Origin of the sequence: Mesorhizobium norvegicum (genome assembly GCF_004919685.1) — a bacterium.
In the GTDB taxonomy this organism is placed as follows: Bacteria; Pseudomonadota; Alphaproteobacteria; order Rhizobiales; family Rhizobiaceae; genus Mesorhizobium; species Mesorhizobium norvegicum.
The window spans coordinates 55320-112241 of sequence record NZ_SMYZ01000019.1 but is presented as its reverse complement, the minus strand read 5'-3'; the positions used below and the strand labels follow the sequence as shown (position 1 = coordinate 112241).

Genomic DNA, 56922 nt, shown 5'->3' with positions numbered 1-56922 from the left:
GTGCCACCATTGCCTCCGGCGCTGGTGTAAGCGAGGCAAGCGTTACCCGTTTCGTGCGGCGTCTCGGCTACACCGACCTCAAGGAAATGAAGCGCGGCCTGCGCTCCGCGCCGAAAGTCACAGGCCCAGGCCTGGATAGTGCTGAGTTGCGTTTTCGCATCGGCGGCGAGAAGCAGGAGCGGTTGGCTCGCAGCTTGGAGATGGAGCAGCAGGCCTTGGCCGCGGCCTATGGCCTTGCCCAGGGCGAGATGTGGTCCGAAATCGTTCATCTGCTTAGCAGCTGCGACCGCGTGAACTGCGTGAGCTTCCAGGCGGTGAAGGGACTGGGGCTCGATTTCGCGACGCGTCTGCGCTGGGTGCGCAGCGGTGTTCGCTTTGCCGAAGGTTTGGGCGGCACCTTCTCGGAAATCCTCACCGACAGCGGCGAAAATTCCTGCGTCCTGCTGATCGATACGGCGGAATACGCCGCGATGAGCTTTCGGCTTTGCGCTCAGATCAAGCGTCGCAAGATTCCGTTGATCATCGTTACAGACAAATACAGTCGTTGGGCATCTGAATACACAAAGCTTGCGCTCGAAGTGTCGACCCGCGTTGACCTGTACTGGGATTCGACGGCTGCGATAAGTTCGGTGCTGAACCTGCTGACTCATTCCGTTGCCGAGAAACTCGGCAAATCGGCCGAGACACGGATGAATGAGCTGGAGGATATCGCCGGAATCCTGCGGACCTTCCACAAACCGCCACGGCGCGTAGCGCGACATATCAAAGAGGAAGAAGGCGAAGAATGATGATGCATCACCCGTTGCTGGATCCGTGGACGGTCAGGGCAAGCGCATGAAGCTGACGGAATACGCCGCCCATGACGGCCTTGGTCTGGCCGAGCTTCTGCGCAAGCAGGAAATTACACCGCGCGAGCTGGGAAATTGCATCCTTTCGGGGATCGCCGCGGTCAATCCACAGCTCAATGCCGTGATCGAAACCTATGCCGATGCGATCGAAGCCCTTGGCGACGTTCCCGGGCCAGCACCTTTCTACGGCATGCCGACGTTGACCAAGGATTTCCCCATCGAAGCCGGCCGGCCGGGAGAGTTCGGCAGCGTTTTCGCAAAAGGCTTCACCTCGGGCGACGATCACGCCTTCTGGGTGAAACTGCGATCCGGCGGCCTTGCCAATGTCGGGCGTACCACCACGTCGGAATTCGGCATCGCGGCGGCAACCGAATCCTCGCTCTACGGTGCGACGCGCAACCCCTGGGATACCAGCAGGGGTGTTTCGGGATCGAGCGGCGGCGCGGCCGCTGCCGTTGCCGCCGGCATCGTTCCCTTCGCGCAAGGCGCCGATGGCGGTGGCTCCATTCGCACACCCGCCTCCTTTTGCGGTGTCGTCGGCCTGAAGCCGTCCCGCGGCCGGATCAGCGGCGCGCCGGAATCGAATGCGCCAATGCTGGGTCTCGCCATTTCCTTCATGCTGACACGCTCGATCCGGGACACGGCGGCTTTGCTTGATCTGGGGTCTGGTGCGGTTCCCGGCGACAGCTATGAGATCGCCCATCCAGCCACCAGCTATGCCCAGGCGATCGTCACGCCACCGAAGGCTTTGCGCGTTGCCCTGTGCACAACGTCCTGGTCCGGCTATCCGCTCGACGCCGAGGTGAAGGCCGCGGTCCTCGACGTGGGCAAGAGGCTGGAGCAACTGGGCCACAAGGTCGTCGAGGCCAGTCCTGTGTTCGATTATGAGCGCTATCTGGCGGCACAGAAAGTGATCTGGGCAGCCTCTACGGCGCAATCGCTCGACGAGTTGGCGGGCTTGCTGCGACGGCCGATCGAAGACGCTTGCCTGCAGCAGACGACACATGCCGTCTACCGCCATGGCCGAACGCTCGATGCGGCGAGCCTGATCGCGGCTCTCGCGGTCTATGACCAGATCACGCGGATCGTTGGTGAGTTCCTGGCCACCCATGACGTGCTGGTGACGCCGACTTGTCCGATCTCGCCGGAGCTGCTCGGCACGCATAACCCGGATCGTGCTGGCCGCGACATCGATACGGTGTTCGCGGATCTGGCGCCGAAGGAGACGTTCAGCGCGCTCTTCAACGGCACCGGTTCGCCGGCGATATCCCTGCCGCTCGGCTGGACGCAAAACGGCCTGCCGATCGGAGTGCAGTTTGTCGCGGCATTCGGACGCGACGACCTGCTGCTACGGTTGGGTGCGGTGCTTGAGGCCGAATACGCCTGGCACAGACGCAAGCCACCCATCCACATCACAAAGACTGCTTGAACCAACAAGCATGGACTGCCCCTGGGAACATCATCAACGCAAATGGGAGATTGTCATGGACCGCAGAGTATTCCTCAAGAGCGCGGCGCTTGCCGGCTTCAGCATCGCGACATTGCCGGCGACATTGCTTCGAGCCAATGCTGATGGCAGCAAGATCCTGCGCATGGGCTATGGGTCCGAGGTTCTCACCCTGGACCCGATCAAGACCACGTATGGAGCCGATATCCTCGTCCAGGGCATGATGTATGCGCGCCTGCTGCATGCCAATCCCGATCGCACCGAAGTCGGCCCGGGCCTCGCCGAGAGCTGGGACATCGCGGATGACGGCAAGACCTATACCTTCCACCTGCGCGAGGCCAAATTTTCCGATGGGTCGCCGATCACGGCCGAGGATGTGGCGTTCAGCTGGAACCGGATGCGCTTCCAGAAGGACTCCGCCTATGCAGCGCCGTTCCAGCCCCTGACCAAGATCGAGGCAAAAGATGCCAGGACAGTGGTAATGACGCTCGATCGCAAATTCACGCCCTTCCTGACCCTGACCGAAATCTGGAATACCGGCATTGTGCCGAAGGCAGCGGTCGAGAAGATGGGAGACGACGCTTTCGCCAAGGCACCGGTGACATCAGGACCATTCAAATTCGTCGAATTGAAACCGGGGGACCGCGTGGTCCTTGGTCGTAACGAGCACTATTACCGCGAAGGCGAGCCTAAGATCGACGGCGTCGAATTCCGCTATGTCCCGGACGACAATACCAGGGTCTCGATGTTGCAGGCGGGCGAGCTCGACGTCTGCCTCGCAGTTCCAGCCCCGCGTATGGCCGAATTGAAGGCCGCCGGCTTCCGGGCCGACCCTGAACCTTCGAGCACCACCTATGACATGCTGATCAACCATTCGGCAGAACCCTTCAACGACCTCAAATTCTGCCAGGCTGTCAGTTATGGCATCGACCGCACGGCGATCAACGCCGCGGTGACGCTGGGTCTCGGCACGCCGGCCAGTTCCATCATGAGCCCGACGCTCGATTACTTCGACAAATCGTTGCCGGTCATTGCCCGGGACGTCGAAAAGGCCAAGGCCCTGCTGGCCGAATCCGGCAAGACCGGAGCCAGTTTCGAACTCATCCAGAATGCCGGCAGTGCCGACGAGGAAAAGGCGGCCGTGCTGATCCAGGCGCAACTGGCGGAGGTCGGCATCACCGTCAACATTGCCAAGATCGATTCCACCCAGGCATGGACCCGCCTCGCCGACGGCGAATATCAGGCGGAAATGAACTGGTGGTACAACGAGACGCGAGATCCCGACAACGCATTGCGCTGGTGCGTCTGGGGTGCGGGCGACAACAAGTCCTATTACACCCGTTACAACAACGAAATGGTCAACAAGCTGATCGATGAAGCCTCGGGTGAGGCGGACAATGCCAAACGGGCCGAGCTCTATGCCCAGATCCAGAAGATCGTGGTCGATGAAGTGGCGCAGGTGGCGCTCTATCACCCAACGTGGCTCAACGCCTACGCTCCGAGCGTGAAGGGACTGATCCTGAACGTCGGCCTGCAGTTCTCGTCCATCGGCGGGGCAAGCCTGGATTGACCGGCAGAGGACGTGGGGCGGGACGAGACAGTTCGTCCATGCCTCGCATCAGTTTGACACCAGGATCCCAACCATGAATCGATTCTCCTTCGTGCTCAGGCGGCCGATACAGTTGATACCCGTGCTGCTGGGTATCAGCGTGATCACCTTCCTGCTGCTGCAAATGACGCCCGGCGATCCGGTTCGCCTCATGCTTGGCCCCAAGGCCAGTCAGGAGGCGATTGAGTTCGTGCGGGCGCGATACGGTCTCGATCAGCCCGTCCCCGTGCAGTATTTCTACTACGTGATGAATTGCTTGCGTGGCGATTTCGGTCAGTCGATTGCCTTTCGCGGCCCCGTCAGTGGCGTCATCGTGGCACGGATTGCGCCAACGGTTTTCTTGATCCTTTATGGCCTCGTCATCTCGCTGCTGTTGACATTCGCGCTCGCGGTCACCGCTGCCCGGCAGCGCGGACGGTGGATCGATCATCTCATCCGTCTTGTCTGCGTCGCGGGCGTCGGCGTGCCGTCCTACTTTGTCGGCCTGCTGCTGATCATGGGCTTCTGCCTACGGCTGAAGATCTTCCCCGTATCCGGATACGGACCGACCTTTATCAACAACCTGGGGCATCTGTTCCTGCCGGCCCTGACGATCGGCATCGGGGTGACGCCGATCCTCGCCCGCAATCTGCGCGCGACCTTCATTCAGCAGCTGGATAAGGATTACGCGATCGCCTGCCGCTCCAGGGGCCTGCCGGAAAGCTACATCTTTTCCCGGCATGTGTTCTGGAATTCCCTGTTGCCGACAGTCAATCTGCTGGGCGTCGTAGTCGCCTTCCTGATCGGCGGGACGGTCGTTGTCGAAAATGTCTTCAATATTCCAGGGCTCGGCAACCTGCTCATCCGCGGCGTTCTCACGCACGACCAGTTCGTTGTCCAGGCAGTGGCCCTGCTGCTTGCCGTAGGTGTCGTCATTTCGAATTTTGCCGTCGACATCTTGACCGCCATTCTCGATCCACGGGTGGAATTGTGAGCGATGTGATGCGGGGCAGCGGCCCCTTGGCCATGGCGCGACTCCGGACGATGCCGGCAACCTTGGCCATTGGCGGCGCCATCACCTTGGCCTGGATCGTCGTGGCCATACTGGCGCCGGTGCTGACTGGTTTCGACCCGGTCAAGGTCGATGTGATGCAGGCGCTGAAACCACCTGGCGCCGAGCATTGGTTTGGCACTGACGCTATCGGCCGCGATGTACTGGCGCGGACACTGTTTGCCGCACGCTACGATCTCGCCATGGCCTTCTTCGGCGTGGTCGGTCCGATCATCCTGGGGACGATCATCGGCCTCATCGCCGGCTATCTGGGTGGCCGGATCGATGCGGCGCTGATGCGCATCCTCGAGGTCACCGTATCATTTCCCTATTTCGTCCTGGTGATCGCCATCGTCGCCGTGCTGGGGCCCGGCCTCAAGAGCTACTTCATCTCGCTCACCTTGGTGAACTGGGTCAGCTATGCACGACTTGTGCGGAGCCAGGCGCTGGTGCTGCGCGGCGTCGATTTCGTGTTGGCGGCACGCGGCATGGGTTTTGGCCATTTGCGCATCATGCTGTTCCACATCCTGCCAAATGCCATCGTCCCATCGATCGTCTTCGTCATGACTGATGCCGTGCTGGCCATCGTGCTCGGATCGTCATTGGGCTTTCTCGGCCTCGGCGTACAACCGCCGACGCCGGAATGGGGCGCCATGATCGCGGACGGGCAGACCTACCTGACGACCGCCTGGTGGATTGCGATCTTTCCAGGCATCGCCATCTGCCTTTTGGCGCTCGGCCTCTCATTGACCGCTGATGGTCTCGCCCGCCTCTTGAATACGGAATCCTGAGATGAGTGACCTCGTCAGCGTCGAGAACCTCACCATCGACTTTGCCACCAATTTTGGCGACGTCCACGCCCTGCGCGGCGTCAGTTTTTCATTGAAGGCGGGAGAGGTCCTTGGAATCGTCGGTGAATCCGGATCGGGCAAGACGGTGGCCTGCAGAGCCATCCTGAAGCTGATTGCCGGCAACGCGCTGGTGAAGTCGGGCCGGATCATGTTCGAGGGCAGCAATGTCCTCTCCATGAAAGATGTCGAGCTGGGCCAGCTGCGTGGCGGGCAAGCGGCGATGATCTTCCAGAATCCGTCGACGCATCTTGATCCGATCATGACGGTCGGGCGTCAGGTGGGCGAGGCGATGGTGGTCCATCAGGGCATATCCTGGCGGCAGGCCAATGCGCGGGCGATCGGCCTGCTCGAAGATATGCATATCAAGGACGCGCCCAGGCGGGCGGGCGCGTATCCACACGAGCTGTCGGGTGGCATGCGTCAGCGGGTGATGATCGCGGCGGCCCTCGCCTGCGAACCGAAACTGCTGATTGCCGACGAACCTACGACGGCGCTTGATGTCACGGTGCAAGCTCAGATACTCGACCTGCTCCGCGGCATCCGGCGTGAACGCAAGCTGTCGGTCATTCTGGTCTCTCACGACCTTGGCGTGATCGCGGAAATGTGCGACCGCGTCGTCGTCATGAAGGACGGTGCCGTGCTGGAGATCGGGTCGGTCGATCAGATCCTGCGTGACCCCGCCCATGAATACACGAAGCGCCTGATCGCTTCCCAACCCTCGCTGATGACGCCGACCACGCATGCCCGCCCCGTGGCGACGGAACCGCATCTCCTGGTGAAGAACCTGTGCGTGAACTTCTATCCGGGGCAGAGCCTTGCGGCTTGGGCGACGCGTAAGCCGCCGCTGATCGTGCGCGCGGTTGACAATGTTTCGCTGGCACTGCGTCGCGGCGGGGCGCTGGGGATTGTCGGCGAGTCCGGTTCCGGCAAAAGCACCATCGCCCGGGCCATTGCAGGCCTTGTGCAGCCGGAACAAGGAGAGATCGAGGTGGACGGCCAATCGCTCGATCGCGCGCTCAGGCGGCGCCGACCGGAGCAGGTTCGCAAACTGCAGATGGTGTTCCAGGATCCGTTCATGTCACTCAACCCGGCGTTCACGGTTGCACGAACTTTGGCCGAACCCCTGCTGCAACAGAACATTTGCCCGCAAGGAGACATTCCGGCGCGGATCCGCGAGCTGATGGAAAAAGTGGAATTGCCGCGCCAGCTGTTGGACCGACGCACCACGCAACTTTCCGGCGGCCAGCGGCAGCGCGTCGGCATCGCCAGAGCCCTGGCGCTGGAGCCAGAGATTTTAATCGCCGATGAAGTCACCTCTGCTCTGGATGTCACCATCCAGGCCCAGGTCCTTGGACTTTTTGCGCGGCTGCGCCGCGAATTGTCGCTGACGCTGATCCTGATTTCCCACGATTTGGGCGTGGTGCGCTATCTGTGTGAACAGGTTGCGGTCATGCAGCACGGTAAGCTGGTTGAATATGGCAACACGGGAGACGTTCTGGATCGTCCGCAGCAGGCCTATACCCGAGAGTTGATCGCCGCTATCCCGAAACTCTCGCGTCCAACGAGCAGCGGAGTCCAACCCGGAGACACACCACTACTCGCCGCCGGAAGCGAATGCTAAAGCCTTCAGGGCCGGGGCTACTGTGCAGTCCAGCCGCCGTCCATCGGCAAGGTCGTGCCGGTGATCTGCCTGGCTGAGTCCGAGCACAGGAACAGTGTCAGCGCGGCAAGCTCGTCGACGGTGACGAATTCCTTGGTCGGCTGGGCGGCCAGCAGCACATCATGCTTGACCTGTTCCTCGGTCATGCCGCGCGCCTTCATCGTGTCCGGGATCTGCCTTTCGACCAGCGGCGTCCAGACATAGCCCGGCGCGATCGCATTGACCGTGACGCCGTCGAGCGCCGCTTCCAGCGCCACCGTCTTGGTCAGGCCTGATATGCCGTGCTTGGCCGACACATAGGCGGACTTGAACGGCGAGGCGACCAGCGCATGTGCCGAGGCGGTGTTGATGATGCGGCCCCATTTGCGCGCCTTCATGCCGGGCAGTGCCGCCTTGATGGCGTAGAACGCGGCGAGCAGGTTGATGCGGATGATGGCTTCCCATTTGTCGTCGGGAAACTCCTCGATCGGCGCGACATGCTGGATGCCGGCATTGTTGACCAGGATGTCGAGGCTGCCGAACGCTGCCTCGGCCTCGTGCACCATGGCGCTCACCGCCGCGCCGTCCATCATGTTGGCATCGGAGTAGCGGCACTTGACGCCGAAATCCTTCTCGATGCCGGCCCGCTCCTGCTCGATATCAGCCGCATCGCCGAGACCGTTGATGGTGACGTTGGCGCCTTCGGCGGCAAAGGCGCGGGCGATGGCGAGGCCAATGCCACTGGTCGAGCCGGTGACGAGGGCGTTCTTTGAAGACAGGAAACCCATGATGATCTCGCAAGAGGTGGGAGGGAATGAACGGGGCGGCTTGTGCGCCGCACCATGACACTGCCACAGCCATATGTCGTTGCGATTACAGGGTTGCGACGGGGCCGCTGGGGCCGTTGGAAGGGCTGTCAGGCGGCTGACACGGCACTGTCATGGTGCCGTGCAACATAATCCGGAGCGCCTTCGCGCAGTCATTCCTGAACCGAATGGGGCACCCGCCTTGCAGATCGCCGATGTCGTGAAGCGCGCCTATGCGATGCCGCTCACCAACCCCTCCTTCCCGCCCGGGCCGTACCGTTTCTTCAACCGCGAATATGTCATCATCACCTACCGCACGACGCGTGAGGCGCTTGAGGCTGTCGTGCCGGAGCCGCTGGAAATCGACGAGCCGCTGGTCAAGTACGAATTCATCCGCATGCCGGACTCAACCGGCTTCGGCGACTACACCGAGACCGGCCAGGTCATCCCGGTGCGCTACAAGGGCCAGCACGGCGCCTACGTCCATTCGATGTATCTCGACGACGACGCGCCGATCGCCGGCGGCCGCGAACTGTGGGGCTTTCCCAAGAAGCTTGCCAACCCCAAGATCGTCCATGAAGGCGAGGTGATCGTCGGCACGCTGCACTATGGCAGCGTTCTGTGCGCCACCGGCACGATGGGTTACAAGCACAAGGCCGCCGATCACGGCTCTGTCCTCGCTTCGCTGGCGGCGCCCAATTTCCTGATCAAGATCATCCCGCATGTCGACGGCACGCCGCGCATCTGCGAGCTCGTCCGCTACCACCTCACCGACATCACGCTGAAGGAAGCCTGGACAGCGCCCGCCGCACTCGATTTGCGGCCGCACGTCATGGCCGACGTGGCGCGGCTGCCGGTGCTCGACATCGTGTCATCAGTCCATTTCACCGCAGATCTGACGCTTGGCCTGGGCGAGGTGGTTCACGACTATCTCGCCGACCGCGCCTGACCGCATCGCCAAACAGAGCATGATCCCGAAGAGTGGGAACCGGTTTTCGCTAGAGATCATGCTCAAACAAGAAGTCGGAGACCAAAGCCGTGCTTGAACGCAATCGCAAGAAGGAGGCCACCGCCACCATCGCGGAAATCTCGGCGCAGTATGACCGCATCGCGCTGGTGTTTCAGGGTGGCGGCGCGCTCGGCGCCTATCAGGCTGGTGTCTACCAGGCGTTGGCCGACGCCGGCTGCGAGCCGAGCTGGCTTTCCGGCGTGTCGATCGGCGCCATCAATGCGGCGATCATCGCCGGCAATGAATCAAGCCGCCGCCTGCAGCGGCTCGAGCAATTCTGGCAGACGATTTCAGGCCGCAAGATCTGGGCCTATACGCCCGAAGGCGACATCTACCGCGACATCCGCAACCGCACCAGTTCGTGGATGACCATGGTCATGGGGCAACCGGGCTTCTTCAAGCCGCGCAATCCCAATCCGTGGGTGGAGCAGCCGGGCGCCGAGGGCGCCACCAGCTTCTACGACACCGCCGAATTGAAGGAGACGCTGGAAAGCCTGATCGACTTCGACATCTTGAACGACGGCAAGAAGCGGCTGAGCGTCGGCGCGGTCAACGTCCGGACCGGTAACTTCGTCTATTTCGACACCGACAAGGTCCGCATCGAGCCAGAGCACATCATGGCCAGCGGCGCGCTGCCGCCGGCCTTCCCGTCGATCCGCATCGAAGGCGAATACTACTGGGACGGCGGCATCGTCTCCAACACGCCGCTGCAATATCTGCTCGACCAGGAAGAGGACCGTTCTTCGCTGGTCTTCCAGGTCGACCTGTTCAGCGCCCGCGGCGTCCTGCCGCGCAGCATGCCGGACGTGCTGTCGCGCCACAAGGACATCATGTATTCGAGCCGCACGCGGCAGAACACCGACAATTTCAAACGCATCCATGGCCTCAAGATGCGCCTGCTCGATGCGCTGAAGCGGGTGCCGAAGGAGTTGCGGACGCCGGCCGAGGAAGCGCTGATCGAGGATTATTCGGACGCCGGCACCGTCAACATCGTGCACCTGATCTACCAGCACAAAGGCTATGAGGGTCACGCCAAGGACTATGAGTTCTCAGGCACCTCGATGCGCGAGCATTGGGAGACAGGGCTTGAGGACACGCAGCGCACCTTGCGCCATCGCCAATGGCTGACGATGCCGACCAATGTCGACGGCGTCGCCATCCACGACCTGCATCGCGAAGATCCGACCTAACTAGGGCGCTGATTCTCAACGGTTTCCTTCCTGGCCAGAATTTCACCGCCCGTTTTGAGCAGCCATCGCCAACGTTCGAGATTGGCTGCAGCCTCTCCAACGTCGTCATCCACGGGCGAAGCAGGAGCGAAGCTCCGTCGCGGAGACCCGAGGATCCATGCCGTGACCCTGACCGTAGAGTGCAGCGGAAGGGAATTCTGCACCGTTGCAGCGCTCTGAAGTCGCGGCATGGATCCTCGGGTCTGCGCCGCGTCGCTACGCTCCTTGCTCCGCCCGTGGATGACGAAGCGATGGGCGTTTCGCGCCAATGCCCTGGGAGGTTCAACGTTAACATAATGTGCCGACTTGAACACAGTGCTCGCTTAAAGAAAAAAGGGCAGTGCCGGCGACCGGCGCTGCCTTTTATTTGGACGCTTATACGCTCCGCTCAGAACACCTGGCGGAAGATGATGAACAGGACGAAGGCGAGCGTGATCGAGCACGGCAGCGTCAACACCCAGGCAAGCAGCAGGTTGCGCACCGTCGCCCATTGCAGGCCCGAACCGTTCGCCGCCATCGTTCCGGCGACGCCCGACGACAGCACATGGGTTGTCGACACCGGCAGCCCCAGCCGGTCGGCCATGCCGATGGTCACCATGGCCACGAGTTCGGCCGCCGCACCCTGGCCGTAGGTCAGATGGCTTTTGCCGATCTTCTCGCCCACGGTGACGACAATGCGTTTCCAGCCGACCATGGTGCCGAGGCCAAGCGCCAGCGCGACTGCGACCTTCACCCAGATCGGGATGAACTTCGTCGCGTTGTCGACGGCCTTGTGATAGTCGGTGACCGCTTTCAGATCGGCCGCCTCCATCGGCAGCAGCTTCTTCTTGTCGATCAGCTTGAGCGCCTCGCCGATCAGATAGATGTCGTTGCGGGCGTTGCCGACCAGATCGGTCGGCACCGTCTCGACCGAGGCATAGGGCTGCAGGCCCGCCGTCGTGTTGTGGATGTAGGTCTGCAGCGCGATCGTCGTCTGGTCGCTCCAGGTCCTGGTGCGCACGGCGTCCTGGACGGCGGCCTTGGCATCAGTGACGGTGACGCCGGGCTTGGCATATTTGCCCAGTGCCGTTTCGACGCTGACCGAAGCCGACTTGTAGGCTTCGAGATAGTTGATGTCGGGGGTGCGGTTGAGCGCATAGGCCGTCGGCACGACGCCGATCAGGATCAGCATGATCAGGCCCATGCCCTTCTGTCCGTCATTGGAACCATGCGCGAAGCTGACGCCGGTGCAGGTGAAGATCAGCAGGCCACGGATCCACCATGGCGGCGGCGTGTTGCCCTTCGGCGCCTCGTAGAGAGCCGGATTGCGCACCAGCAGCTTCATCACATAGAGCAGGATCGCCGCGGCGAAGAAGCCGATGATCGGCGACACCAGCAAGGTGATGCCGACATTGGTAGCTTGCGACCAGTCGACACCGCTGGTGGCACTGCCGGCAGGCGCCATGAACTGGTTGGCGAGGCCGACGCCGATGATCGAGCCGACCATCGTGTGCGAGCTCGACGCCGGCAGCCCAAGGAACCAGGTGCCGAGATTCCACAGGATCGCCGCGACGAGCAGTGCGAACACCATGGCAAAGCCGGAGGAAGAGCCGACTTGCAGGATCAGCTCCACCGGCAGCAGCGACAGGATGCCGAAGGCGACCGCGCCGCTGGAGGTGAGAACCCCGAGGAAATTGAAGGCGCCCGACCACATGACCGCGAATTCGGCCGGCATCGAGCGTGTGTAGATAACCGTCGCCACCGCATTGGCGGTATCGTGGAAGCCGTTGACGAACTCGAAGCCGAGCGCGATCAGCAAGGCGATGCCGAGCAGGATCCACGGCACGGTCTTGGCCACCGCCAGATCCTGGCTGAGCGCGTAGCCGACATAGACGATGCCGACGAGCACCAGCACGCCGAAGGCGGGCAGGAACCACTTCGCGCTGCCCGATTGATCCAGCGGATGATCCGGTCTCGGAATGCCCCCCTCGCTAGAAACTATGTCCACCATGTCCCACTCCTATTGCATCGCAGCAAAGAACTGAGAAAGACGCTATGTCCGCACGATGAACCCTGTATGACGCCGGCGAACACGGCGGATGTGCCATTCGGCTACCATCGAATATGCATGCCATCGAAAGTCCGGAAGGAGCCACTATCCTTAGGCGTCGCGTCGTCGATGACCGTGCGCAGGCCCCGCGCGCTGTCCTCGACCGCCAGGACCGCCTGTTCGCCCCCCATATCCGTCTTCATCCAGCCCGGATGCAGCGACAACACCGTTATCCTGTCGACGCGCAAATCCTGCGCCAGCTGGGCGCAGACCATGTTGAGCGCTGCCTTCGAGCAGCGGTAGGCATAGTCGTCGTCGTAGTCGTCGAGCAGCCCCTCCGCCATCGAGCCGGCGCGGCTGCCGATGTTGGCGATGATCCGCATGCGCCCCGCAACCAGGTTCGGGCGCACTGCCCTCGCCAGCAACAGTGGGCCGAGCGTGTTCGTCCGCATAACCCTCAGGAATTCATCCGGGGCGAAACCGTGCAGGCCACTGATTTCGCTGCGGATGGCGGCGTTGTTGACAAGCACGTCCAGCGGCCTGCCGGCGAGACGCGTGGCAAGGTCGAAGATGGAAGCCGGATCGGCGACATCGAGTGGCTGGAACTCGATTCTGCCTTCGAACCCTTGGGCCGGATGGGTGCGCCCGCAAGCGATCACGCGCCAGCCATCTTCGGCGTATTGCCGCGCCAGCTCGCGGCCGAGCCCGCGCCCGGCGCCGGTTATGAGGACCGTGCGGTCGCCTTGCCCGTCTCTGGCCAAATCAAGCGCTCTTCGCGACGGGCGCGGTCTCCTGCCGGGCGATCATGGCGTAGACGCCGCCGGAATATTTGATGTGGCGTTGCTGTGTGGCGAAATCGACATGGGTGATGCCGAAGGGCGTGGTATAGCCATAGGCCCACTCGAAATTGTCGGTCAGCGTCCAGGCGAAATAGCCGCGCACCGGCAAACCCTCGGCCGCCGCCTTGGCCACCTGCTCGAGGTGATCGACGTAGTAGGCAGCGCGCAGATCGTCCCAGACACAACCGTCTTCACCAACGGTCTCCGGCATCGTGGCGACGCCGTTCTCGGAAATGTAGATCGCCGGCGGTGCGTAGCGGTCATTCACATAGTGCAGGATGTCATACATGCAGCGTGGCCAGATCTCGTAGTCGACCGCGGAATAAATGCCTTCCGGTTGCACCCGGCGGTAGCTGAGCGGCGCCAGTTCATCACCCGCCGCGATCACCGAGCGGCGGTAGATGTTGATGCCCAGATAGTCTACCGGCGCGGCGATGATCTCGTTGTCCTGCGCCTGGATCGGCGGCAGCAGATCGCCGTAGAGCGCCAGCATGTCCTGCGGATATGCGCCCTTGAAGACGGCATCGAGAAACCAGCGGTTCTGGGCGCCATCGAAGCGCTGTGCCGCCGCGACATCGCGTGGGTCGTCGGTGGCGGCCTCCGTGACATTGAGATCGAACACGATGCCGACGCAAGCGTCCGCCACCTCGGCCCGGATAGCCGGAACAGCCAGGCCATGCCCCAGCAGGGCATGATGGCTGGCGGTCACCCCGCCTTTCACACCGTCCCGCAATCCCGGCGCATCCTCACCGGTCGCGTGTCCCGACCAGCAGAACGTCCAGGGCTCGTTGAGCGTCGTCCATCTCTTGACGCGATCACCGTAGCTGCGGGCGGCAAGCCGGGCATAATCGGCAAAGGCGATGGCCGTTTCCCGGCTGTACCAGCCGCCACGGTCTTGCAGCGCCTGCGGAAGATCCCAGTGATAGAGCGTTGCATAGGGCTCGATACCGGCTTGAAGCAGGTCGTCGATCAGCCGGTCGTAGAAGGCGATACCCCTAGCGTTGGCCTCGCCACGACCTTCGGGAAGAAGCCGTGTCCATGCGAGGGAAAAGCGGTAGGCACCAAGGCCGAGCGCCTTGAGCACGGCGATATCCTCCTTCCAGCGATGATAGTGGTCACAGGCGACATCGCCGCTCGAACCGTCCACGATCACGCCGGGAACGCGGCAGAACCGGTCCCAGATGCTTTCGCCTTTGCCATCCGCGTCATGCGCGCCCTCTATCTGATAGGCTGCCGTCGCGGCGCCGAACACGAAGCCGTGCGGAAAGACCAGTCCGGAGGCGCGGGCTTCGAGGGTCCGGCGTGCGTTATCGATGCTTGATGTCATATTTTCTCTCGATGGTGCTGACGAGGCTTGCCGCGGCCAGCGTCAGGAAAATGTAGAAGATGGCGGCTGAGTTGTAGGGCGCGAACGGCAGGAAACTTGCCGACTGGAATTCCCGCATACGCTGCGTGATGTCGCGGATCGACAGGATCGACAGCAGCGACGTGTCCTTGAGGATTGCGATCAGTTCGTTGCCAAGCGGTGGGATGATGATGCGGAAGGCCTGCGGCAGCACAACCAGCCGGGCGGTACGCCAGCCGTTCAGACCAAGGCTGTGCGCGGCCTCAATCTGGCCGGCGGGAATTGCGTTGATGCCGGACCGGAATATCTCGGCCAGATAGGCCGAATAGGCGAGCGCCATGGCGGCAATGCCGCGCACCAGGTTCGGCGGATCGACCACGCCCTGGGTCGCATCCTTGAGCGCTCCAGCGAGCGGCAGGCCGACATAGAGCACGATAACCAGCATCGGGATGCCGCGGATCGTATCGACGATGAACTCCGACCCGATCGAGAGCGGATGCCTGCGGTGGATATGGCCGCCGAAGGTCAGCAGGCCAAGCACGATCGCCAGCGCGGCGAGCGTGATGCCGAACGCCCTGTCGCGATCGTTCAACGCCTCCGTCTGCCACAGCACCGGCAAGCTGGCCGGCGCTGTGGCCGCCGGGACAAGCGCTGCGCTGACGCCGGGGATCTTGCCGATCGCATCGATCGCTTCCGGCGCGCCGCGAGAGGTGCGCAGCGGCACCTCGCTGTCGGGGCCGCCGGGAAATTGCCCGTAGCGGACGGCGTCAAGTATGCCGGACGGCGTGCCGGGCGTGACCGCGACCTTCCCGGCGAGAGAACCCACGAGCACGAAGCTTTCGCGCGGCTGAAGCAGGAACCACGCGGCGGCGCAGATCATGAGGATGGTTGCCACGATGCAGATCAGGTCCGCCCGCCAGCTGTATTTGAGCTTGAGGAGCCCGACCCAGAGCAGTCCCATCATGGCCGCCAGCATATAGGCCGCGACGGCCGCGCGGATCGTCGTGGCAACCCCCGCCGCGAATGCGATATGCGCGAAAAGCAGGATGAAGACCAAGCCGGCGCCGTTCACCGCCGCCAGCACGAGGCGGCTAAAACGGTGCGTCGCGTTACCGGTCCCGTTGCGGGCGGCGATGAAGAACGCACCGAGGATCACGACCGTCAGACCGAGATAGGTTCGCAACAGGAGTGCGGCCTGGCCGCGCACCATGAGGTCGGCGGCATCCGTCAATCGCCGCGGCGTAACGCCTTGAACCACCAGATCGGAGGTGAACGGATCGACGGCGTTCGCCACGACCGATGCCACAAAGGGATAGACCAGGCCGGTTGTCGCAAGTAGCACCGCGATGGCAAGATTGATCCCGGCGGCAATCGTCGCAAGCCGAGGCGATCTGGACGAAGCGCGCGAGAACACGAACACGGCAAGGCCGGCGGAAAAGGCGACAGCCAGCGTCAGGAAGCCGGGCACGAAGGCCGACGAGCCGTTCTCCACGCCGAGGATGGCGCGAAGCGAGCGCTGGTAGTTTACCGACGAAGCAAAGAGATAGACGATGAACGGCAATGCCGCGACGATGATCAGATTGCTCGGCCGCAGGCGCATCAGAAACTGCATCCGGTCCCGTCCTCCCCCAACGACAGCTCCGGCGCCAGGCGCCGGAGCCTTTCAAGCAGCTATTTTGCGCCCCAGTATTTGGCGATCAGCACGTCGAGGCTGCCGTCGGCTTTGATCGCCTTCAGCCCTTCATTGAAGGCGGCGACATTCTCGTCACCCTTGCGGAAGACCAACCCCAGCGGATCGGACTGGAGATCCCGGATCGGCACGACCAGCTCACCCGCGAACTCCTTCTCATAGGCGGCGGCATTGGCGCCGTTGATCACAACGCCGTCTACGTCCTTGTTCTTCAGCGCGATGACGGAAGCCGCGAAACTGTCATACGCGACGACATTGTCCTTGCCGACGATGCTTTCGGCGACCTGTGCGTCGGTGGTGTTAGCCTGCGCCGAGAGCTTCTTGCCTTTCGCCTTGAAGTCATCGAGGGACAGGCCCTCGTCTTCCACGCGCATGAGGACAGCCTGGCTGTTGACGATGTAGGGGTCCGAGAAATCCATGGCTTTCTTGCGTTCGTCGGTGATAGACACGCCGGAGGCGACCAGGTCGAAACTGCCTTGGTCGAGAGCCGCGAAGATGCCGTCCCAGCCGGTGGTGACGAATTCAGCCTTGCAGTTGATCTTGCCGCAGACCGCCTTGATCACATCGACGTCGAAGCCGACGATCTGGCCGGTCGCCGTGTCGACGCTTTCCATCGGCGGCGATGTGGTGTCGGAACCCACCTTCAGCACCTTGCCGCCGAGGTCGGCGGCGCCGGCGGCACCGGCCGTCAACAGCGCCAGTGCAAGTCCGATCAAAATCTTCTTCATGCTCTTTCCTCCCATGTCATGATTAACGGCGGCTTCGCCCGCCGAGATTGTCCGGCTGCCGGCCGATGAGCTCGGGTCTCGAGACCATGGCGAGCTTGGCCGGGTCCTCGCCCGCCATGCGCCTCAGCAGGAACTCGCCCAGCTTGCGGCCGAGAAGTTCGATTGGCTGGTAGAACGTCGTGATCGGCGGGGTGAAGTAGGCGCTGACATTGATGTCGTCATAGGCGATGACATCGACATCCACCCCGACGCGCCGGTCAAGGCTACCCAGCGTCGACAGGACGCCCAGGGTGGTGGATTCGTTGACGCACACCAAAGCCGTGGGCGGACTGGGCAAGCCAAGAAGCCTGAGCGCACTGTCACGGCCGAAGCGGGTGGACAGATCGCCGCCAGCCACAAGGTCCGTCGATGCGGCAAGCCCCGCCTCGTCAAAGGCACGCGAAAATCCGTCGATCCTGTCGAGGGCGTAGGAAAGACGGCGATCGGCGTTGATCAGGGCGATACGTCTATGTCCGCCCGCGATCAGCCGCGCGGTGGCGGTGAACGCCGCCCACTCATTGTCGACATCGACATGGGCATAGATGAGGGGCTTGCGGCAACGGCCGAGCGACACGAATGGAAAATCGCTTTCGACCAGCATATCGATACGAGGATCGTCGGCCTGCACGCCGGAAAAGATCAGCCCGTCGGCCGCGCTCTGGTCGACGATGCGGCGGGCTGTGTCGAAGGCGTCGCCGAAATCCCGGAAGCCGTGTACGGACAGTTGATAGTCGCTGCCTTCCAGCGCCTGGCTTATGCCGCTCAGGATCTGCGTGTATTCGACGCCGTCCCATTCATAGCCGGCCGCGGACGTTATCGGCATCAGCACCGCCGCCCGATAGGTCTTGCCCGTCCTGAGCGCCATGCCTCGCGCGTTCGCCTGATACCCCAGTTCCCGCGCCGCGGCGACGATAGCGTCCCTTGTGGGCTGCGCGACGACCGGCGACCCCCGCAGAGCCTTGGAAATGGTGGCGATTGAATAACCGGTATGGGCCGCCAACGTCTTGATCGTCGGCGAAAGCTCTCGGCGTTCGGATCTTTCGGTCTCTGCCATGGACGATTCCATCCTGATCTCAGGATTCGTATCATCGGATAAAAACGTTTTCAACAAAAATAAAAACGTTTTTATTAGCTCTTTCGAGCACGAATGAGGTGATGCGTGCGAGGCCGCACATCACCACCTCATTTTAACAGGCCAGATTAACAGGCCAGACATCGCCGGGCGCGGAAGCCCAAGGGCACCACGCTTCGGCAACTCCGGTTAGTCGTTCCGCTTTCTGGTCTCAGCGCGCGGGTGGCGCGTACATCAGGCCGCCGGCGTTCCACAGCGCATTGATGCCGCGCGCTATTTTCAGCTGGCTGGACTGGCCGAGATTGCGCTCGAACATCTCGCCATAATTGCCGACTTTGGCGACGATGTTGTAGGCGAAGGCAGGCTCGAGCCCAAGCTGCTGGCCATTGTCCCCGTCAACACCGAGGAAGCGGCGGATCGTCGGATTCTGCGACTTCAGCGAGGCTTCCGCATTGGCCTGGGTGATGCCTTCCTCTTCCGCCTCGATCAGCGAGAACAGCGTCCAGCGCACGATGTCGAACCACTTGTCGTCACCCTTGCGAACGGCCGGGCCGAGCGGTTCCTTCGAGATGATCTCGGGCAGCACGGTGAAAGCCGCAGGGTCGGTCAGTTTCAGGCGCTGCGCATAAAGCGCCGATGCGTCCGTGGTGTAGACATCGCAGCGGCCGCTATCGAACGCCTTGATGATGCTGTCGGCGGAATCGATGACGACCGCCTCGTACTTCATCTTGTTGGCGGTGAAATAGTCGGCGACATTCTGCTCGGTCGTCGTGCCCTGCTCCGCGCAGACCGTGGCTCCCGACAGCTTCAGCGCGCTGTCGACGCCGAGGTTCTTGTGCACCATGAAACCCTGGCCGTCATAATAGGCGGCGCCGACGAAGTGGATGCCCATGCCGGTGTCGCGCGACAACGTCCAGGTCGACTGCCGCGACAAGATATCGACGGTACCGGCCTGCAGCGCGGTGAAGCGTTCCTTGGTCGACAGCGCCACATAGCTCACCTTGTCGGGGTCGCCGAAAACCGCGGCCGAGACAGCGCGGCAGAAATCGATGTCAAAGCCGCCCCATTTTCCCTGGTCGTCTGGTGACGAAAAACCGGCGACGCCCTGGCTGACGCCGCACAGGATCGAGCCCCTCTGCTTGACGATGTCGAATGTGTCCGCTTTCGCCGACATCGTGGCCGATGCGAGCAAGAGCGCGGTGATCAATGCATGTCTCATGGTTTCCTCCCTTGATGAGGCAAAGCCTCTCCTGCCGCCGGCACATGGAGCGCCGGAAGTTCGTGAAAATCGCTGTCCGTGAACCCGTCCGCGCGCCGCCTGGGCGTGCGGGATCTGCCCTACGTCCCTTCCGCCAGAACCGCCGCCAGCGTCTCGTCGACAACGCCAACCAGATGATCGGCATTGGCCCGGCTGAAGATCATCGGCGGGCGCATCTTCAGCACATTGTCGTGCGGCCCTTCGGTGCCGATCAGCACCCCGCGTGCCCTGACCCCGTCATTGACGCGGCGGGCAAGTGCCGTCGCCGGCGCCTTGCTGTTGCGGTCCTCGACCAGTTCGATGCCGAGGAAGAGCCCTTGGCCGCGCACATCGCCGATCATATCGTAGCGGGCCTGCAAGGCCTTGAACCGCGCTATGAGATAGCCGCCGATCTCCACCGCATTGCGCCTGAGGCCGTCGCGCTCGATGACGTCGAGCACCGCGAGCCCGGCCGCGCAGGACACCGGATTGCCGCCGAACGTGTTGAAATACTCCATGCCGTTGTTGAACGAAGCGGCAATCTCGGTGGTCGTCACCACGGCCGCCATCGGATGGCCGTTGCCGATCGGCTTGCCCATGGTGACGATGTCGGGTGTCACCCCTTGCGTCTCGAAAGCCCACCAATGGCTGCCGACGCGGCCAAAGCCGACCTGCACCTCGTCGGCCGCACAGATGCCGCCGGCGGCGCGCACCATCGCGTAGACTTCCGCGAGATAGCCGTCCGGCAGGAACACCTGGCCGGCAACGCTGGGGATCGATTCCGCCAGGAACAGGCCAGGCGCGCGACCCTCTCTGGCCATATCAGCGATCTGCTCGGCGACGCTTTCGGCAAAGCGCCTTGCATGCTCGTCAACAGGCCATTCGGCCGGGGCATGGTAGCTGTCGGGAATGGTCGCCTCGAACACATGCGGCGGGCGCCCCTTGCCGCCCTTGCGCTTGTACTTGTAAGGGCTGAGGTCGATCAGTTCCTGCGTCGTGCCGTGATAGCCCCAGTCGAGCACGATCGCCTCGCTGCGGCCGGTATGGGTTCGTGCCATGCGCAGCATCAGGCTGTTGGCCTCGCTGCCCGAACAGGCGAAGGACGCCACCGACAGGCCCGCGGGCAAGGTCGCGGTCAGCCGTTCCGCGTAGGTCACGATGGCGTCGTGCAGATAGCGCGTGTTGGTGTTGAGCTTTGCCGCCTGTCTGGCGATCGCCTCGACCACGTCGGGATGGGCATGGCCGAGGTGGCAGACATTGTTGAAGCAATCGAGATAGGCGCGGCCAGTGTCGTCGATCAGCCAAACGCCTTCGCCGCGCACGAACTTGATCGGCTCGGAATAGGAGATCGAGAGATTGGGCAGCAGCGACGCCTTACGCGCGGCAACGATCTGCGGACGCGAACGACCGCTTTGCCGGAAGGTTTCGGGCGGAATGCCGGCCAGATCGGCAGCGTCCGGAAACAGCTCTTGCCAGACTGAGAGATAGCGTTCTTCGCCGACGCCGAGGATGTCGCGTGCGGCGAGGCTTGTATCCGTCGATATCTGGAAATGCAGATGCGGCGCCCAGCCGCCATTTTCTGCTGGTGATCCCATCTCGCCGACAAGCGCGCCGGCTTGCAGGTGGTCGCCGGCCTTCAGCCGCCGTCCTGCCTCATGCGCCATATGCCCCCACAGGGTGATGAAGGGCGGGCACCCCGGCGGCGCATGCTCCAGCGCCACCAGGCAGCCATAGCCGAGCGGATCCTCTTCGATCTCGACGCTTCTGACGGTTGCGGCCAGGGGCGTATAGAGTCGCGTGCCCACCGGCATGAAAAGATCGAGGCCCAGATGATTGGCGCGGCGCGCGCCTTCGACGAAACGCGAGCGGAAGATGTCGCTGGTGTAAACCGTGCGCGCCTCGCCCCACGGGCCGATGCCGAGCGCAATGCCATGCTCGGCGCAATAGGCATCCCACCATGCGGTCGCCTTGTCGGGTTGCTGCGCGGCCGATGTCACCGTCATCGGATTTTGCGGATCGCCATAAGGCACCAGCGCCTTGGCAAGCGTCGCCGGATGGCGGTCGAGAATGGGCGCAAGCTGCGCGCGGTTCGCTGTGATCCAGTGCGTGACAGCGCGCGCTCCGGGCGCGGCCTCGAAGCCGCAGGCATGGCGCAGGATCGCCGTCGCGAAGCGCCGGTTCATCGTTCCCAGGCGTCGCAGCAGGCGCCAGGCCGGCGCTTCCGAGATCGACAGATAGGGATTGTCGGTGGTCCGCTCCTTGCGCGCCGCCGACAGCGTCACCGAGGTGACGAGACGCATCGCAATGAGGTCGAAGAGCAGATCGAGCTCCTCTTCGCGCAGCGGATACTCGGCATGAAACCCGGCGGCAAGACGGGCGGCAGCGCCGATCGGATCCTCGGCATCGAGGATGGCATAGGCACAGGCGACGGCAACCTCGGCGATCAACACGCTGTGCAAGGCATCGCCGAAATCGATCAGTCCGGCGACGCGCTCGGGCATTTCCGGGTCGACGAGCACATTCCAGTCATTGGCGTCGTTGTGGATCACCTGCGCCCGCAGCGCCGGCAGCCGGGGCGCGATCGCGGCATCGAAATGATCGAGGAACCGTTCCAGCAAGGCGCGATCCTGGTGGTCGTCGATGTAGTGAAGGCGTTGCCGCGCAGCACCGGCCCGGCGAATGTCCCAGTCGAACGTGCGCAGCGCACCGGGGTGGATGAAGCCCTGCAGGGCGCGGTCCAACCGGCCGAGCGCGCCACCGAGGCTCTCAAGCAACGCCGGAGTGGACGGGCTCTCGGCCAGCGGCCGGCCGGCAAGCCACGACACCAGCCGCACGGCATGGTCTTCGCCGCCGGCGCCGGTGGCATGAGCGAGCGATGTTCCCTGCACCGTCATCCTGAGGCGCGGTACGGCGAGATGAGGGCTGTTGCGCTCGAGGTGGTCGAACAGTGCCGTCTGGAATTCGCTCTCGCGGAGCGGCTCGCTGGCGTTGACGATCTTGAGGATCCACAGCGAACGGTCGGGGGCGGTCAGCTTGAAATTCTGGTCGCGCTCGCTGTCCAGCGGCGTGACGCTGCCGGCAATGCCGAAATGCCGTGCGGCGATATCGATGGCCTCGCTTTGCGAGAACTGAGGCGCTGGGTGGGAAACATTGGTCATCGGCAATCCACATCTGCTTTCTCAAAGCTTGGCATGGGCTTAAAAATCGGGCATCCGGCAAAGCGTCGGTTACGCCGTCACAATGACTGCATTGGCCGGCACATTAACGGAAGCGGGTAGGAGCGCGATGTGATGAGGGAACTGGACGCCAAGGACAGGGACATTCTCGGCATCCTGTCGAAGGAGGCCCGCATCCCGCTGAAGACGCTTGCGGGGCGCATCGGCCTGTCGCGCAGCGCGACGAGTGAGCGGGTGGCCTCACTGGAAAAAAGCGGCGTCATCCGTGGCTATCGCGCCGATATCGGTCAGATGGACAAGGGGCTGATCTGCGCCTTCCTGCTTGTCACACTGATACGCACGCCATCGATCGGCATTCTCGACCAGCTGGCGCGCTATCCGGAAGTCCGGCGGGTGTCATCGGTCAGCGGCCAGCTCGATCTCATCGTCGAGGTCGAGGTGCCATCCATCGACAGGCTGAACACGCTTCGCGATCTGATCGCCAGTCATGGCGGTGTCGAGGACCTGACAACCGCGATCGTCCTGCGCCGCGACATCGAGCGCGCCGTGGATTGAGCGCTTCGATCAGGCGCGCCTATTTGGCAATCTCAAGCAGGGACGATACCAGCAGCTCTCGCTCGTCTTTCGACAGGACATCCGCATCGAAGAGGTTCATGCTGCGCAATCCCTCGATGGCGAGGTAGCAGACCAATAGCGATTTGAGGTCCGGCGTCTCGCCCTTCAGCCTCTCGAAAAGCTGCCGCTTGAATGTCTTTATCGGCGTCATGAAATCGGGATCCTCGGCGATCGCCGAGAAGATCCAGGACGCGGACGGCTGCTTCTCCTCGCAATCATTGGCCGACAGCCTGATGTAGACGGCGAGCGGATTTTCGTCCTTGTCGTTCGTGCGGGCGGTTTCCAGCGCGTTCTCGAACTCGCGCAGGTAGCCTTCGACCAAACCCTGCATCAATTTGGCCTTGGTCGGGAAATTATAGAGCAGCCCGCCCTTCGATACGCCGGCGCGGCTGGCGACCGCTTCCAGCGACAGGCTGCCGGGCCCGGATTCCCGTGCGACATCGGCCGCCGCTGCGAGAATTTTCTCGCGCGAGTTCGTTCGTTGGGCTCTCATGGCGCCTCCCTTCGCAAGCTTAGGCCCAATTGACAAGACCGTCCAGACGGTACAGTAAGACCGCCACTATTTGAAATCGGGACCCGCAGTCGATATGTGTCCCGATGTCCGCGCTTCGCGCCGGATTTCGACTGAGGGGACTTCCTTGTTCAAGCGCATACTCCGTATCTTCATCATCGTTCTGGTTCTGGCTGTGCTCGTCGTCGTGGTCGGCGGTATCGTCGGCTTCAACTTCCTGCGCGACAACGGCATCAAGCAGTATTTCGCATCGATGAAGCCGCCGGCGGCAACCGTGTCGACGACCATCGCCAAGCCTTCGACCTGGACGCCTGGCGTCGAGGCGATCGGTACGGTCAAGGCCGTGCGCGGTGTTGACCTGACGGTTGAGACCACCGGCATCGTCAAGGACATCCTTTTCCATGCCAACCAGAAAGTGGCCGACAATGCGGTTCTGCTGCAGCTCGACGACGCCGTCGAGCGCGCCGATCTCGACGCGCAGAAAGCGCAGGCCGCGCTCGATCAGGCATCGCTGGCCCGCGCCATCGAACTGACGAGGCGTGGCGTCGGCTCCGACTCGACGCTGGACACGGCGCGTGCGGCCGCCTCGGCCTCTGCGTCTCAGGTCACCAAGCTGCAGGCCGTGCTCGAACAGAAGCAGCTGACGGCACCTTTCGGCGGCACGGTGGGCATTCCGAAAATCGATATCGGCCAATATCTGGCGCCCGGCACCGCAGTGGTGACGCTGCAGGATCTCGACACGATGCGGGTCGATTTCTCGGTTCCCGAACAGCAACTCGCGCTGCTCAAGATCGGCCAGACGGTTCGGTTGGGCTTCGGTGGTGAGGACCGGCCGTTTGCCGGCGCCATTCGCGGCATCGACCCGAAGATCGACTCGTCCAGCCGGCTGGTGAACATCAGGGCGGAAGTCGCCAATCCCGACGGCAAGCTGACCCCTGGTCAGTTCGTGCAGGTACGTGTCGAACTGCCCGAAGAGCAGAACGTGCTGACGCTGCCGCAGACGGCACTGACGACCAGCCTCTATGGCGACTACATCTTCGTGGTGCAGCCGGCGAAGCCCGCCGAGGCGGCCCCGGCGCAGGCAGCCAAGCCGGGAGAAAAACCCGCTGCCGCAGCCGCCGACAAGCCGGCTGACGCCAAACCGGCGGACGCCAAGCCGGCCGGTGCCATGAAGCCGGCGACTGATGCAGCCAAGCCAGCCGCCGATGCGGCAAAGCCGGCGGACAAGGCTGCCGATCCGGCCAAGCCGGCGGCGGAAGGTGACAAGCCTGCGCTGGTGCTGTCGCAGGTGTTCGTCAAGCCAGGCCGCCGCAATCAAGGCATGGTCGAGATCGTCGAGGGGCTGAAGGCCGGCGACGAGGTCGTCACCGCCGGTCAGAACCGCCTCTTCAACGGCATGTCCGTCGCTGTAGACAACACCATCGACCCGACCAAATCGGCGAACAAGCAGGCCGACCAGCAATGAGCTTTTCCGATCTCTTCATTCGCCGGCCCGTCCTTTCGACGGTCCTTGCCTGCATGATCCTGCTCCTGGGTTTCCAGGGCATCTTCAACCTGTCGATCCGGCAGTATCCGAAGGTCGACGAAACGGCGATCACCATCACGACGGCCTATCCAGGCGCCAGCGCCGATCTGATCCAGGGCTTCATTTCCGCCCCGATCGCCCGCGCCGTCGCCTCGACCGAGAACATCGACTACGTCACCTCGTCCAGCCGTCCGTCGTCCAGCACCGTGACGGTGCAGATGAAGCTCGGTTCCAACCCCGACGTCGCGCTGACTGAAGTGCTGTCCAAGGTCCAGGGCGTGCGCGGCACCTTGCCGGACGCCTCCAAGGACCCCGTCATCGTCAAGGGTACCGGTCAGCAGTTCGCGATGATGTACATCTCGATGCAGAATCCGAACATGACGAAGGAGCAGCTGACGGAGTATATCGAGCGCGTCATCAGGCCGCGCATGTCGACGGTCGAAGGCGTCGCCGACGTGCAGATCTTCGGCGCCCAGGAATACTCGATGCGCGTCTGGATCGATCCGATCAAGCTTGCCGCGCGCGGCGTGACGGCCTCCGAAGTGCTGACGGCGATCAACAATTCCAACTTCCTGTCGGCGCCCGGCAACACCCAGAACGAGTATGTCGTCTCGTCGATCGCCGTGCGCTCGACATTGCAGACGCCGGAGGCGTTCGCCGAACTGCCGCTGCGCTCGACCGACGGCAATGTGGTGCGGTTGCGCGACGTGGCTCGCGTCGAACTCGCTGCCGAGAACACCGACACCAGGGTCAGCTTCAACGGCAAGCCCGGCACCTTCCTCGCTATCTTCCCGACACCGGCAGCCAATCCGCTGACCACGGCGGCCGCACTCACCAAGCTGGTGCCGCAGATTCAGGAGACGCTGCCGAAGGGCATGACGATCGAGGTCGTCTACGACGCGACCGGGCAGATCAGCGCCTCGATCGAAGAGGTGTTCAAGACCATCGCCGAGGCGGTTGCCATCGTCGTCGTCGTCATCCTTTTGTTCCTTGGCTCTTTCCGTTCGGTGATGATGCCGATCGTCACCATCCCGCTGTCGCTGATCGGCGTCTGTTTCCTTTTGTTTGCTGTCGGCTATTCGATCAACCTCCTGTCGCTGCTGGCCATGGTGCTGGCGATCGGCCTGGTCGTCGACGACGCCATCGTGGTGGTGGAGAACATCCATCGCCATATGGAAGAAGACCACATGTCGCCGATGCAGGCCGCGTTCAGCGGTATGCGCGAAATAGCGTCGGCCATCGTTGCCATGACCATGACGCTTGCCGCCGTGTTCGCGCCGCTGGCCTTCACCGGCGGCCTGACCGGCGCGCTGTTTCGTGAATTCGCGGTTACGCTCGCCGGCTCGGTGGTGTTGTCGGGCGTCATCGCCATCACCATCACCCCGATGATGTCGGCACGCCTCCTGAAGTCCGGCACGCCGGGCCGTTTCCAGCGCATTGTCGACGGCGCCTTCGCGCGCGTCGAGCATGTCTATGAGCGCGCCGTCACCGGGTCGCTGAACTATCGCCCCTTGACGCTGATCATCGTGCTTGCGCTTGTCGGCGTCACCGGCTTCATGTTCACCAAGACCTCGAGCGAACTGGCGCCGGAAGAGGATCAGGGCTTTCTGCTCTCGATTGTGACAGGGCCACGTTATGCGACCTCCGATTACACCGAGACATACGTCAACCAGATTCTCGGTCTGGTGAAGGATATTCCCGAAACAAGAGCGCAGTTCTCGGCGGTCGCCTTCGGCGGCACGACAAACAGCGCCTTCGTCGGCTTTGCCTTCAAGGACTGGGCGGAACGCAAGCGCAATTCGAAGGAACTGCAGGCCGACATTACGGCCCGTATCGCCAAAGTGGCCGGTGTCGAGGCCTTCGTCTTCGCGCCGCCGACGCTGCCGGGCTCCGGTGGCGGCCTGCCCATTTCCATGGTGGTGCGATCGACCGGCGCTTCCTCGGAAGTGTACGAGGTGGCCGAGCAGATCAAGAACAAGGCGCAAGCCTCCGGCCGCTTCATCGTCGTGCAGAATTCGATGGCCTATGATGCACCGGAGGTGACGGTGACCATCGATCGTGACCGCGCCGCGGCGCTGAATCTGCCGATCGCCGATATCGGCCGCACGCTGACCTTGCTTGTCGGCGGCGCCGAAGTGGCGCAGTTCGACCGCGACTCCAACAGCTACGACATCATCCCGCAGGTGCCGCAGGAATTTCGCGACAACCCCGGCAAGCTCGGCGAATACTTCGTGCGCAGCGTGACGGGCGAGATGGTGCCGCTGTCGGCGGTGGTCAAGATTTCGACCAATGCGGCGCCGGCGGCAATCGAGCAGTTCAACCAGCTGAATTCGTCGACGATTTCGGCGCTTCCGCTGCCCGGCGTCACCACCGGCGACGGGCTGAAGGCGCTGGAGGACATCGCCAAGGAGAGCCTGCCCGACACCTTCTTCGTCGACTATTCCGGTCAATCGCGACAGGAAAAGGAGCAGGGCAACACCATCCTGATCGCTTTCGCGGCGGCCGTTGTCGTCATCTATCTGGTGCTGGCAGCGCAGTTTGAAAGTTTCCGCGACCCGCTGATCATCATGATGGCGGTGCCGCTGTCCATCTTCGGCGCGATCGTGCCGCTCAATCTGGGCCTCGGCACGCTCAACATCTACACACAGGTCGGCCTGATCACACTGATCGGTCTGATCACCAAGCACGGCATCCTGCTGGTCGAGTTCGCCAACCAGCAGCGTGAAAAGCATGGCATGCGGCGGCGCGACGCCATCATCGCCTCGGCCAAGGTGCGCCTGCGGCCGATCCTGATGACGACGGCGGCGATGGCGCTTGGCGTGGTGCCGCTGATCACGTCCAGCGGCGCGGGTGCCGCGGCCCGCTATTCGATGGGCCTGGTTATCTTCACCGGCATCCTGGTCGGAACCATGTTCACGCTCTTCGTCGTGCCCATGTTCTACACCTTCATCGCCAGCAAGGACCTGCCTCATTTGGCCGAGAAGCCGGATCCCAAGCTGATGCCGGCACTGCCGAGCTAGAGCAATTCCAGGAAAAGTGTGTAACGGTTTTCCATCCGGAATTGCGCAACGACAAGTTGGAAACAGAAGAAAAGAGGCCGGAAATTTCCGGCCTCTTTTCTTTTTGGCTGGGCTCGATACCGCCGGTTTGAGCTGTACTCAATACTGCGGCGTTTTCCGGTGGGAGCCTTGAACAAGGCGTGGCAGCATGCTGCCAAGCCATCGTTTCCAGCCTGCTACTTGACGATGACGATGCTGGTGTTGGTCGCCCCGAACGTTTCGACGAGCTGGTAGAAATCGGCGGCGTTGTCGGGGTGCAGCCGCACGCAACCATGCGAAGCCGGCTGGCCGAGGCGCTTGATCGCGTAAGTCGCATGCACCGCATAGCCGCCGCTGAAGAAGACCGAGTGCGGCATCGGGGCGTTGTCGTATTTCTTCGAATACCACATCTCATGCATGCGCGTCGGCTTGAACGAGCCGGTCGGCGTCACATGGGCCCGGTCGCCGGTGGAAACCTTCCAGGCGAAGGTCGGCCGGCCATCGACCGAGACTTCCATGATCTGCTGTGAAAGCGAAACGCGTGCCACGATCTTGTTGGCGGCGTGCGCTGCGCCCGAGCCGGCGCCGAACAGCAGTGCGGCGCCCGTCAGCGCGGCGGCGGTGATGTTGATGAGCTTGGCGGAAATGGCGGTATGCATGATGAAATCCCCTCTCTGCCGGTTCGGCCGGCTCCAATTCGATGGCTGCTTATCCCAACGTCATGTTTCGGGCAGATTTCGCAAAACGCTCATTTGTGTTTCGAATCTGTTTCCTCTGGTTAACAAGCGCAGCCTTTCATAGACCGAATGGGAGTCGGCTCCGCAGCCTGTCGGCGAGACCAAAGTCAGGAACATGAGTATCTGCCTCTAAACGAAAGTGCGAATCGGCAGCATACGAAAGAAAGACCATCGATCTCGAAACCAAACTGCAACAAAGCGAGACTTCAAGCGGCATGATCCGGATACGGGCCGCAAGCAAAGTTGACGCAACGAAAACAGCCGGAAACGAACATGGGAACGAAATCGAACGCGCTGTCCTGGCTTCTCAGGATCAGCATCGCGGCAGCGGTCATCGGCGGCGTCGGCACGGTTGCCGGCACCCCGCTGACAAGCCTTGGCGCGATGACTTCAGGCGAGATTTCGACGCTGCATGCCGCACTGTTTTTCGCCACGGTCTGGATTGTTTCCAGCCTGCGCATCGCCCGGCTAAAGGCCCTCTGGCGGGTCGGCCTTAGGCTGGCGGGTTTGCGCGGCGCCTCCGGCAACTTGCTGCCGAGAGGACCGAAGGCCCGCGCCGCGACGGGGGGCTCCGTGGGCGGCGCGGGCACTTCGGGGGTGTCCTGAACCGACCCGCAACACATTCGCTTTTGAAGAATTGGCATTTTGGGGAATTGGTACGATGAAAACGAAATTTGCCGCTTCGGTGCTTTCCGCACTGCTTTACGCGCAGGGCCTGCTCGGCTTTGCCGCCCTTGCCACCGTGCTGCTCAGGGATCGCGCCCATGCAAGCGAGATCACCATGGGCAGCGACATGCCGGTCGGCCCATCACTTCTGCTGGTACGCTGAGCTTCAAGAGCATCGGGCCCAGAGATGGAAAATCCGATGCCCAACAGAAGAGACTGCGTCAGTGACCGACAATCAGCCGGCGAATTGCTGCGGCGGATCGAACCGGTAGCCGGCGCCGCGTATGGTGGTGATGGTTTCGGTGTCAAGCTTGCGGCGCAGCCGCACGATGCGCGAATCGATCGAGCGATCGAAGGCGTCGGCGTTTTCGGCCGGTGCCGCGGCAATGATGTCGTCACGCGTCAGCACCTTGCGCGGACTGGCCAGGAACAGCCTGAGCAGCGCCACCTGACCGGGCGAAAGCTGCTCCTCCGTGCCGGAGCGATGCATGACCATGGCCGACCTCAGATCGACGGTCGCGTTCTCCAGCACGATCAGTTCCTGGGTGCCCCTGCCGCGCCGCGAAAGCAGGCCGCCAACACGGGCAGCCAGTTCCCGGACGTTGAGCGGGCTCTCGACGACGTCGGCCGCACCCAACTCGAGCGCCAGCACCTTGTCGACGAGATCGGCCGGCCGGCAGATCAGGATGAAATCCGGTCCGCCCTCGCCACCATGACGCCGGAGCAGGTCGCGCCCCTCCGCCTGGCTGAGGCTGTCGCCGACGACGGCGACGTCGATGCCCTTTCCCGACAGCAGCGATTCGGCCTCCCAGGGCTGGCGCGCCTGACGCACATCGTGACCGCGCCGCTCGAGATGGTCGGCGAGTTCGGTCGCGACCACTTCGGCAACGGAAACAAGCGCGATGATCGATCGTGCGGCCATGTTTTCCCACCCTGCAACAGACATCCCGAGATGAGTGCTGGACATCATGTTTATACCCAATCTACTTTCCACTGAAAGTGGGAGCGAAAGCATCGTGCGGGCAAGAATTGTCATCGTCGAGGATGAGCCCGACCTGAGGGACGCGGTTGCCGAATATCTCGAAGCCGCCGGCTATGATGTGGTCACCGCCGAAAGTGCTGCCGCCGCGCGCAGCCTCGTTGAAACGCAGTCGTTCCATCTCGCCATTCTCGACATCGCCATGCCGGGCGAGGATGGCCTGTCGCTCGGCCGCTGGCTGCGCTCGAAGCTGCCGATCGGCATCATTTACGCCACCGCCGCCGGCACCGCGCTCGACCGCATCGTCGGACTGGAGCTTGGTGCCGACGACTACATCGTCAAGCCCTACGAATTGCGCGAAGTGCTGGCGAGGGTCCGCAGCGTGTTGCGCCGCGTTCCCCAACCGCAGGAGCTTCAGGACAAGAAGGCCAGGACAGATCGCCGTTCCGTTGCCTTCGGCCCTTTCCAGGCCGATCTCGACGGCAGGCTGGTCACCGGCACCAATGGCGCGGTGGTCGAGATGGCCAAGAGCGAATTCGACGTGCTGGAGGTTTTCCTGACCCGCGCTAACCGGCTTTTGACCCGCGCCGCGATCTCCGAGGCGATCGGCTTCACCGAAGACCCGGAATCGTCGCGTGCGGTCGACATTCGCATCATGCGGCTGAGGAAGAAGATCGAGACCGATCCGGCCAATCCCAAATTCCTGCGCACGGTGCGCGGCGAAGGCTATATCTTCTCGCTGCCGACCGGCGACGGCAACTGAGCAGCGAGGCCAGAGGGTTTCAGGTTCGGGCCGTTGCTCGTCGATCGAATTGGCATGACCTCTGGAATGACGGCTGACAATGACCGCTGAAGCAGCAAGCACGGAGATGCAGGGTTTCAGGCAGGGCGCCGCGATGGCGGCCGTGCGTGTCGTTCGCCGGCTGCGCGAGGCCGGCGACTGGCAACGCGAGATGGAAGGTATCCTGGAAACGCTCTGCCGGGCCATGGATTGCCAGCGCGGCATCCTGTTTCGCTTGCGCGAATTGCCTGGCCAGGGTTTCGCCCAATCCGTCGCCGCCTATTGGATCGACCCGCTCTTTGGCGGCGAACTGGCGTCACCGACCGTCATCATGCAGTCGATCGTCAATTCGGACCCACTGCTGGAGCGGCTGGCCGAGGACGAGCGGCAAGGCAAGATCTTCGCCGGCCATACGCGCGATCTCGATGGCTTTCTGAGAACCGATTTCGAAAAGCAGAACATCAAGTCGTTCCTGTCGGTGTCGGTCTTCGCGCATGGCCATCTCTGGGGCACGCTGGCGGTCAATGACTGCGTCAACGAGCGCGAATGGACCGACGAGGAAGAGGCGACGCTGCACATCATTGCGCTGGCCATCGGCGATGCCATCGAACGCTCGCCGTCCGAAGCCCATGCCAGCGAGGTCATTCGCCGCACCATGCTGCAGGCCTCGCTCGACGCCATCGTCGTCATCGATGAGACCGGTTCTATCATCGAATTCAATCCGGCCGCCGAGAAGATGTTCGGTTTCCAGCGCAGCGACATCCTCGGCAAGGACCTGCTCGATACCATCGTGCCGATCTATTACCGAAAGGGCTATGCTTCGGGGGCCGAATACATGTCTGGCCGCGGCGCGCCGATGGTCGGCCAGCGGCTCGAGACGGTGACCCAGAACGCCGCCGGCGAGGTGTTCCCGATCGAGCTGACGGCGACCGAGATGCGGGTCGCCGAACGCCGCCTGATCTTCGGCTCCATCCGCGACCTTCGCGACAAGCTCCGCGCCGAGGAGGAGATCGGTCGCCAGCGCGAGAAGCTGCACCAGAACGAGAAGATGGCGGCGATGGGCTCGTTGCTGGCCGGCGTGTCGCACGAGCTCAACAACCCGCTGGCCGTGGTGGTGGCGCAATCGACGCTGCTGCACGAGTTCGCCTCCGATCCGCAGACCAAGGTGCGCGCCGAGAAAGTGCGTGCCGCCGCCGAGCGCTGCGGCCGCATCGTCAAGAGCTTCCTGTCGATGGTCCGCCTTCATCCCGCGGCACAAGCCGAGACCGACCTCAACCAGGTGATCCGGGCGGCACTCGAGGTGACTGCCTATGGTGCGCGCTCAAGCGGCATCATCATCGACACCGACTTCGCCGCCGGCCCGCTGCTGGCCATGGCTGACGCCGACCACGTGACGCAGGTGGCCGCCAACTTCCTCATCAACAGCCAGCATGCACTGGCCGGCATTGCCGGCGACCGGCTGATCAAGGTGCGGACGTTCCGCAGCGACCGGGGTCACCCCTGCTTCTCGGTCGAGGACAATGGGCCCGGCGTGCCGGAAGCGATCCGCGGCCGCATCTTCGAATCCTATTTCACCACCAAGCCGGTCGGCGTCGGCACCGGCATCGGCCTGTCGATCTCGAAATCGATCATCGAGCGGCACAATGGCAATGTCTGGTTCGAGGAAGTGCTGCCGAGAGGGGCGCGTTTTGTCGTCCATCTGCCCGCCATTGTAGCCGGCCTTGCCACTGCCGGCGAGAACCAGCCACGATCGAGCGGCCTGCGCCACGCCTTGATCATCGACGACGAGCCGGATGTCGCCGGCTCGCTCTCCGACATTCTCGAACTGATGGGCATCAAGTCGCGGATCGTTCCTGTCTGGGAATCGGGCGCCGCCACCTTGAGCGGCCACATGCCGCCGGACATCGTCTTTTCGGACCTGCGCATGCCCGGCGTCAGCGGCATATCGATCTATCGCGAATTGCTTGCTGAAAAGCCCGACCTGGCGCGGCGTTTCGTGCTCGTCACCGGCGACCTGATCGGCGCGAAAGCCGAAATCGAGGCCCTGCCGGCGCAGCAGCGGCCGCAGATCCTGGAAAAGCCGTTCAGTACGCTGGATGTCCGCAGTGTGCTGTCCGCCATTGCCGAACAGGCGGCATTGAAAGGATAAAAAAGGCTCCCGCCGAGGTCACAGCGGGAGCCGAGGGGAGCGCTGGAGGAGCGCTCGGGGAGGTCAGAGCACGATCCCCAAAATGGGAACCGGTTTTCGGGATCATGCCTCGACAAAAATCAGAAAATGTTCGGCGTGCCGGTCAACGGCGCGGCATTGGCGATCATGCGGATCGCGCGGGTCTTGTGCGCTCCGGACTGCTCGGCGATGGCGCGCAGGCAATCGATGCTCTCGGCGCCCCAGGCCTGGCCCTTGCAGGCGAAGTCGGTCACCGGCATCGGCAGTCGCGCAGTCCTGGTCGTCGTCTGCGCGCCCTCGACGAGGTTGGCCGGCGGGTTCAACGAAGCGAAGGCCGGCCCGATTGTCGGCGTGAACGCCATGCCGATGAAGGCGCAAGCAGCCAGCACCATGAACATCGCCATGGGGTGGTCGCTGGCCCGCTGGCGCAGCGCCAGTTTCGGACGGCGGTCATTGCGCTCTGGAGCCTGAAGGCGGCTCTCGCCGCGGATCGTCTGGATTTTCGCATGCATTGCCTTCCCCTTCGCTGAGTTTCTTTTTGGTGATGAAACGAACTTAGCCGCGCTTTGTAACAACGCAACGGTGGCGCAAGACTGCCAATGTAACGAGTTTGAAACAGCATTTCGGGCAGAAACGGGCAAAATCGGGCATGCCGACGCACTCCTCGTGCTGGAAGGTGATCTTCGGCCGGTTCCAGCCGACTGCTCTGGTCGCAATATGCCCATGGATCAGCGAACCGGACGGAGGATGGCGAGGCCATTTTGTCCTCGGGCAAGGTGCTTTGTGCTGTGTTCAGTTCGTTGCACAAAGCAGGGTCGGGACAGCGTCCCTGAAACTCCGACTAACATCCGGATTCTCCGGGATTTTCCCGGTCGACAGCCGTGTGGATTTTGGCTCCGGACAGCATGAAGATTCCGCCACAGAAATCATCGAATTTTCACAAGCCATTGCATTTCAATGAAAAATATGATTTTATTGAATGAGTATTCAATAAAAAGAAGAGACGTTTTATGAACCCGCACCTCCGTGACGTGGCGATCCCCAACGATTGGGACCGGCGGGGACTACCGGGCTGGAGTTACCATTCCGATGCCCTTCTCGAACTCGAGAAGGAGTATGTTTTCCGCAACCACTGGCAGATCGTCGGGCATGTCTCGGACGTCCCTGACGCCGGCGACTATATGACTATGGACGTCGTCGGCGAGCGCGCCTTGATCGTGCGCGGCAAGGATGGCGTCGTGCGCGGTTTCAACAACATGTGCCGCCACCGTGGCAGCCGCGTCGTCGCCGACAGCCAGGGCAATTGCAAGAACGCGCTGGTGTGCCCGTTCCACGGCTGGGTCTACAATCTCGACGGCACGCTGCGCGGCGCCGCACGTCCGCGTTCCTTCCCCGACCTCGACAAGACCGAGTTCGGCCTGATGCCGCTCGATCTGGAAGTCTGGATGGGTTTCATCTTCATCCGCTTCCGCAATGGCGGGCCGCAGCCCTCGGTCGCCGAACTGATGAAGCCGATCGAGCCCGAATTCGCGCATTACAACGCCGCCGACATGGTGCCCTCCTGGGGCATCTGGAACCAGAAGACCCCGGTCAACTGGAAGTCGGTGCGCGACGTCGACAATGAGGGCTACCACGTCGCCATGGCGCATCCCGCCTTGCAGGATCTTTATGGCGCGACCTATTTCGACGAGCCCTTCATCAACGGCGTGTCGCGCTCCTTCGCCACCTACAACCCGCATGCCGGCCGGCGCTGGAGCGTCAAGAACTACGTCAAGATCGCACCCGAGCCGGCGCATTTGCCCGACTATCTGAAGAAGGCCTGGGTCTATTACGGCATCTTCCCCAATGCGGTCATTTCGGTGATGCCGGAATCGGTGCAATTCTATCAGGAGTTTCCGCTGTCGACAGGTGAGACGCTGCTGCGCGGCGCCATCTACCGCTACCGCGACGAAAGCCGCGAGCAGGCCGCCGCCCGCTACCTCTCCTTCCGTATCGACCGCGATACCATGTCGGAAGATGTGCAGCTCTCGGTATGGTCGAACGAATCCATGCTGTCCGAAGCCTTCGAGGGCTTTTATCTCTCCGACCTCGAATATGGCGTGCGCACCCACCACGACCATCTGCGCAAGATGCTGCCGGTGCTGGGCCTGGAGACCGCGCCCGAGGAGAAGGACATGTGGAATCTCAACGACGCGCTGAGGTCTCGGTCGTAGGGGCGACGTTGGTAGTTGGCGCCCCTCTCCCCGTTCTACGGGGAGAGGATGCCGGCAGGCAGGCGAGGGGCAGCACCGAGCTTGCGAGATGATCCCTTCAGACAGACGATAGCTTTTGCATCGGATGCGGCCAATCGCCAACGCTGGCGCCGCCCCTCATCCGCCTGCCGGCACCTTCTCCCCGTGAAACGGGGAGAAGGGAGAAAATCACCCCCGCCACACCCCTTCTTTCCGCAAATCATCCATCGTCCTTGAAATGCCTTCGCGCAGGATGCCGACCATGTCGTCGATCTGCTCGCGCGTGATGATCAGTGGCGGTGACATAACGCACATGTTGATCAGCGGCCGCACCAGCAGGCCAAGTTCATGGCAATGGGCGTCGATGCGCTTGCCGACATCCTTGTCGAGTTGCAGCGGATCCTTGCTTTCGCGGTCCGCCACACATTCGACGCAGCCCATCAACCCCATCCCGCGCACTTCGCCGACCAGCGGCAGTTCTTCCAGCGTCTTCAGCTGCGCCTGGAAATAGGGCGCGACCGCCTGCGTGTGGGCGAGCACGCCCTCTTCCAGCAGGTCGAGGTTTTTCAGCGCCACCGCGCAGCCGACGGGATGGCTGGTGTAGGTCAGGCCATGGCCGAACATCGCGTCGGGATGGTTCGAGCGGCGCAGCTCTTCCAGCAGCCGTTCGGAGATGATGACGCCGCCGAGCGGGAAATAGCCCGAGGTGACGCCCTTGGCGAAGGTGATCATGTCAGGATCGATGCCGAACACCTCGCCCGAGGCGAAGACATGGCCAAGCCGGCCGAATGCCGTCACCACCTCGTCGGACACATAGAGGATGTCGTTGTCGCGGCAGATCTCGCGGATGCGTCTGAGGTAGCCGTCGGGCGGCACCACGACACCACCGGATGCCTGTACCGGCTCGCCGACGAAAGCGCCGATCCGCTCAGCGCCGACACGGGCGATCGTGTCGCGGAACTGATCGACCAGGAAATCGGTGAAGGCGGCAAGGCTCATGCCGTGCGGGCGCCGAAACGGATCAGGTGACGACAGCTTGATGACCAGCTCGTCGGCGCCGTCCATCCAGTCGCGGTCGCGCGGGCGGCCGTTGAGCGAGGCCGACAGGTAGGTCGAGCCGTGATAGGCGCCGCCGCGGCTCAGGATCAGCTTCTTTTCCGGCCGGCCGCGCACATTGTTGTAGAACTGCATGAAGCGCAGCGCCGTCTCGACGGCCGAAGAACCGCCGGTGGTGTAGAAGACATGGCTGAGATCGCCCGGCGCGTGGCCGGCGATGCGCTTGGCGAGTTCCGCCGAAGGCGCGTTCATCGTGTACCACGGCGTGTTGTAGGACAGCGCCATCGCTTGGTCGTACATCACCTTGGCGAGCTCCTCGCGGCGGTGGCCGACATTGACGCACCACATGCCGGCCGGCCCATCGATCAGCCGCTTGCCGGTGCTGTCGGTGATGTAGATGCCGTCGCCTTCGCCGATCAGTGCGCGTGCTTCGGCACCGACCGAACCGGCGAATGGCCAGGGCTGGATGAGATGGCGCTTGGCCAGTTCGACGGCATCGTCGCCGGGCTCCGCGCCGGCCGTCTCGGTCGCCTTCAGGTCTCTTGCCGCAGCCATCATCGCCTCACATTGCTTCACAAATTTTCATCGGACCTGAAGTGAGATGCCAAGCACTGGAAACAGAGGCTTTCTTCACTTCATTTTGAATGTCCGTTCAATCAATATTGCAGAATTAGCGCTTGATTTCAATCCAAGGATGCGCGCATGATGAAAGAAAGCCGGCAAGGGGAACAGGCAGCCGGCGCCAGCACAATGGGATGCCGCATGGCGGGACAGTCCAGACCAGCAACCGAGATCACACCCGGAGCCCTGCCCCCCGGAGTCTGGCAATGACGGCGGCTGTGGAAGGGTCGCCCCCGTTGCGCATGACGCGGGCCAGACGAAATGCCCTTCTGCAGTCCGAACCCGTTCAGGGTCTTGCCCTGATCAGCCCGACCTTCATCTACGCGCTCATCCTTCTGGTGCTGCCGATCCTGGTGGTCATCGCGCATTCCTTCTGGACGCAGCACTACCTCACCATCGACCGCACCTTCACGCTGGAAAACTACCGCGTCGCGCTGACCGAGCCGATCTACCGCGATCTCCTGTGGCGCTCGCTCTACATTTCGCTGACGGTCAGCCTGCTCACCGTCCTTTTGGCCTATCCGATCGCCTATTTCATTTCCTTCCACGGTGGCCGCCACAAGAGCCTGTGGCTGTTCCTCATCACCATTCCGTTCTGGACCAGCTATCTGCTGCGGGTGATGTCGTGGAAGGTCATCCTCGGCTATAACGGCGTGCTGAATTCCGGCCTGATGGGCCTCGGCATCATCGATGAGCCGTCGACGGCGCTGCTCTACAATTCGAGCGCCGTCATCATCACGCTCACCCATGCCTGGGCGGCCTTCGCCATCCTGCCGATATTCGTCTCGCTGGAGAAGGTCGACCGCACGCTGGTCGAAGCGGCCACCGATCTCGGTGACGGTCCGCTGCGCTCGTTCCTGCGCGTGACCTTGCCGCTGTCGGCGCCAGGCGTCATCTCGGCGGCGCTGATCGTCATGATCCCGACCGTCGGCGACTACGTCACGCCGAAGCTCGTCGGGGGCAAGGATGGCGTGATGATCGCCAACGCCATCCAGGCGCAGTTCGGCAAAGCCTCCAACTGGCCGCTGGGTGCCGCCCTTTCCGTCACCACCATGCTGATCGTGACGCTGATGGCGGGCGCCACGGTGCTGATCATCCGTGCCGTCCAGAGGCTGGCGCGATGATTGCGGTGCGACGCTTCCTGTCCGGCGGCTGGCTGGCGACCTATGCGTTTCTCTACGTCGCGTTCCTCTATCTGCCAGTGATCTTCCTGCCGATCTTCTCGGTCAACACAGCAGCGACACCGAAATTTCCGCTCACCGGCTTCACCTTACATTGGTATGAGGACCTGCCGCGCACGCCGGCCCTGCTCGACGCCGCCTGGAACAGCCTGATCGTCGGCGTGTCGGCCGCTGTCCTGTCAACCCTGCTCGGCATCCTCGCCGCGCGCTCGATCACTCGCTATCGCTATCCCGGCCGCAGCACCATCCACGGGCTGATCATGGCGCCGCTGGTGCTGCCCGAGGTGATCGTCGCCATCTCCATGCTGCTGGTGATGCTGCAGCTTGGCTTGAGCCTGTCGCTGTTCACCGTCGTGCTCGGCCATGTGCTGGTTTGCATTCCCTATTCGATGACGGTGCTGACCTCCGGCTTCGAAGGCTTCGACCGCAGCCTCGAAGAAGCCTCCGCCGACCTCGGCGAAAGCGCCTTCGGCACCTTCCGGCGGGTGACGCTGCCGATGGTGGCGCCGGCCATCATCTCCAGCCTGCTGGTCTGCTTCACCATCTCGCTCGACGAATTCATCATCGCCTTCTTCCTCACCGGCACCGAGGCGACGTTGCCGATCTACATCTGGGGCCAGCTGCGCTTCGCGGCGAAACTGCCGGGCGTGCTGGCGCTGGGCACGCTGCTGCTGGTCGCCTCTTTCCTGCTGATGACCGTCGCTGAAATCCTGCGTCGCCGCGCGGCCAGACGCACCCAGAACGAGGGAAGCCTCTATGCCTGAGCAGCCCCAAATCTTCCAATCCGACCGATCCATGATCGAGATCAAGAACGTCACCCGCAGCTATGGGGCGTTCAAGGCGCTCGACGACGCCTCCTTGACCATCAGGGAGGGCGAGTTCTTTTCGTTGCTCGGCCCATCCGGCTGCGGCAAGACCACGCTGTTGCGCATGATCGCCGGCTTCGACAATCCGACCAGCGGCTCGATCTCGGTCGGCGGCCAGCCGATGGAAGGCATCCCGGCCAACCGCCGGCCGACCAACATGGTCTTCCAGAGCTATGCAATCTTCCCGCATCTCAATGTCGAACAGAACGTCGCCTACGGGTTGAAGCGGCTGAAATTGCAGGGCGGCGAGGAAAAGCGCCGGGTCGAGGAGGCGCTGGCGCAGGTGTCGCTGACCGGCCTCGGCAAGCGCCTGGCCACCGAACTTTCCGGCGGCCAGCGGCAGCGCGTGGCGCTGGCCCGCGCGCTGGTGATGCGGCCCAAGGTGCTGCTGCTCGACGAGCCACTGTCGGCGCTGGACAAGAAACTGCGCGAGCAGATGCAGGTCGAGCTGCGCCGCCTGCAACAGGCGGTCGGCATCACCTTCGTTCTCGTCACCCATGACCAATATGAGGCGCTCGCCATGTCCGACCGCATCGCCGTGATGTTCGGCGGCCGGATCGCGCAGGTCGCCTCGCCCAAGGAAATCTACCAGCGGCCGGTCACCCGCCAGGTCGCCGACTTCCTCGGCGGCATGAATTTCGTCAAGGCTGAGATTGTCGAGGAGGATGGCGCCTCGCTGGTCGTCGACACGCTTGGCTTCGGCCGCATCAAGACCGACAAGCCGAAGGCTTTCGTGCGCAATGGCGGCGGCGCGACGCTCGGCATCCGGCCGGAGCGCTTGCGCGTCCTGTGGGACAATGCAACGGCCAAGTTCGAGGTCGCCGGCAAGGTCGTCGAACGCCACTATTTCGGCGAGATCACCCATCTGATCGTCGAGATACCGGGCCTGGAAAAGCCGCTGTCGGTGACCGAAACCAACGATTTCGGCGCCGACGACATCCCGGTCGGCACCTCGATCCGCCTCGCCTACGATCCCGAGGCTTTGGTGGCGATGGCCGATTGAAGCTCGGCGATCATCTTGCGCGCGGCGATGCGCCCGGCAACGATGGCGCCTTCGACATAGCCCGGGAATGACGGCGACACTTCCGACGACGCAAAATACAGCGGCGGCGCGCCGGCCAGGGTTGTCCGCTCGGCGTCGGTCGCATCCATTTCGACGATGAGATCGCTGTAGCCGCCGACGCTGCCTTGATCGTCGAACCAGTATCGGACGGCAAAGCCGATCCATTTCGCAGCCTCGGGACCGAGTGCCGCAACGAGACGCGCCGCAATTCTGGTGCGGAGGCCTTCCTGCCCAAAGCCGCGCCATTCGATGGCTGATGGACCGCCAATGAAAACCACCAGCGCCGGATGATCGTCATCCTTGCTGGCGTCGCAGGCAAACAAACCTGGCTGGTCACGCCACATCACCATGCCGCTCAAGCCCTTGGCTCGCCAGAAGGCGGTGGGATAGCGCACCAGCACCTTGATCACCGTACCGCTCCGCCAGACACCGAGTGCTTTCTCCAGGGCCGCCGGCAGTGGCGGCGAATAGTCGATCCTCGACGCCATGACCGGCGGCACGGCGACGAGCAGACAACGAGCCTCTATCGAACCCGCGCCGGTATGGATGGACACGCCGTTTGCGCCTTGCTCGATGCGCGTGACATGCGCGCCAAGCCGCACCCGAGCGCCCAGATCTTGAGCCAGATCCTCCGCCAGCGAATGCATCGTCTCTGCGAGAAAGTATTGCAGCTCCGACACCTCGTTGGTGATACGGCGATCATTATCGATGAGGTGCCAAAGCGGCAGCTTCTCCAGTGCCTGGCACCACAGACCTTCGATCATCGAGCGAAAGGCTGCCTTGGCATCCTCGGGGTCGTCCTGGCGATCGAGCCAGGCGGCGACCGACAAGCCGGCGATATCAGGATCATCAGGCGCGATCGCGTTCATGCGATCGCGGATCGCCATCGAGCCGACATAGGTTCGTTCCGCCTCCCGCGCAGACATGGCCGGCTGGGCGACGAATTCGCCGTCGACATAGGTCTCGACCAGCGTCTTGCCGTGCTCCTCGACCAACGCCATCAGCGCCGGCATATCCTCGCACAGGAACTGACCGCCGCTGTCGACACGCTCGCCGTCACCGATCTCCATGGACTCGACCCGCCCGCCGACGCGGTCGCGCGCTTCAAGCAACAGAAAGTCGATGCCGGCTGCCTTCAGCTCAAGCGCTGCCGCCAGGCCGGTGAAGCCGGCGCCGACGATAACGACATCGGTTTTTTCCGGTTCGCCCGTCAATAGCCGGCCTTGATCTTCTCGAATTCGGCGACCATGCGCTGCTTGAGTTCCGGCGCCACCGGCTGCTGGAACAGCGTCTTGTCGAGGAACTTGTCGAGATTGTCGAAGCCGCGCTCGACCAGCACCTTGTGGTCGATCGCTGCCATGCCGGCGCCATTGCCATGGCCATAGCCGAAGGTCTTGACCATGTAGTCCGACACGCCGGGTGCATTGACGGCGCTCAGGAATTCATAGGCTTCATCGAGCTTACCCGGTGCGTCCTTCATCAGCACATAGCCGCACACCCAGGTCGAAATGCCTTCCTTGGTATCGCGGTTCATGGCGATCGGCATGCCTTGCCCCTTCAGCGTGACAAAGGTCTCGTTCCAGCCCCAGACGAGATCGACCTCATTGCCGATAAACGCCTGGTTGAGGTCGGTGTCGTCGGTCCAATAGAAGCGGATGTTCTTGTGCACGTCGCGCAGGAAAGCGGATGCCTCCTGGAACTGCGCGTCGGTCATCTTCGTCCAGTCCTTCAGCCCGATGACGAGACTTGCCAGCGCATAGGCGTCGTCGACATTGTCGCCGATGGTGACGCGGCCCTTGAACTTGGGATCGGCGAAGATCCTGAGTGACTGCGCCTCTTCAGCCGTCACCTTGTCGGTGCGGTAGAGCAGTGACGTGTTGCCCCAGTCGAACGGCATGAACCAGGCCTTGCCGTCGGCGGTGACAGCAAGATCCTTCATCGCCATGATGCCGGGATTGAGGTCCTTCCAGCCTGATATCCTGGAGGTGTCGAGCGGCTGCAGCATGCCGGCCTCGCGCCATTTGACCACGCTTTGCGAGCAGGGGTGGGCGATATCGGCCTTGAAGCCCGCCCGCATCTTCTCGAAGGCTTCGTCCTCGTCGCCGAAGAAAGCGAAGGTCGGCTCGGCGCCGTATTTAGCGGCGTAGGCGGGATGCAGCAGCGGATCCTCATAGCCCGACCAGTCGAACACGACGAGATCGCCGCCACCTTCGGCCAAGGCATGGACCGCACCGGCGCCGATCATGCACGCGGCGGCAAGGGCAAGGCGGCGTAGCATCGATTTCATGGCTGAGAATTCCCCAGGTCGCGAAAACATCCCCGCAAGGTTAGGAGAATTCCCAGACTTTGGCGAGCCCGTCCGCCGCCATCTCGGCGGCGGACGGGCAGTCGAGACAGGGCTCAATAGCCGGCCTTGATCTTCTCGAACTCGGCGATCATCTTGAGCTTGAGGTCGGACGGTACCGGCGACTGGAACAGCGTCTTGTCGACGAATTTCTGCACGTCGTCATAGCCCTTTTCCTTCAAGACCGCCTGGTCGACGCCGGCCATGCCCTTGGCGTTGGCCTGGCCATAGCCCCAGTCCTTGACCAGCACCTTGGCGGTCTCGGGATCGTTGACGGCGTTCAGATAGTCATAGGCCTTGTCGATGTTGCCGGGCGCGTCCTTGAACAGCACATAGCCGCAGACCCAGGTCGAGATGCCTTCGTCGGTGTCCTTCTTCGCCATGATCGGCACGCCGGCGGCGACCGACTGCACGGTTGCGTCATTCCATGCCCAGGCGAGATCGACCTCGCCGCCGCTCAGCAGCTGCACGACGTCGGTGGTGTCGGTCCAGTAGGAGCGGATATTCTTGTGCACCTGGCGCAGGAAGTCGGACGCCTGCTTGAACTGGTCGTCAGTCATCTTGGTCCAGTCCTTGAGGCCGATGGCGAGGCTCGCCAGCGCATAGGCATCGTCGACATTGTCGCCGATCGACACCCTGCCCTTGAACTTGGGATCGGCAAAAGCCTTCAGCGATTGCACGTCCTTGGCGTCGATCTTGGAGGTGTTGTAGGTGAGCTGGGTGTTGCCCCAGTCCCAGGGCATGAACCACGCCTTGCCGTCCGATGTGGTGGCAAGATCCTTCATCGCCATGATGCCGGGATTGAGGTCTTTCCAGCCCGTGATCTTGGACGTGTCGAGCGGTTGCAGCAGGCCGGCCTCGCGCCATTTCACCACGCTCTGCGAGCAGGGGTGGGCGATATCGGCCTTGAAGCCGGAGCGCACCTTCTCGAACGCCTCGTCCTCGTCGCCGAAGAAGGCGAAGGTCGGCGAGTCGCCGTTCTTCTCGACATATTTCGGGTGGAAGCTCGGGTCCTCGTAGCCGGACCAGTCGAACACGATCAGGTCCTTGTCGGCGGCGACCGCAAGTGCCGCGGCCGAAGCCGCCAGCGCACCAGTCAGCGCCAGGGTCAATGTCAGGCGTCGGGTCAGTTTCTTCATTGTTCCATCCTCTGTCTGTTCTGGTGTTCTTATGGTTTTGGCGCGCCGGCGGCCTTCGACGGATAGTGCTTCGGGAAGGCCACCGACAGGAATTCGTTGGCTGCCTGCAAGGCGGTCTCGCGGGTGGTGTCCTCGGTCCCCATCATCAACCGCAGCCACAGCCCCTCCAGCATTGCACTAAGCGCCAGCGCCATGACCTGCGGCTCATAGGCATAGGAGCCGCTTTGCTTGAGCGTCGCGCACAGGTCGATGAAGATGGTCTGATAGACGGCGTCGCGCGCGCTGCTCAGCGCCTGGTAGGTCGGCCGCGACTTGGCCTCGCCCCAGAAGGCGCACCAGGCGGCAAGCTTGCGCTTGTTGCAGATCGACCGGTCGAAATCGGCGGAGACCAAGGCCTGGAGTTGCTGGGCAGGATCATCGCCTGCTTTCTGCAAGGCGTTGCGCCAGTGCGCCGAGTACTCATCATACATATGCTGCAAAGTCGCGATGAGCAGCCTTTCCTTGCTCTCGAAATGGAAGTTGACGATGCCGCGCGACAGGCCGGCGCCGTCGGCGACATCGGCCATCGTCGTCTCCGAATAGCCGCGCTTGGCCAGGGAATCGATCGTCGCCTCGATGAGCTGAAGCTGCCTGACCTCCTTTGAGGCCTTGCGTCCGCGCTTTTCGGCCTCGCTTTTCCGCGCCGATTCAAGGAGGGCTTCCTTGGCGACTGCTGTCTTCATGGGTCCGATGGTCTCCAGCATCGCCGGCTATCCAACCGGCTTTCGACCGCGAAGATGAGTGGGACGGTGCTCACCACTGTCAAGCACCTTCTGCATGGCTTCCCAGGTTCGTATGTTCTTGTCGACATAGGCTGCGCCAACCGCGGCCGCGACCGTCGGATAGAGCGGTCCTTTCAGCCTTTCCAGCTCGCCGCGCGCGACGTCGCGGTACCAGGGGTTACGATCCCTGACTGTGACATCGGCAAAACCGGCGCTACGCATTGCCTGCGCATAGCGCGCCGGCGATGCCATGGCGAAGGACAGCCCTTCCGCCGCGATATAGGCCTTCATCTCGGGTGATGGTTCGCTGTCATGCGAGATCATCCAGTTGGAGGCGGCAAAGACGCCGCCCGGCCTGAGCACCCGGAAGATTTCGGCAAACAGCGCGTCCTTGTCCGGCACGTGCAGCAACGCATCCTTGGAGAAGACGACATCGAAGGACTGGTCGGCGAAAGGCAGCCGCCCGGGTGGCGCCTGGATGAAGCTGACACGATCCGCGAGCCCACGCGCGGCGGCTCGCTGTCTTGCCGTTTCGATAACCGGCTGTTCGACATCGAAGCCGGTGGCGTGGGCGGCACCGTGGCGCTCGACCAGATGCAGCGTGATGCCGCCGGAGCCACACCCGATATCGAGAACAGTCTTGCCCTTGAGCGAAAGCCCCTCGACCACCCGGTCGACCTCGTCCGGGCCGCCCGGCGACAGATATCCATCGCCCCACAGCGCCTCGAGAAAGCGGATGGCGGTGTCGTCATACTCCGGTTCGGCATCTGCCGTTTCGATCATCAGCCCTCGATCCCCAATCGATGAATGCTCCGTTCGAATGCCGGCAAAGCGTAGCGCATGCGAGCGAAAACGCAACATCATTTGTTGAACATTCATTCAGAATGACTGGACAGAATGGCGACCATCATGCCAAATTCCGCGCATTCGGGAACGGATCACGCAAGAATGAAGAGCGGGTCGTACGGAAAGACTGGGCCAAAATGAAAGCTTGGGATGCGATCGTCATCGGCGGCGGACACAACGGTCTTGTCAACGCCTGCTACCTGCAGCGCGCCGGCCTTGACGTGCTGGTGGTCGAGAAGAACGACTGGGTCGGCGGTGCCGCCACCAGCAGGGAACTGACGCCGGGCTTCCTCTACTCCAACTGCTCCTATGTCTGCTCGCTGTTTCGCCCCGAGATCATGCGCGACCTCGAACTGCCGCGCTTCGGCCTGCAGGTCATCTCCTATGAGGGCGGCGCGGTGTTCACCCGCGACGGCGACTACCTCGCCAACTACCGCGACCACGATGCGCACCGGCGCGAATTCGCCCGCTTCTCCAAGCGCGATGCCGAAGCCTATGACCGCTATGCCCGCGACGTGACGCGGCAGTGCCGCTTCATCCAGCCGCTGTTGATGCGCACCGCACCCGACCCGACCAGCCTGCGGCCGCGCGACCTCGGCGAACTGCTCTATCTCGGCAAGAAATTCGCCGGCCTGTCGGCGCAGGAAATGGCGCTGACGCTGCGCTTCTGGACCATGTCAATCTCGGAATTCCTCGACGAATATTTCGAGACCGACGTCATCAAGGCGAACTTCGCCTTGTCCGGCATCATCGGCACCGCGCTCGGGCCGATGTCGCCGGGCACGGCTTACGTGCTTTTGCACCACTATATGGGCGAGGTCGACGGCTCGGTCGGCGCCTGGGGCTACGCGCGTGGCGGCATGGGCGCGGTGACCAAGGCACTCGCCGCATCCTTCAAGGCGTCGGGCGGAACCATCCGCATCGGCGCCGAGGTCGACCATGTGCTCGTCCAGCGCGGCAAGGCCAAAGGCGTGGTGCTGGCTGGCGGCGAGGAAATCTACGGCAAGCTCGTCGTCTCCAATGCCGATGTGAAACGCACCTTCCTCAAGCTGGTCGAGGAAAAGGAACTGCCCGACATCTTCCTGCGCCGGGTCAAGAACTTCAAGATCCGCGGCTCCTCCGGCAAGGTCAACATCGCGCTCGATTCGCTGCCGGAATTCCCGGCCCTGCCAAAGGATTCACCGGTCTATCGCGGCGACATGCATTTCACAGATTCGATGGAGCGCATGGAGCGCGCCTATGACGACTGGAAGGCCGGGCGATGGTCGGCCGATCCCTTCCTCGACATGGTCATCCCGACGACGCTCGACCCGACCATGGCGCCACCCGGCAAGCATTTCATGAGCTGCTTCGTGCAGTACGCACCGCCCAAGGTGAACGGTCGCGAGTGGACCGATGCCGACCGCGACGGCTTTGCCGAAAGCGTGATTGCGCAGATCGCTGAATACTCGCCGGGCTTCCGCGACCGCATCGTCCATATGGAGGTGCGCACGCCGCGCGAGATCGAGGCCGAGGTCGGCCTCACCGAAGGCAACATCTTCCAGGGCGAACTGACCTTCGACCAGCTTCTGTTCAACCGCCCGGTGCCGGGCTACGCGCAGTACCGTTCGCCGCTCAGTGGGCTCTATATGTGCGGCTCCTCGACCCATCCCGGCGGCGGCGTCATGGGCGCGCCTGGCCGCAATGCCGCGGCGGAAATCCTGCGCGATCTTGCCAAGTCGACCTCCCACATGAGCCCGGCCCATGACGTCATTTGATGCAATCGTCATTGGCGGCGGCCACAATGGCCTCGTCGCCGCTGCCACGCTGGCGAAAGCCGGCCGCAAGGTGCTGGTGCTGGAAGCCGGAAGCGAAGTCGGCGGCGCCGCGCGCACCGAGGAATTCGCACCCGGCTTTCGTGCATCCTCCATTGCCCATCTGCTGAACCGGCTACATCCCGATGTGGTAAAGACGCTGGAGCTGGAAAAGCACGGGCTGCAATTCGGCCGCGCCGACTTCATGCCGTCGGTTGCACTGTCGAAGGATGGCCCGCCGCTTGTCCTGCACGGCGCTTATGGCGAGGTGCTGACCGGCGCCAGTTCCTCCGAACAGTCAGCCTGGAAGGAGTTGCGCGCGCAGCTGCTGCGCTATGCAGGCATCCTGAAGCCGTTCCTCTCCCGCCGGCCGCCCGATCTCACCGGCATGTCGCTGCTGGAAACCGCATCACTCGGCCAGACCGCACTGGCGCTGAAAAAACTCGGCAAGGAAGACATGCGCGACTTTCTGCGCGTGCTGCTGATGAACGTTGCCGACCTGCTGGATGAACAGCTCGCCGATATCAGGCTGAAAGGCTTGCTCGCCTTCGATGCGACGCTGGGCAGTCACCTCGGCCCACGCTCACCGACCTCATTGCTCGGCCTTTACTACCGCCTGGCCGGCGAGACCGGCGGTGCGGCCGGTGCGCAGGTCCTGCCGCAAGGCGGCATGGGCGCGGTTGTCGCGGCCATCCGCGCTTCGGTTGAAAAAGTCGGCGTCACCATCCGCACATCGACGCCCGTAGCAAAAATCATCGTCGAGAAAGGCCGCGCCGTCGGTGTCGCGCTCGACAATGGCGAGGTGCTGCGCGCCAGCACGATCGTCTCCGCCATCAACCCGGCGACGACTTTCCTCGACCTTGTCGGCCCGCGCGAGATCGACACCGGCTTCGTCCGCAAGGTCAAAAACATTCGCATGAAGGGCGATGCGGCCAAGCTCAATCTGGCGCTCGACCGGCCGCCGCAATTCAGCGGTGTCGATGCAGCCGGCCACAGAAGCCGGCTAGTCATCGCCCCCTCGCCCGATCACGTCGAGCGCGCTTTCAATCCTTGCAAATATGGCGAGTTCTCGCCCGAGCCGGTGATGGAGATCACGCTGCCCAGCCTTGCCGACCCATCGCTCGCGCCCGTCGGCGCCTGCGTGCTGTCCGCGGTCGTGCAATACGCGCCCTATCAGTTGAAAGAGGGTTGGGATGCCGGCAAGCCGAAATTCCTCAAGGCCGTTATGGCGCAGCTCGAGTCTCACGCGCCCGGCATCGGCAAGAGCGTGGTCCATGCCGAGCTTCTGACGCCGGCCGATATCGAGACGCGCTACCGCATGCCGGGCGGCCATTGGCACCACGGCGAATTGCAGGCCGATCAGATGCTGGTCTCGCGCCCCGTGTCCGGCTGGTCCGGTTACGACACGCCGGTCGAAGGGCTGTTCCTGGCCGGCGCCGGCTCGCATCCCGGTGGCGGCGTCTCCGGCGCGCCTGGCCTCAACGCGGCGCGGCGCATCATCGCGATGAAGGGATAGGCCATGGCTCAGGCAACCAGAAAGAAGCCCGTTGCAAAGATAGCCGGCGCGGCCGTTTCCACCCGCATCGCCGCCCAATCCCATTTCCGCACGCTGCGTCTGGGCACACCGCTCCAGCCGCGCATCGACGCGCTGGCCAAAACCCAGGACTGGTACAATTGGGCCGGCTACCGCGCCCCGCACTCACTGTGGGACGAGGAGCTCGAATACTTCGCCATCCGCAGCCAGGCGGCGCTGTTCGACATTTCGCCGATGACCAAATACCGGATCGAGGGGCCCGACGCCGAAGCCTTGCTCAATCGTGTCACGCTGCGCGATGTCACCAAGCTCAAATCCGGCCGTGTCCACTACACCGCATGGTGCGACGACGAAGGCTTTGTCCTCGACGACGGCACACTGTTCCGCCTGTCGCCGAGCCACTTCCGACTGTGTTCGCAGGAGCGGCATCTGCCATGGCTGCTCGACAGCGCCGTTGGTTTCGATGTGATCGTTGAGGAAGAGACTGAAGCCGTTGCAGGCCTCGCCTTGCAAGGCCCGACATCCTTTGCGGTGTTGCGCGATGCCGGCTTCGCCGGCGTGGAGAAGCTGAAAATATTCGACCTGGCCGATTTCCCGCATGATGGCGGCACCGTCACCGTCTCGCGCACCGGCTTTACCGGCGATCTCGGCTACGAGCTGTTCGTGCCAGCCGACAAGGCGCTGAGCCTGTGGGACCGGTTGATGACATCAGGCGAACCGCGCGGCATCCGCGCCATCGGCTACACCGCGCTCAACCGCGCCCGTCTCGAGGCCGGGCTGATCGTTGCCAATGCGGATTTCACAACCGCCGAGCACGCCATCCGCGCCGACCGCCTGCGCATGCCTGACGAGATCGGGCTCGGCTTCATGATCGACCTGGAAAAGGGCCATTTCAACGGCCGCCGTGCCATCCTCGAGGCGAGAGCGAAACGCAAATTGCGCTATGTGCTGGTCGGGCTGGAGATCGAAGGCAACATCCCGGCCGAACACGCCATCGTCTACCACAGGAAAGCCCAAGAGGTTGGCCTGGTCAGCGCCGCCATGTGGTCACCGATGGCCAAGCGCAACATCGCCATCGCCTCGCTGGCGCGGCCGTACGGTGATACCATGGTCGAGGACCTCTGGGTCGAGATCTACGCCATGCGCGAACTGCAGTACCAGAAGCTGATGAAGCGGGCCAAGGTGGTGGCGCGGCCGTTCATCAAGCTCGACCGCCGCACCGCCAATCCACCGGCGGATTTCTGACCATGACGGACGAAGCCGACAAGCAGCAAGAAGATGGGGAAGCAGCCGAGCAGTGGGAGCTGGTCAACACGCCGCTCGGCGAAAAATGGTCGGGCCGCACGCGCTATGCCGCCGCCATGTTCTTCTACAAACGCGACGAGATGACCTCCGAGACGCTCGAGGTCTACCGCATCTGCGCGCGGCTCGATTCGGAAGATCCGCTGCCGATCATCCGCGATCGCGGTGTCGGCAAGGACTGGCTGAAGCGTATGGGTGTCTAGTGCGACCTGGGTCTACCCAATCGTCTTTTCCAGCATATTGAGCCAGTTGCGATAGGCGATCTTTTCGATCAGCGCGCGGCCGAAGCCACGCGCCGCCAAGGCATCGATCAGCTTCGGCAGGCCGGCGACGTCGCCGATGACGGCCGGGATCATGGCGCCGTCGAAATCGGAGCCGAGGCCGACACCGTCTTCACCCAAAGCCTGCAGCAGCGAATCGACATGGCGCACCATGATGTCGAGGCTGGTGTCGGCATTCATGCGGCCGTCCTCGCGCAGGAAGCCGGTGGCGAAGTTCAGCCCGACCATGCCGCCTGACTCGCGGATCGCGCCGAGCTGCCAGTCGGTGAGATTGCGCGAATGGCCGCAGATCGCATGCACGTTGGAATGGGTGGCGACCAGCGGCGCATCGCTGAGCGTGGCGACGTCGCGAAAACCCTTCTCGTTGAGATGCGAGAGATCAATCATGATCTTCAACTGGTTGCAGGCCTTGACCAGCGCCTTGCCCGCATCGGTCAGGCCGGGCCCGGTGTCGGGCGAGGACGGAAAGCGGAACGGCACGCCGTGGCCGAAAGCATTCGGCCGGCTCCAGACGATGCCGAGCGAGCGCAGGCCGGCGGCATGCAGCACGTCGAGCATGGTAAGCTCGGGATCGATCGCCTCAACCCCTTCGATATGGAACACCGCAGCGATCGAACCCTGCGCCATGGCGTTGCGCACATCGCCGGCACTGCGGCAGACGGTGAGCGCTCCGGCTCGTTCCAGCCTAAACAGGATCGAGGCCATCGCGATCGTCGAGGTCAGCGCGTCATTGCGCGGAACCTCGGGCGGCAGCGGCTCGGCAGCGCTCGGCGCCAGCGGAACGGCGCTGCGCCTGGATTTCTCGACAGGCGGCGGGAAGATGGCGAACATGCCGCCGGCAAAGCCGCCGGCCTTCGCGCGCGGCAGGTCGATATGGCCGCCCGATTTCCCCTCGATGAACAGCTTTTCGACGTCCGTGTCTTTCGACTGGTAGAGTCTGAGCAACGTATCGTTGTGGCCGTCGAAGACGGGAACGAGGTCGGTTTCGGTCATAGGGGGATCATTCGGTTCGTTTGTCGGCAAGGGGCTGAGATACACCATATCTACTTAGGCAGGATGCGCCACCCGCGCAAATGCCAAAGCCATCCCGATGGGGTGGCAGCCGCTTGCCGCGCCGTTTCCGAGCGACGAAATCCTATTGCTTCAGCACGTCGGCCCATTCCTGATGGCGGCGGAACTGGGCGTTGGCGAAGGGGCAGAGCGGGATGATCTTCTTGCCTGCCGCGCGCGCATCCTCGACGGCGCGGGTGACGAGCCGAAGCCCGGCACCCTGGCCGCGAAATGCGTCCGGCACCTCGGTATGGTCGATGATGATCTGGTGCTCGCCGATCTTGGTGAAGGTCATCTCGGCCTCGGCGCCACCGGGTCCGCGCAGGACATAGCGACCCTTGGAACCACGATCTTCAAGTTCGATCTCAGGCAGTTGGTCAGGCATCGCTATACTCCTTGGGCAGCACCGGCAAAGAACCGCCGCGCCGCCTCGATCTCGTTTGGCCGCACCTCGTGCCCGCCTTCATGCCATTCCACTGTGACATCGGCGCCGTCGGCACGCAAATAGGCTTCGAGCCGCGTCGTCAGGTTCGGCGGGCAGATCGGATCGCGCTTGCCGGCGGTCAGCAGAATATGGCGGCCGGCGAGACTGCCCTTCACCTTCGGTTCGAACGGAATCAGCGGATGCATCAGCACCGAGGCATCGAGCAGCGCTGGTGCCGCAAACACCACCGAGGCCAGGATGTTGGCGCCGTTGGAATAGCCGAGACCCAGCACGACCGACGGCTTCGCCGCCTCGACATGGGCCTTGACGAAGCCCGCCATCTTGTCCGTCGCCCGTGTCAGATCGTCCATGTCGTAGACGCCCTCGCCGGTGCGGCGAAAGAAGCGCGCCGCACCATGTTCAGACACATCGCCGCGCGGCGAGATGATGGTTGCCTGGGGCGCGAGATCGCGCCCCAGCGATAGAAGCTGGTTCTCATCGGCCCCCGTGCCATGGAACATGAACAGCAGCGGACCGCCCGACGAACCGGGCAGCAGCTTGTGGATGTAAGCGTCCTTGCTCATGGCCTCAGCCTTCCAGCTTCTGCAGATGCTGTTCGAGATAGGGCCGCAGGTGCTGATGCTGCGTCGGCAGCTTCAGCGCCTCGCCGAGATGAGCGGTGTCCTCATCGCGATCGAAACCCGGCTCGTTGGTGGCGACTTCGAACAGCACGCCGCCCGGCGTGCGGAAATAGATCGCCCAGAAATAGTCGCGGTCGATCACCGGCGTCACGCCATAGCCGGTATCCATCAACGCCTTGCGCACTTCGAGCTGCTTGGCGCGGTTCTCGACGGCGAAGGCGACGTGATGGACGGAGCCGGCGCCGAGATCGGCGAAGGCCGCGGTCGGCAGCGATTCGATATCGACGACATCGGCGCCGTTGCCGTTCTTCAAGGCGAGCCGCCTGACATTGCCGGACTTGGCGACTTCCTCATAGCCCATGAACTTCAGCAGCTCCTCAGTGGCACCGCCATCCTTCAACCGGAGCGACACGGAATGAAAGCCGCGGATCGCCTCATCAACAGGGACGCCGCCTTTCGCCCATGGCGCTCTGCCGTCAGCCTTGTCCTCGACCAGCGCGAAACCGTCGCCATCCGGTCCGGCAAAGGCCAGACGCTTCTCGCCGAATGTCTCTTCGCGCGACAGGCCGGTGACGCCCTCATCGGCAAAACGCTTTTCCCAGTATGCGAGCGTGCCTTCCGGCACCGAGTAGACCGTGGTGCCGACTTCGCCGACGCCATGCCGGCCCTTGCCGATGTCGGGGAACGGAAAATAGGTCATCACCGAACCGGGCGTCCCGGCCTCGTCGCCGTAATAGAGGTGGTAGACATCAGGCGCGTCGAAATTGACGGTCTTCTTGACCCGGCGCTGGCCGAGCTTTTTGGTGAAGAACTCATTGTTCTGGCGGGCATCCCTCGCCATCGACGTGACGTGATGCAGGCCTTTGATCTGGTCGAGCATTGTCTTGCTCCTTCCGTTGGTGCTTGTGCGGCTCTCGCCGCTGTCCACGCCAATATGAGGACGCGACCGCTTTGGGCAAAGGCGGCAAACACAGAATGGACTGTGCTGTAAAAGTGAACAATTGAAAGAAGTTTGTTCACCAATTGACCCCCAAGACAGGCTTGCGCCGGCACCAGAATTCGGTTCCATGAGCGGCGTTCGACCATTCCAGGACAAGGTATCGCGCGTGATTGGAAAAACCAGGCGGCCTAATATTCTGCTGATCACATGCGACCAGTGGCGCGGCGATTGTTTGTCGTCTGCGGGCCATCCGGTTGTGAAGACGCCGAATGCCGACGCACTGGCCGCAGAGGGTGTGCTGTTCAAGCGGCACTATGGCGGCGCGGCGCCCTGCTCGCCGGCCCGCGCCTGTCTCTACACCGGCCTCTACCAGATGAATAACCGCGTCTGCCGCAATGGCACGCCGCTCGACGCCCGTCACGGCAACATCGCGCTGCACGCGCGCGGTTTGGGCTATGATCCGACGCTGTTCGGCTACACCGACGTCTCGCTCGACCCGCGCCTGCTGGCGCCGGGCGACCCGCGGCTGCAAAGCTATGAGGGCGTGCTGCCGGGCTTTACGGTGCGCCAGTTGCTGCCCGAACATCAGAAACAGTGGCTGTCCTGGCTGAAGCAGAGGGGTATCGACACCAGCGCCGGATCTCCCGACATCCATCGACCGGTGAACGGCGACAAGGCCGGCGCTGTCAGCAATGCACCGCCCGTCTATTCCAGCGACGAGACTCCGGCCGCCTTCCTGACCGGCGAATTCACGCGCTGGCTTGGCGAGCAGGACGACGCCGCGCCATGGTTCGCGCATCTTTCCTTCATCAGCCCGCACCCGCCCTTCATTGTGCCGGAACCCTACAACACGATGTATCAACCTGCCGATGGCCCGGCCTTCCGGCGCGCGGCAAGCTGGCAGGAAGAGGCGGAAAGCCATCCCTACCTCGCCTATGACATTGGCCGACAGAAGCAGGCCAGGTTCCGTCCCGACGCCGGTGGCAAGGTGCACGACTGGAGCGACGACGACTTCCGCCGCATCCGCGCGATCTATTACGGCATGATCTCCGAGGTCGACGCGCAGCTCGGCCGCGTCTGGCAAGCAGTCAAGGACGCGGGCGCGTGGGACGACACCATCATCGTGCTGACGTCAGATCACGCCGAGATAATGGGCGACCATTTCATGCTGGGCAAGGGCGGCTACTTCGACGGCAGCTACCACATTCCGCTGATCATCCGCGATCCCAGCCACCGCAAGGCGGCCGGCGGCAGCGTCGATCGCTTCACCGAAGCGGTGGATATTGTGCCGACGCTTCTCGACCTGCTTGGCGAAGACCCCGCACCACATCTCGATGGCTATTCGCTGAAGCCATTCCTGAGCGGTGGAATTCCTGCGTCATGGCGCGATGCCGCCCATTGGGAGTTCGACTTCCGCTCGATTGCCGGGGGCGATGCCGAAGCGCATTTCAGCATCGGCTCGCGGCAGTGCAACCTCGCTGTGATCCGCACGGAAAAATTCAAATATGTGCATTTCGGCGGCAACCTGCCGCCACTGCTGTTCGCCCTGGAAACAGATCCGGGTGAATTGAACAACCTGGCCAAGCACCCGGCTTATCTCGCCGCGCGGCTGGAGTTCGCCGAACGGCTTCTCGCCTGGCGGGCCGAACATCTCGACCAGTCGTTGGCGTTGGCAGAGCTGACGGAGCACGGTGTTGTCGGCCATGTCGCTAGGGCAGTACGCGAATAAGGCAGTAGGGAACCGAACCGGTTCGACGACGGTCCAACCCTACTGCCCTACTGCCCTACTTCACAATCAAGCGCTGCTGGTCCCGCTTCTCCGCATAACTGCCCTTGTCATAGGCGGTTTGCGCCTCGAGCTGTTCCTTGGTGAAGGTCGTGTACAGGTACTTCTTGCCGTCCTTGTCGGTCATGAATTTGAGATTATCCACGCCGACCGCGACTTCCTTTTCGCCAATGCCGAGGAAGCCGCCGACATCGACGATCACCGCGTCGGTCTTGTTGTCGGGCGTCAGCACGACATCGCCGATCTCGCCGACCTTGGCGTCGTTGGCGCCGTAGACAGCGGTGCCCTTCAGATCGTCGGCACGTATCTCGCCAACCGGCATTTCCGTCAGCGTCGACTTGTCGATAGCTGCCGTCTGCGTCTGGTCGGGAGCCGAGGCATCAGGGGCCGCCGGAGCCGCTGCCGTGTTGTCCACTGGCGCGACAGCGGGAGCCGTCGTGTCGGATGGCACGGCGGCCGGAGCGGTTGCCGCCGGCTCGTTGGAAGCCATCGTTGCCGGCACCGGATCATAGGCCTTGCGGTTGAAATCCGGCTGCGCCTGCAGCTCTTCCTTGGTGGTCTGGGCCACCAGCCAGCGGTCGCCGTTCTTCTCCGCCCACTGCGCCTTGGAGAAATCATAGGCGACATTCTTGGCGCCGAGGCCAAGGAAACCGCCGACTCCGATGACCAGCGACTCGGCCTTGCCTTCCCTGGTCAGAACGATGTCGTTGACGCTGCCGATGTTCTGCGCGTCATCGCTGGTGCCGTTGTAGACGGTTTCGCCGATGATGTTGGTGGCGAGGTTGCCGTCGGCGCGCTTCACGGGTTCCGCCGGCGCGGCATTCAGGTCGACAGGCTTCTGCGCGGTGTCCGTCGTTGCGGGCGCCGTCGGAGCGGCTGCATCGGTCGATGCGGCAGGTGCTGGGGCCGGACCATAAGGCTTGCTGTCGAACTCCGGATGCGCCGTCAGCTCGTCCCTGGTCGTCGGGGCGACCAGCCAGCGGTCGCCGTTCTTCTCGGCCCATTGCAGCTTGTCATAGTCGAAAGCGACGTTCTTCGCCCCGACACCCAGGAAGCCGCCGACGCCGATGACGACGGATTTCGCCTGGCCGTCCTTGTCGAAGACGACGTCGCTGACCTTGCCGATGCTCTCGGCATCGTCGCCGGTGCCGTTGTAGACAGACTCACCGATGATATTGGTGACAATGCTGCCCTCGGCGCGCGGCAGGGGAGCGGCGGCGGCAGGCTCCTGAACGGCAGGCGCGTCCGCTGGTGCCGGCGTTGTCGCGTTCTGCGCATGGACTGCGGTCGCGATCAGCGTTGCGAGTGCGGTCGTGGCTAGAAGATTGCGGATCATGATAGTCTCTCCTGATGCGTGATTTCGTGCACGCCGCGCCCGGTTGAACCCGTCGCTGGGGAGATCTGACGCGGCAGCTTCTACA

At 63.0% G+C, this 56922-nt stretch carries 48 protein-coding genes (1 of these 48 cut by a window edge); 24 read left to right on the top strand and 24 right to left on the bottom strand.

Annotation, left to right across the window (positions count from 1 at the left end):
• From FCU66_RS07565 to FCU66_RS07540, 6 genes are all read left to right on the top strand, one after another.
• A protein-coding gene (locus tag FCU66_RS07565) for a MurR/RpiR family transcriptional regulator (RefSeq protein ID WP_136620588.1) crosses the window boundary here: on the top strand, positions 1-788 show its 3' portion. It extends 163 nt beyond the left edge of the window; only the last 788 of its 951 coding nucleotides appear in the window; the start codon falls outside the window, past its left edge; the stop codon is at positions 786-788.
• Positions 789-834: 46 nt separating this feature from the next.
• Positions 835-2277 carry an amidase gene (locus FCU66_RS07560; RefSeq protein WP_136620587.1) on the top strand — a complete coding sequence of 481 codons (1443 nt, stop codon included), beginning with the start codon at positions 835-837 and terminating at the stop codon, positions 2275-2277.
• 55 nt (positions 2278-2332) lie between these two features.
• Complete coding sequence (locus tag FCU66_RS07555) at positions 2333-3865, top strand: ABC transporter substrate-binding protein (protein WP_168992057.1); 1533 nt, start codon at positions 2333-2335, stop codon at positions 3863-3865.
• Between the two features lie 73 nt (positions 3866-3938).
• Positions 3939-4877 (top strand): ABC transporter permease, encoded by a 939-nt coding sequence (locus FCU66_RS07550; protein ID WP_136620585.1) that lies wholly within the window; start codon positions 3939-3941, stop codon positions 4875-4877.
• Positions 4878-4927: 50 nt separating this feature from the next.
• Complete coding sequence (locus FCU66_RS07545) at positions 4928-5725, top strand: ABC transporter permease (protein ID WP_246093822.1); 798 nt, start codon at positions 4928-4930, stop codon at positions 5723-5725.
• Between the two features lies 1 nt (position 5726).
• Complete coding sequence (locus FCU66_RS07540) at positions 5727-7406, top strand: dipeptide ABC transporter ATP-binding protein (RefSeq protein WP_136620583.1); 1680 nt, start codon at positions 5727-5729, stop codon at positions 7404-7406.
• Positions 7407-7423: 17 nt separating this feature from the next.
• Here FCU66_RS07540 and FCU66_RS07535 read toward each other — a convergent pair whose 3' ends face one another.
• On the bottom strand, positions 7424-8212 hold the full coding sequence (locus tag FCU66_RS07535) for a 3-hydroxybutyrate dehydrogenase (RefSeq protein ID WP_136620582.1): 789 nt from the start codon (positions 8210-8212) through the stop codon (positions 7424-7426).
• A gap of 220 nt (positions 8213-8432) precedes the next feature.
• Here FCU66_RS07535 and FCU66_RS07530 point away from each other — a divergent pair, with 220 nt between their 5' ends.
• Positions 8433-9179 carry an acetoacetate decarboxylase gene (locus FCU66_RS07530; RefSeq protein ID WP_136620581.1) on the top strand — a complete coding sequence of 249 codons (747 nt, stop codon included), beginning with the start codon at positions 8433-8435 and terminating at the stop codon, positions 9177-9179.
• An 89-nt stretch (positions 9180-9268) separates the two neighbouring features.
• Positions 9269-10429: a patatin-like phospholipase family protein gene (locus FCU66_RS07525; protein ID WP_136620580.1), complete on the top strand. Its 1161-nt coding sequence runs from the start codon at positions 9269-9271 to the stop codon at positions 10427-10429.
• 427 nt (positions 10430-10856) lie between these two features.
• Here FCU66_RS07525 and FCU66_RS07515 read toward each other — a convergent pair whose 3' ends face one another.
• From FCU66_RS07515 to FCU66_RS07480, 8 genes are all read right to left on the bottom strand, one after another.
• Complete coding sequence (locus tag FCU66_RS07515; protein ID WP_136620578.1) at positions 10857-12458, bottom strand: inorganic phosphate transporter; 1602 nt, start codon at positions 12456-12458, stop codon at positions 10857-10859.
• A 101-nt stretch (positions 12459-12559) separates the two neighbouring features.
• Entirely contained in the window at positions 12560-13258 is a 699-nt protein-coding gene (locus FCU66_RS07510) for an SDR family oxidoreductase (RefSeq protein ID WP_136620577.1), read from the bottom strand.
• 1 nt (position 13259) lies between these two features.
• A complete protein-coding gene (locus FCU66_RS07505) occupies positions 13260-14663 on the bottom strand; it encodes a GH1 family beta-glucosidase (protein WP_136620576.1) in 1404 nt (467 codons plus the stop codon).
• Positions 14644-16293 carry an amino acid ABC transporter permease gene (locus FCU66_RS07500; protein WP_136620575.1) on the bottom strand — a complete coding sequence of 550 codons (1650 nt, stop codon included), beginning with the start codon at positions 16291-16293 and terminating at the stop codon, positions 14644-14646. Before FCU66_RS07500 ends, FCU66_RS07505 begins: the two co-directional genes overlap by 20 nt.
• Positions 16294-16352: 59 nt before the next feature.
• On the bottom strand, positions 16353-17099 hold the full coding sequence (locus tag FCU66_RS07495) for a transporter substrate-binding domain-containing protein (protein WP_136620574.1): 747 nt from the start codon (positions 17097-17099) through the stop codon (positions 16353-16355).
• Between the two features lie 22 nt (positions 17100-17121).
• The gene (locus tag FCU66_RS07490) at positions 17122-18192 is read right to left on the bottom strand and encodes a LacI family DNA-binding transcriptional regulator (RefSeq protein WP_136620573.1); all 1071 of its coding nucleotides are present in this window, start codon (positions 18190-18192) and stop codon (positions 17122-17124) included.
• 229 nt (positions 18193-18421) lie between these two features.
• Complete coding sequence (locus FCU66_RS07485; protein WP_136620572.1) at positions 18422-19429, bottom strand: amino acid ABC transporter substrate-binding protein; 1008 nt, start codon at positions 19427-19429, stop codon at positions 18422-18424.
• A gap of 119 nt (positions 19430-19548) precedes the next feature.
• Complete coding sequence (locus FCU66_RS07480; RefSeq protein WP_136620571.1) at positions 19549-22605, bottom strand: aminotransferase class III-fold pyridoxal phosphate-dependent enzyme; 3057 nt, start codon at positions 22603-22605, stop codon at positions 19549-19551.
• A 132-nt stretch (positions 22606-22737) separates the two neighbouring features.
• On the opposite strand from FCU66_RS07480, the gene FCU66_RS07475 reads away from it, so the two are divergent.
• Positions 22738-23178, top strand: coding sequence for an Lrp/AsnC family transcriptional regulator (locus FCU66_RS07475; RefSeq protein ID WP_136620570.1), 441 nt, complete (start codon positions 22738-22740; stop codon positions 23176-23178).
• Positions 23179-23197: 19 nt separating this feature from the next.
• On the opposite strand, the gene FCU66_RS07470 is transcribed toward FCU66_RS07475, so the two are convergent.
• Positions 23198-23731, bottom strand: a complete 534-nt coding sequence (locus FCU66_RS07470; RefSeq protein WP_136620569.1) for a TetR/AcrR family transcriptional regulator — start codon at positions 23729-23731, stop codon at positions 23198-23200.
• Between the two features lie 145 nt (positions 23732-23876).
• Between FCU66_RS07470 and FCU66_RS07465 the strand changes: the two genes are divergently transcribed.
• Positions 23877-25214, top strand: coding sequence for an efflux RND transporter periplasmic adaptor subunit (locus FCU66_RS07465; RefSeq protein WP_136620568.1), 1338 nt, complete (start codon positions 23877-23879; stop codon positions 25212-25214).
• The gene (locus FCU66_RS07460) at positions 25211-28294 is read left to right on the top strand and encodes an efflux RND transporter permease subunit (RefSeq protein ID WP_136620567.1); all 3084 of its coding nucleotides are present in this window, start codon (positions 25211-25213) and stop codon (positions 28292-28294) included. The genes FCU66_RS07465 and FCU66_RS07460 overlap by 4 nt, the downstream gene beginning before the upstream one ends.
• 215 nt (positions 28295-28509) lie before the next feature.
• Here the strand turns inward: FCU66_RS07460 and FCU66_RS07455 are convergent, their stop codons facing one another.
• Positions 28510-28971: a L,D-transpeptidase gene (locus tag FCU66_RS07455; protein ID WP_109665510.1), complete on the bottom strand. Its 462-nt coding sequence runs from the start codon at positions 28969-28971 to the stop codon at positions 28510-28512.
• Positions 28972-29322: 351 nt separating this feature from the next.
• Here FCU66_RS07455 and FCU66_RS07450 point away from each other — a divergent pair, with 351 nt between their 5' ends.
• Together FCU66_RS07450 and FCU66_RS07445 are read left to right on the top strand one after the other, a co-directional pair.
• A complete protein-coding gene (locus FCU66_RS07450; protein WP_136620566.1) occupies positions 29323-29655 on the top strand; it encodes a hypothetical protein in 333 nt (110 codons plus the stop codon).
• A 55-nt stretch (positions 29656-29710) separates the two neighbouring features.
• Complete coding sequence (locus tag FCU66_RS07445) at positions 29711-29878, top strand: hypothetical protein (RefSeq protein ID WP_136620565.1); 168 nt, start codon at positions 29711-29713, stop codon at positions 29876-29878.
• A gap of 72 nt (positions 29879-29950) precedes the next feature.
• Here FCU66_RS07445 and FCU66_RS07440 read toward each other — a convergent pair whose 3' ends face one another.
• On the bottom strand, positions 29951-30637 hold the full coding sequence (locus tag FCU66_RS07440; RefSeq protein WP_136620564.1) for a response regulator transcription factor: 687 nt from the start codon (positions 30635-30637) through the stop codon (positions 29951-29953).
• 46 nt (positions 30638-30683) lie between these two features.
• Here FCU66_RS07440 and FCU66_RS07435 point away from each other — a divergent pair, with 46 nt between their 5' ends.
• Both FCU66_RS07435 and FCU66_RS07430 read left to right on the top strand, forming a co-directional pair.
• Entirely contained in the window at positions 30684-31457 is a 774-nt protein-coding gene (locus FCU66_RS07435) for a response regulator (RefSeq protein ID WP_181956536.1), read from the top strand.
• A 79-nt stretch (positions 31458-31536) separates the two neighbouring features.
• Positions 31537-33624 (top strand): ATP-binding protein, encoded by a 2088-nt coding sequence (locus tag FCU66_RS07430; protein ID WP_168992055.1) that lies wholly within the window; start codon positions 31537-31539, stop codon positions 33622-33624.
• Between the two features lie 119 nt (positions 33625-33743).
• Here FCU66_RS07430 and FCU66_RS07425 read toward each other — a convergent pair whose 3' ends face one another.
• Positions 33744-34154, bottom strand: coding sequence for a hypothetical protein (locus FCU66_RS07425; protein ID WP_136620563.1), 411 nt, complete (start codon positions 34152-34154; stop codon positions 33744-33746).
• Positions 34155-34652: 498 nt separating this feature from the next.
• On the opposite strand from FCU66_RS07425, the gene FCU66_RS07420 reads away from it, so the two are divergent.
• Positions 34653-35855: an aromatic ring-hydroxylating oxygenase subunit alpha gene (locus FCU66_RS07420; RefSeq protein ID WP_136620562.1), complete on the top strand. Its 1203-nt coding sequence runs from the start codon at positions 34653-34655 to the stop codon at positions 35853-35855.
• A gap of 207 nt (positions 35856-36062) precedes the next feature.
• Here FCU66_RS07420 and FCU66_RS07415 read toward each other — a convergent pair whose 3' ends face one another.
• Positions 36063-37484, bottom strand: coding sequence for an aminotransferase (locus FCU66_RS07415; protein ID WP_136620561.1), 1422 nt, complete (start codon positions 37482-37484; stop codon positions 36063-36065).
• A gap of 272 nt (positions 37485-37756) precedes the next feature.
• Between FCU66_RS07415 and FCU66_RS07410 the strand changes: the two genes are divergently transcribed.
• The 3 genes from FCU66_RS07410 to FCU66_RS07400 are packed head-to-tail and all read left to right on the top strand — an operon-like array spanning position 37757 to position 40600.
• Positions 37757-38674: an ABC transporter permease gene (locus FCU66_RS07410; protein ID WP_136620560.1), complete on the top strand. Its 918-nt coding sequence runs from the start codon at positions 37757-37759 to the stop codon at positions 38672-38674.
• Positions 38671-39495, top strand: coding sequence for an ABC transporter permease (locus FCU66_RS07405; RefSeq protein ID WP_136620559.1), 825 nt, complete (start codon positions 38671-38673; stop codon positions 39493-39495). The genes FCU66_RS07410 and FCU66_RS07405 overlap by 4 nt, the downstream gene beginning before the upstream one ends.
• 31 nt (positions 39496-39526) lie before the next feature.
• Entirely contained in the window at positions 39527-40600 is a 1074-nt protein-coding gene (locus tag FCU66_RS07400; RefSeq protein WP_136620558.1) for an ABC transporter ATP-binding protein, read from the top strand.
• Here FCU66_RS07400 and FCU66_RS07395 read toward each other — a convergent pair.
• The 5 genes from FCU66_RS07395 to FCU66_RS07375 all read right to left on the bottom strand — a co-directional run bounded on the left by FCU66_RS07395 (position 40564) and on the right by FCU66_RS07375 (position 45687).
• Positions 40564-41874, bottom strand: coding sequence for a flavin monoamine oxidase family protein (locus FCU66_RS07395; RefSeq protein WP_168992053.1), 1311 nt, complete (start codon positions 41872-41874; stop codon positions 40564-40566). The genes FCU66_RS07400 and FCU66_RS07395 overlap by 37 nt on opposite strands.
• Entirely contained in the window at positions 41871-42947 is a 1077-nt protein-coding gene (locus FCU66_RS07390; RefSeq protein WP_168992052.1) for an extracellular solute-binding protein, read from the bottom strand. The genes FCU66_RS07395 and FCU66_RS07390 overlap by 4 nt, the downstream gene beginning before the upstream one ends.
• Positions 42948-43060: 113 nt before the next feature.
• Positions 43061-44143 (bottom strand): ABC transporter substrate-binding protein, encoded by a 1083-nt coding sequence (locus FCU66_RS07385; protein WP_136620555.1) that lies wholly within the window; start codon positions 44141-44143, stop codon positions 43061-43063.
• 29 nt (positions 44144-44172) lie between these two features.
• Positions 44173-44886 carry a transcriptional regulator BetI gene (gene betI, locus FCU66_RS07380; protein ID WP_136620554.1) on the bottom strand — a complete coding sequence of 238 codons (714 nt, stop codon included), beginning with the start codon at positions 44884-44886 and terminating at the stop codon, positions 44173-44175.
• A 6-nt stretch (positions 44887-44892) separates the two neighbouring features.
• The gene (locus FCU66_RS07375) at positions 44893-45687 is read right to left on the bottom strand and encodes a class I SAM-dependent methyltransferase (RefSeq protein WP_136620553.1); all 795 of its coding nucleotides are present in this window, start codon (positions 45685-45687) and stop codon (positions 44893-44895) included.
• A gap of 200 nt (positions 45688-45887) precedes the next feature.
• Between FCU66_RS07375 and FCU66_RS07370 the strand changes: the two genes are divergently transcribed.
• From FCU66_RS07370 to FCU66_RS07355, 4 genes are read left to right on the top strand one after another with little or no spacing between them, the layout of a single operon-like run.
• Complete coding sequence (locus FCU66_RS07370; RefSeq protein WP_136620552.1) at positions 45888-47507, top strand: phytoene desaturase family protein; 1620 nt, start codon at positions 45888-45890, stop codon at positions 47505-47507.
• Complete coding sequence (locus FCU66_RS07365) at positions 47494-49059, top strand: phytoene desaturase family protein (protein WP_136620551.1); 1566 nt, start codon at positions 47494-47496, stop codon at positions 49057-49059. Before FCU66_RS07370 ends, FCU66_RS07365 begins: the two co-directional genes overlap by 14 nt.
• Before the next feature lie 3 nt (positions 49060-49062).
• Entirely contained in the window at positions 49063-50322 is a 1260-nt protein-coding gene (locus FCU66_RS07360; protein WP_136620550.1) for an aminomethyl transferase family protein, read from the top strand.
• Positions 50323-50324: 2 nt separating this feature from the next.
• Positions 50325-50582: a hypothetical protein gene (locus FCU66_RS07355; protein ID WP_136620549.1), complete on the top strand. Its 258-nt coding sequence runs from the start codon at positions 50325-50327 to the stop codon at positions 50580-50582.
• A 12-nt stretch (positions 50583-50594) separates the two neighbouring features.
• Here FCU66_RS07355 and FCU66_RS07350 read toward each other — a convergent pair whose 3' ends face one another.
• The 4 genes from FCU66_RS07350 to FCU66_RS07335 form a co-directional block, all read right to left on the bottom strand.
• Positions 50595-51653 carry a dipeptidase gene (locus FCU66_RS07350; RefSeq protein WP_136620548.1) on the bottom strand — a complete coding sequence of 353 codons (1059 nt, stop codon included), beginning with the start codon at positions 51651-51653 and terminating at the stop codon, positions 50595-50597.
• Positions 51654-51795: 142 nt separating this feature from the next.
• Positions 51796-52095: a GNAT family N-acetyltransferase gene (locus tag FCU66_RS07345; RefSeq protein ID WP_056587365.1), complete on the bottom strand. Its 300-nt coding sequence runs from the start codon at positions 52093-52095 to the stop codon at positions 51796-51798.
• Positions 52096-52097: 2 nt separating this feature from the next.
• The gene (locus FCU66_RS07340) at positions 52098-52718 is read right to left on the bottom strand and encodes an alpha/beta hydrolase (protein WP_136620547.1); all 621 of its coding nucleotides are present in this window, start codon (positions 52716-52718) and stop codon (positions 52098-52100) included.
• 4 nt (positions 52719-52722) lie between these two features.
• Positions 52723-53655: a VOC family protein gene (locus tag FCU66_RS07335; RefSeq protein ID WP_136620546.1), complete on the bottom strand. Its 933-nt coding sequence runs from the start codon at positions 53653-53655 to the stop codon at positions 52723-52725.
• A gap of 187 nt (positions 53656-53842) precedes the next feature.
• On the opposite strand from FCU66_RS07335, the gene FCU66_RS07330 reads away from it, so the two are divergent.
• Positions 53843-55444, top strand: coding sequence for an alkaline phosphatase family protein (locus FCU66_RS07330; protein WP_181956535.1), 1602 nt, complete (start codon positions 53843-53845; stop codon positions 55442-55444).
• Positions 55445-55499: 55 nt separating this feature from the next.
• On the opposite strand, the gene FCU66_RS07325 is transcribed toward FCU66_RS07330, so the two are convergent.
• The gene (locus FCU66_RS07325; RefSeq protein WP_136618866.1) at positions 55500-56837 is read right to left on the bottom strand and encodes a PRC-barrel domain-containing protein; all 1338 of its coding nucleotides are present in this window, start codon (positions 56835-56837) and stop codon (positions 55500-55502) included.
• Positions 56838-56922: the final 85 nt, after the last annotated feature.

What these genes read in the sequence shown, in the direction of transcription:
- FCU66_RS07560 (WP_136620587.1), top strand. Translation starts at nt 835, where the DNA reads ATGAAGCTGACGGAATACGCCGCCCATGACGGCCTTGGTCTGGCCGAG.
- FCU66_RS07555 (WP_168992057.1), top strand. Translation starts at nt 2,333, where the DNA reads ATGGACCGCAGAGTATTCCTCAAGAGCGCGGCGCTTGCCGGCTTCAGC.
- FCU66_RS07550 (WP_136620585.1), top strand. Translation starts at nt 3,939, where the DNA reads ATGAATCGATTCTCCTTCGTGCTCAGGCGGCCGATACAGTTGATACCC.
- FCU66_RS07545 (WP_246093822.1), top strand. Translation starts at nt 4,928, where the DNA reads ATGCCGGCAACCTTGGCCATTGGCGGCGCCATCACCTTGGCCTGGATC.
- FCU66_RS07540 (WP_136620583.1), top strand. Translation starts at nt 5,727, where the DNA reads ATGAGTGACCTCGTCAGCGTCGAGAACCTCACCATCGACTTTGCCACC.
- FCU66_RS07535 (WP_136620582.1), bottom strand. Translation starts at nt 8,212, where the DNA reads ATGGGTTTCCTGTCTTCAAAGAACGCCCTCGTCACCGGCTCGACCAGT.
- FCU66_RS07515 (WP_136620578.1), bottom strand. Translation starts at nt 12,458, where the DNA reads ATGGTGGACATAGTTTCTAGCGAGGGGGGCATTCCGAGACCGGATCAT.
- FCU66_RS07505 (WP_136620576.1), bottom strand. Translation starts at nt 14,663, where the DNA reads ATGACATCAAGCATCGATAACGCACGCCGGACCCTCGAAGCCCGCGCC.
- FCU66_RS07500 (WP_136620575.1), bottom strand. Translation starts at nt 16,293, where the DNA reads ATGCAGTTTCTGATGCGCCTGCGGCCGAGCAATCTGATCATCGTCGCG.
- FCU66_RS07495 (WP_136620574.1), bottom strand. Translation starts at nt 17,099, where the DNA reads ATGAAGAAGATTTTGATCGGACTTGCACTGGCGCTGTTGACGGCCGGT.
- FCU66_RS07490 (WP_136620573.1), bottom strand. Translation starts at nt 18,192, where the DNA reads ATGGCAGAGACCGAAAGATCCGAACGCCGAGAGCTTTCGCCGACGATC.
- FCU66_RS07485 (WP_136620572.1), bottom strand. Translation starts at nt 19,429, where the DNA reads ATGAGACATGCATTGATCACCGCGCTCTTGCTCGCATCGGCCACGATG.
- FCU66_RS07480 (WP_136620571.1), bottom strand. Translation starts at nt 22,605, where the DNA reads ATGACCAATGTTTCCCACCCAGCGCCTCAGTTCTCGCAAAGCGAGGCC.
- FCU66_RS07475 (WP_136620570.1), top strand. Translation starts at nt 22,738, where the DNA reads ATGAGGGAACTGGACGCCAAGGACAGGGACATTCTCGGCATCCTGTCG.
- FCU66_RS07470 (WP_136620569.1), bottom strand. Translation starts at nt 23,731, where the DNA reads ATGAGAGCCCAACGAACGAACTCGCGCGAGAAAATTCTCGCAGCGGCG.
- FCU66_RS07460 (WP_136620567.1), top strand. Translation starts at nt 25,211, where the DNA reads ATGAGCTTTTCCGATCTCTTCATTCGCCGGCCCGTCCTTTCGACGGTC.
- FCU66_RS07455 (WP_109665510.1), bottom strand. Translation starts at nt 28,971, where the DNA reads ATGCATACCGCCATTTCCGCCAAGCTCATCAACATCACCGCCGCCGCG.
- FCU66_RS07450 (WP_136620566.1), top strand. Translation starts at nt 29,323, where the DNA reads ATGGGAACGAAATCGAACGCGCTGTCCTGGCTTCTCAGGATCAGCATC.
- FCU66_RS07445 (WP_136620565.1), top strand. Translation starts at nt 29,711, where the DNA reads ATGAAAACGAAATTTGCCGCTTCGGTGCTTTCCGCACTGCTTTACGCG.
- FCU66_RS07440 (WP_136620564.1), bottom strand. Translation starts at nt 30,637, where the DNA reads ATGGCCGCACGATCGATCATCGCGCTTGTTTCCGTTGCCGAAGTGGTC.
- FCU66_RS07435 (WP_181956536.1), top strand. Translation starts at nt 30,684, where the DNA reads ATGTTTATACCCAATCTACTTTCCACTGAAAGTGGGAGCGAAAGCATC.
- FCU66_RS07430 (WP_168992055.1), top strand. Translation starts at nt 31,537, where the DNA reads ATGACCGCTGAAGCAGCAAGCACGGAGATGCAGGGTTTCAGGCAGGGC.
- FCU66_RS07425 (WP_136620563.1), bottom strand. Translation starts at nt 34,154, where the DNA reads ATGCATGCGAAAATCCAGACGATCCGCGGCGAGAGCCGCCTTCAGGCT.
- FCU66_RS07420 (WP_136620562.1), top strand. Translation starts at nt 34,653, where the DNA reads ATGAACCCGCACCTCCGTGACGTGGCGATCCCCAACGATTGGGACCGG.
- FCU66_RS07415 (WP_136620561.1), bottom strand. Translation starts at nt 37,484, where the DNA reads ATGGCTGCGGCAAGAGACCTGAAGGCGACCGAGACGGCCGGCGCGGAG.
- FCU66_RS07410 (WP_136620560.1), top strand. Translation starts at nt 37,757, where the DNA reads ATGACGGCGGCTGTGGAAGGGTCGCCCCCGTTGCGCATGACGCGGGCC.
- FCU66_RS07405 (WP_136620559.1), top strand. Translation starts at nt 38,671, where the DNA reads ATGATTGCGGTGCGACGCTTCCTGTCCGGCGGCTGGCTGGCGACCTAT.
- FCU66_RS07400 (WP_136620558.1), top strand. Translation starts at nt 39,527, where the DNA reads ATGATCGAGATCAAGAACGTCACCCGCAGCTATGGGGCGTTCAAGGCG.
- FCU66_RS07390 (WP_168992052.1), bottom strand. Translation starts at nt 42,947, where the DNA reads ATGAAATCGATGCTACGCCGCCTTGCCCTTGCCGCCGCGTGCATGATC.
- FCU66_RS07385 (WP_136620555.1), bottom strand. Translation starts at nt 44,143, where the DNA reads ATGAAGAAACTGACCCGACGCCTGACATTGACCCTGGCGCTGACTGGT.
- betI (WP_136620554.1), bottom strand. Translation starts at nt 44,886, where the DNA reads ATGCTGGAGACCATCGGACCCATGAAGACAGCAGTCGCCAAGGAAGCC.
- FCU66_RS07375 (WP_136620553.1), bottom strand. Translation starts at nt 45,687, where the DNA reads ATGATCGAAACGGCAGATGCCGAACCGGAGTATGACGACACCGCCATC.
- FCU66_RS07370 (WP_136620552.1), top strand. Translation starts at nt 45,888, where the DNA reads ATGAAAGCTTGGGATGCGATCGTCATCGGCGGCGGACACAACGGTCTT.
- FCU66_RS07365 (WP_136620551.1), top strand. Translation starts at nt 47,494, where the DNA reads ATGACGTCATTTGATGCAATCGTCATTGGCGGCGGCCACAATGGCCTC.
- FCU66_RS07360 (WP_136620550.1), top strand. Translation starts at nt 49,063, where the DNA reads ATGGCTCAGGCAACCAGAAAGAAGCCCGTTGCAAAGATAGCCGGCGCG.
- FCU66_RS07355 (WP_136620549.1), top strand. Translation starts at nt 50,325, where the DNA reads ATGACGGACGAAGCCGACAAGCAGCAAGAAGATGGGGAAGCAGCCGAG.
- FCU66_RS07350 (WP_136620548.1), bottom strand. Translation starts at nt 51,653, where the DNA reads ATGACCGAAACCGACCTCGTTCCCGTCTTCGACGGCCACAACGATACG.
- FCU66_RS07345 (WP_056587365.1), bottom strand. Translation starts at nt 52,095, where the DNA reads ATGCCTGACCAACTGCCTGAGATCGAACTTGAAGATCGTGGTTCCAAG.
- FCU66_RS07340 (WP_136620547.1), bottom strand. Translation starts at nt 52,718, where the DNA reads ATGAGCAAGGACGCTTACATCCACAAGCTGCTGCCCGGTTCGTCGGGC.
- FCU66_RS07335 (WP_136620546.1), bottom strand. Translation starts at nt 53,655, where the DNA reads ATGCTCGACCAGATCAAAGGCCTGCATCACGTCACGTCGATGGCGAGG.
- FCU66_RS07330 (WP_181956535.1), top strand. Translation starts at nt 53,843, where the DNA reads ATGAGCGGCGTTCGACCATTCCAGGACAAGGTATCGCGCGTGATTGGA.
- FCU66_RS07325 (WP_136618866.1), bottom strand. Translation starts at nt 56,837, where the DNA reads ATGATCCGCAATCTTCTAGCCACGACCGCACTCGCAACGCTGATCGCG.